49 protein-coding genes and 1 tRNA gene (2 of these 50 cut by a window edge) are annotated in these 57,671 nt (G+C 39.0%); 33 read left to right on the top strand and 17 right to left on the bottom strand.

All coding sequences use genetic code 11. The features are described from left to right. The 4 genes from clpB to ACFSKV_RS12240 all read left to right on the top strand — a co-directional run. On the top strand, nucleotides 1-32 hold the end of the coding sequence (clpB, locus tag ACFSKV_RS12255; RefSeq protein ID WP_380803062.1) for an ATP-dependent chaperone ClpB. Its footprint begins 2,581 nt before the window's first position; only the last 32 of its 2,613 coding nucleotides appear in the window; its start codon lies beyond the left edge, outside the window; the stop codon is at nucleotides 30-32. Between the two features lie 228 nt (nucleotides 33-260). Further along, nucleotides 261-809 (top strand): pyridoxamine 5'-phosphate oxidase family protein, encoded by a 549-nt coding sequence (locus ACFSKV_RS12250; RefSeq protein WP_380803059.1) that lies wholly within the window; start codon nucleotides 261-263, stop codon nucleotides 807-809. A gap of 73 nt (nucleotides 810-882) precedes the next feature. Beyond that, nucleotides 883-1,464 carry a Pycsar system effector family protein gene (locus tag ACFSKV_RS12245; protein WP_380803057.1) on the top strand — a complete coding sequence of 194 codons (582 nt, stop codon included), beginning with the start codon at nucleotides 883-885 and terminating at the stop codon, nucleotides 1,462-1,464. Between the two features lie 147 nt (nucleotides 1,465-1,611). Next, complete coding sequence (locus ACFSKV_RS12240) at nucleotides 1,612-2,409, top strand: P-loop nucleotide/nucleoside kinase family protein (protein ID WP_380803053.1); 798 nt, start codon at nucleotides 1,612-1,614, stop codon at nucleotides 2,407-2,409. Nucleotides 2,410-2,510: 101 nt separating this feature from the next. On the opposite strand, the gene ACFSKV_RS12235 is transcribed toward ACFSKV_RS12240, so the two are convergent. The 5 genes from ACFSKV_RS12235 to ACFSKV_RS12215 all read right to left on the bottom strand — a co-directional run bounded on the left by ACFSKV_RS12235 (nucleotide 2,511) and on the right by ACFSKV_RS12215 (nucleotide 5,283). Next, the gene (locus tag ACFSKV_RS12235; RefSeq protein WP_380803050.1) at nucleotides 2,511-3,512 is read right to left on the bottom strand and encodes an IS110 family RNA-guided transposase; all 1,002 of its coding nucleotides are present in this window, start codon (nucleotides 3,510-3,512) and stop codon (nucleotides 2,511-2,513) included. A 257-nt stretch (nucleotides 3,513-3,769) separates the two neighbouring features. Continuing rightward, the gene (locus ACFSKV_RS12230; RefSeq protein ID WP_380803047.1) at nucleotides 3,770-4,033 is read right to left on the bottom strand and encodes a GIY-YIG nuclease family protein; all 264 of its coding nucleotides are present in this window, start codon (nucleotides 4,031-4,033) and stop codon (nucleotides 3,770-3,772) included. A gap of 41 nt (nucleotides 4,034-4,074) precedes the next feature. Then, a tRNA-Ala gene (locus ACFSKV_RS12225) sits at nucleotides 4,075-4,148 on the bottom strand. 209 nt (nucleotides 4,149-4,357) lie between these two features. After that, nucleotides 4,358-4,978: a recombination mediator RecR gene (gene recR / locus ACFSKV_RS12220; protein ID WP_380803045.1), complete on the bottom strand. Its 621-nt coding sequence runs from the start codon at nucleotides 4,976-4,978 to the stop codon at nucleotides 4,358-4,360. A gap of 11 nt (nucleotides 4,979-4,989) precedes the next feature. Next, a complete protein-coding gene (locus ACFSKV_RS12215; protein ID WP_380803042.1) occupies nucleotides 4,990-5,283 on the bottom strand; it encodes an ATP-dependent Clp protease adaptor ClpS in 294 nt (97 codons plus the stop codon). 54 nt (nucleotides 5,284-5,337) lie between these two features. On the opposite strand from ACFSKV_RS12215, the gene ACFSKV_RS12210 reads away from it, so the two are divergent. Next, the gene (locus tag ACFSKV_RS12210) at nucleotides 5,338-6,780 is read left to right on the top strand and encodes a sodium:solute symporter (protein ID WP_380803039.1); all 1,443 of its coding nucleotides are present in this window, start codon (nucleotides 5,338-5,340) and stop codon (nucleotides 6,778-6,780) included. Here ACFSKV_RS12210 and ACFSKV_RS12205 read toward each other — a convergent pair whose 3' ends face one another. From ACFSKV_RS12205 to ACFSKV_RS12195, 3 genes are all read right to left on the bottom strand, one after another. After that, nucleotides 6,781-7,152 carry a helix-turn-helix domain-containing protein gene (locus ACFSKV_RS12205; RefSeq protein WP_380803036.1) on the bottom strand — a complete coding sequence of 124 codons (372 nt, stop codon included), beginning with the start codon at nucleotides 7,150-7,152 and terminating at the stop codon, nucleotides 6,781-6,783. A 138-nt stretch (nucleotides 7,153-7,290) separates the two neighbouring features. Beyond that, nucleotides 7,291-7,629: an MGMT family protein gene (locus ACFSKV_RS12200; protein WP_380803033.1), complete on the bottom strand. Its 339-nt coding sequence runs from the start codon at nucleotides 7,627-7,629 to the stop codon at nucleotides 7,291-7,293. Then, nucleotides 7,616-8,494 (bottom strand): mechanosensitive ion channel family protein, encoded by an 879-nt coding sequence (locus ACFSKV_RS12195; RefSeq protein ID WP_380803030.1) that lies wholly within the window; start codon nucleotides 8,492-8,494, stop codon nucleotides 7,616-7,618. Before ACFSKV_RS12195 ends, ACFSKV_RS12200 begins: the two co-directional genes overlap by 14 nt. Nucleotides 8,495-8,542: 48 nt before the next feature. Between ACFSKV_RS12195 and ACFSKV_RS12190 the strand changes: the two genes are divergently transcribed. The 6 genes from ACFSKV_RS12190 to thrC all read left to right on the top strand — a co-directional run bounded on the left by ACFSKV_RS12190 (nucleotide 8,543) and on the right by thrC (nucleotide 15,520). Beyond that, nucleotides 8,543-9,220 (top strand): SDR family NAD(P)-dependent oxidoreductase, encoded by a 678-nt coding sequence (locus ACFSKV_RS12190; RefSeq protein WP_380803029.1) that lies wholly within the window; start codon nucleotides 8,543-8,545, stop codon nucleotides 9,218-9,220. Between the two features lie 19 nt (nucleotides 9,221-9,239). Further along, complete coding sequence (locus ACFSKV_RS12185; RefSeq protein ID WP_380803027.1) at nucleotides 9,240-9,926, top strand: head GIN domain-containing protein; 687 nt, start codon at nucleotides 9,240-9,242, stop codon at nucleotides 9,924-9,926. Continuing rightward, on the top strand, nucleotides 9,926-10,378 hold the full coding sequence (locus ACFSKV_RS12180) for a nuclear transport factor 2 family protein (protein WP_380803024.1): 453 nt from the start codon (nucleotides 9,926-9,928) through the stop codon (nucleotides 10,376-10,378). Before ACFSKV_RS12185 ends, ACFSKV_RS12180 begins: the two co-directional genes overlap by 1 nt. A 380-nt stretch (nucleotides 10,379-10,758) precedes the next feature. Continuing rightward, on the top strand, nucleotides 10,759-13,212 hold the full coding sequence (gene thrA, locus ACFSKV_RS12175) for a bifunctional aspartate kinase/homoserine dehydrogenase I (protein ID WP_380803021.1): 2,454 nt from the start codon (nucleotides 10,759-10,761) through the stop codon (nucleotides 13,210-13,212). A 2-nt stretch (nucleotides 13,213-13,214) separates the two neighbouring features. Beyond that, nucleotides 13,215-14,141: a homoserine kinase gene (locus tag ACFSKV_RS12170; RefSeq protein WP_380803018.1), complete on the top strand. Its 927-nt coding sequence runs from the start codon at nucleotides 13,215-13,217 to the stop codon at nucleotides 14,139-14,141. 68 nt (nucleotides 14,142-14,209) lie between these two features. After that, nucleotides 14,210-15,520, top strand: coding sequence for a threonine synthase (gene thrC, locus ACFSKV_RS12165; protein WP_380803016.1), 1,311 nt, complete (start codon nucleotides 14,210-14,212; stop codon nucleotides 15,518-15,520). A 465-nt stretch (nucleotides 15,521-15,985) separates the two neighbouring features. On the opposite strand, the gene ACFSKV_RS12160 is transcribed toward thrC, so the two are convergent. Together ACFSKV_RS12160 and ACFSKV_RS12155 are read right to left on the bottom strand one after the other, a co-directional pair. Beyond that, entirely contained in the window at nucleotides 15,986-17,896 is a 1,911-nt protein-coding gene (locus ACFSKV_RS12160; protein ID WP_380803010.1) for a M56 family metallopeptidase, read from the bottom strand. A gap of 2 nt (nucleotides 17,897-17,898) precedes the next feature. Further along, the gene (locus ACFSKV_RS12155) at nucleotides 17,899-18,270 is read right to left on the bottom strand and encodes a BlaI/MecI/CopY family transcriptional regulator (RefSeq protein ID WP_380803007.1); all 372 of its coding nucleotides are present in this window, start codon (nucleotides 18,268-18,270) and stop codon (nucleotides 17,899-17,901) included. 421 nt (nucleotides 18,271-18,691) lie between these two features. Between ACFSKV_RS12155 and ACFSKV_RS12150 the strand changes: the two genes are divergently transcribed. The 5 genes from ACFSKV_RS12150 to ACFSKV_RS12130 all read left to right on the top strand — a co-directional run bounded on the left by ACFSKV_RS12150 (nucleotide 18,692) and on the right by ACFSKV_RS12130 (nucleotide 24,307). Next, a complete protein-coding gene (locus tag ACFSKV_RS12150; RefSeq protein WP_380803005.1) occupies nucleotides 18,692-19,792 on the top strand; it encodes a DUF4249 domain-containing protein in 1,101 nt (366 codons plus the stop codon). 10 nt (nucleotides 19,793-19,802) lie between these two features. Next, nucleotides 19,803-20,882: a DUF4249 domain-containing protein gene (locus tag ACFSKV_RS12145; RefSeq protein WP_380803002.1), complete on the top strand. Its 1,080-nt coding sequence runs from the start codon at nucleotides 19,803-19,805 to the stop codon at nucleotides 20,880-20,882. A 13-nt stretch (nucleotides 20,883-20,895) separates the two neighbouring features. Beyond that, nucleotides 20,896-22,359, top strand: coding sequence for an IPT/TIG domain-containing protein (locus ACFSKV_RS12140; protein ID WP_380802999.1), 1,464 nt, complete (start codon nucleotides 20,896-20,898; stop codon nucleotides 22,357-22,359). A 169-nt stretch (nucleotides 22,360-22,528) separates the two neighbouring features. Then, the gene (locus tag ACFSKV_RS12135; protein ID WP_380802997.1) at nucleotides 22,529-23,314 is read left to right on the top strand and encodes an NRDE family protein; all 786 of its coding nucleotides are present in this window, start codon (nucleotides 22,529-22,531) and stop codon (nucleotides 23,312-23,314) included. A 15-nt stretch (nucleotides 23,315-23,329) separates the two neighbouring features. Then, entirely contained in the window at nucleotides 23,330-24,307 is a 978-nt protein-coding gene (locus tag ACFSKV_RS12130) for a YpdA family putative bacillithiol disulfide reductase (RefSeq protein ID WP_380802995.1), read from the top strand. Between the two features lie 1,232 nt (nucleotides 24,308-25,539). Here ACFSKV_RS12130 and ACFSKV_RS12125 read toward each other — a convergent pair. The 5 genes from ACFSKV_RS12125 to ACFSKV_RS12105 form a co-directional block, all read right to left on the bottom strand. After that, nucleotides 25,540-27,669, bottom strand: a complete 2,130-nt coding sequence (locus tag ACFSKV_RS12125; RefSeq protein WP_380802993.1) for an outer membrane protein assembly factor BamB family protein — start codon at nucleotides 27,667-27,669, stop codon at nucleotides 25,540-25,542. 116 nt (nucleotides 27,670-27,785) lie between these two features. Further along, nucleotides 27,786-28,466 carry a hypothetical protein gene (locus ACFSKV_RS12120; protein WP_380802990.1) on the bottom strand — a complete coding sequence of 227 codons (681 nt, stop codon included), beginning with the start codon at nucleotides 28,464-28,466 and terminating at the stop codon, nucleotides 27,786-27,788. 81 nt (nucleotides 28,467-28,547) lie between these two features. Further along, on the bottom strand, nucleotides 28,548-29,819 hold the full coding sequence (locus ACFSKV_RS12115; RefSeq protein ID WP_380802988.1) for an APC family permease: 1,272 nt from the start codon (nucleotides 29,817-29,819) through the stop codon (nucleotides 28,548-28,550). Nucleotides 29,820-29,960: 141 nt separating this feature from the next. Beyond that, nucleotides 29,961-31,019 (bottom strand): NAD(P)H-dependent glycerol-3-phosphate dehydrogenase, encoded by a 1,059-nt coding sequence (locus ACFSKV_RS12110; RefSeq protein WP_380802986.1) that lies wholly within the window; start codon nucleotides 31,017-31,019, stop codon nucleotides 29,961-29,963. Then, nucleotides 30,997-32,694, bottom strand: coding sequence for a 1-acyl-sn-glycerol-3-phosphate acyltransferase (locus ACFSKV_RS12105; protein WP_380802984.1), 1,698 nt, complete (start codon nucleotides 32,692-32,694; stop codon nucleotides 30,997-30,999). The genes ACFSKV_RS12110 and ACFSKV_RS12105 overlap by 23 nt, the downstream gene beginning before the upstream one ends. A gap of 178 nt (nucleotides 32,695-32,872) precedes the next feature. Here ACFSKV_RS12105 and ACFSKV_RS12100 point away from each other — a divergent pair, with 178 nt between their 5' ends. Beyond that, a complete protein-coding gene (locus ACFSKV_RS12100; protein WP_380802981.1) occupies nucleotides 32,873-33,847 on the top strand; it encodes a polyprenyl synthetase family protein in 975 nt (324 codons plus the stop codon). Between the two features lie 29 nt (nucleotides 33,848-33,876). On the opposite strand, the gene ACFSKV_RS12095 is transcribed toward ACFSKV_RS12100, so the two are convergent. Further along, on the bottom strand, nucleotides 33,877-35,109 hold the full coding sequence (locus ACFSKV_RS12095; RefSeq protein WP_380802978.1) for a TlpA disulfide reductase family protein: 1,233 nt from the start codon (nucleotides 35,107-35,109) through the stop codon (nucleotides 33,877-33,879). A gap of 452 nt (nucleotides 35,110-35,561) precedes the next feature. Here ACFSKV_RS12095 and mraZ point away from each other — a divergent pair, with 452 nt between their 5' ends. The 13 genes from mraZ to ftsZ all read left to right on the top strand — a co-directional run bounded on the left by mraZ (nucleotide 35,562) and on the right by ftsZ (nucleotide 50,916). Continuing rightward, complete coding sequence (mraZ, locus tag ACFSKV_RS12090) at nucleotides 35,562-36,002, top strand: division/cell wall cluster transcriptional repressor MraZ (protein ID WP_380802975.1); 441 nt, start codon at nucleotides 35,562-35,564, stop codon at nucleotides 36,000-36,002. A 3-nt stretch (nucleotides 36,003-36,005) separates the two neighbouring features. Continuing rightward, the gene (rsmH, locus tag ACFSKV_RS12085; RefSeq protein WP_380802973.1) at nucleotides 36,006-36,911 is read left to right on the top strand and encodes a 16S rRNA (cytosine(1402)-N(4))-methyltransferase RsmH; all 906 of its coding nucleotides are present in this window, start codon (nucleotides 36,006-36,008) and stop codon (nucleotides 36,909-36,911) included. A gap of 2 nt (nucleotides 36,912-36,913) precedes the next feature. Further along, nucleotides 36,914-37,294, top strand: a complete 381-nt coding sequence (locus tag ACFSKV_RS12080; RefSeq protein ID WP_380802971.1) for an FtsL-like putative cell division protein — start codon at nucleotides 36,914-36,916, stop codon at nucleotides 37,292-37,294. Further along, nucleotides 37,291-39,399, top strand: coding sequence for a penicillin-binding protein (locus ACFSKV_RS12075; RefSeq protein ID WP_380802968.1), 2,109 nt, complete (start codon nucleotides 37,291-37,293; stop codon nucleotides 39,397-39,399). Before ACFSKV_RS12080 ends, ACFSKV_RS12075 begins: the two co-directional genes overlap by 4 nt. After that, nucleotides 39,400-40,857, top strand: a complete 1,458-nt coding sequence (locus tag ACFSKV_RS12070; protein ID WP_380802965.1) for a UDP-N-acetylmuramoyl-L-alanyl-D-glutamate--2,6-diaminopimelate ligase — start codon at nucleotides 39,400-39,402, stop codon at nucleotides 40,855-40,857. It abuts the gene before it with no gap. Nucleotides 40,858-40,864: 7 nt separating this feature from the next. Further along, on the top strand, nucleotides 40,865-42,076 hold the full coding sequence (gene mraY, locus ACFSKV_RS12065; protein WP_380802962.1) for a phospho-N-acetylmuramoyl-pentapeptide-transferase: 1,212 nt from the start codon (nucleotides 40,865-40,867) through the stop codon (nucleotides 42,074-42,076). Beyond that, nucleotides 42,076-43,428, top strand: coding sequence for a UDP-N-acetylmuramoyl-L-alanine--D-glutamate ligase (gene murD / locus ACFSKV_RS12060; protein WP_380802959.1), 1,353 nt, complete (start codon nucleotides 42,076-42,078; stop codon nucleotides 43,426-43,428). The genes mraY and murD overlap by 1 nt, the downstream gene beginning before the upstream one ends. Then, entirely contained in the window at nucleotides 43,428-44,597 is a 1,170-nt protein-coding gene (locus tag ACFSKV_RS12055; RefSeq protein WP_380803326.1) for an FtsW/RodA/SpoVE family cell cycle protein, read from the top strand. The genes murD and ACFSKV_RS12055 overlap by 1 nt, the downstream gene beginning before the upstream one ends. 34 nt (nucleotides 44,598-44,631) lie before the next feature. Further along, nucleotides 44,632-45,714 carry an undecaprenyldiphospho-muramoylpentapeptide beta-N-acetylglucosaminyltransferase gene (gene murG / locus ACFSKV_RS12050; protein ID WP_380803324.1) on the top strand — a complete coding sequence of 361 codons (1,083 nt, stop codon included), beginning with the start codon at nucleotides 44,632-44,634 and terminating at the stop codon, nucleotides 45,712-45,714. Next, a complete protein-coding gene (gene murC, locus ACFSKV_RS12045; protein WP_380802957.1) occupies nucleotides 45,711-47,114 on the top strand; it encodes a UDP-N-acetylmuramate--L-alanine ligase in 1,404 nt (467 codons plus the stop codon). The genes murG and murC overlap by 4 nt, the downstream gene beginning before the upstream one ends. Beyond that, the gene (locus tag ACFSKV_RS12040; RefSeq protein ID WP_380802954.1) at nucleotides 47,098-47,853 is read left to right on the top strand and encodes a cell division protein FtsQ/DivIB; all 756 of its coding nucleotides are present in this window, start codon (nucleotides 47,098-47,100) and stop codon (nucleotides 47,851-47,853) included. The genes murC and ACFSKV_RS12040 overlap by 17 nt, the downstream gene beginning before the upstream one ends. 11 nt (nucleotides 47,854-47,864) lie before the next feature. Continuing rightward, nucleotides 47,865-49,181 carry a cell division protein FtsA gene (gene ftsA / locus ACFSKV_RS12035; RefSeq protein WP_380802951.1) on the top strand — a complete coding sequence of 439 codons (1,317 nt, stop codon included), beginning with the start codon at nucleotides 47,865-47,867 and terminating at the stop codon, nucleotides 49,179-49,181. Between the two features lie 103 nt (nucleotides 49,182-49,284). Beyond that, nucleotides 49,285-50,916 (top strand): cell division protein FtsZ, encoded by a 1,632-nt coding sequence (gene ftsZ / locus ACFSKV_RS12030; protein ID WP_380802950.1) that lies wholly within the window; start codon nucleotides 49,285-49,287, stop codon nucleotides 50,914-50,916. A 3-nt stretch (nucleotides 50,917-50,919) separates the two neighbouring features. Here the strand turns inward: ftsZ and ACFSKV_RS12025 are convergent, their stop codons facing one another. Further along, nucleotides 50,920-51,444, bottom strand: a complete 525-nt coding sequence (locus ACFSKV_RS12025; RefSeq protein ID WP_380802948.1) for an NADPH-dependent FMN reductase — start codon at nucleotides 51,442-51,444, stop codon at nucleotides 50,920-50,922. Nucleotides 51,445-51,564: 120 nt separating this feature from the next. Between ACFSKV_RS12025 and ACFSKV_RS12020 the strand changes: the two genes are divergently transcribed. From ACFSKV_RS12020 to cas9, 3 genes are all read left to right on the top strand, one after another. Further along, on the top strand, nucleotides 51,565-52,407 hold the full coding sequence (locus ACFSKV_RS12020) for a purine-nucleoside phosphorylase (protein ID WP_380802945.1): 843 nt from the start codon (nucleotides 51,565-51,567) through the stop codon (nucleotides 52,405-52,407). Nucleotides 52,408-52,556: 149 nt separating this feature from the next. Next, nucleotides 52,557-53,348, top strand: coding sequence for a purine-nucleoside phosphorylase (locus ACFSKV_RS12015; RefSeq protein WP_380802943.1), 792 nt, complete (start codon nucleotides 52,557-52,559; stop codon nucleotides 53,346-53,348). Nucleotides 53,349-53,650: 302 nt separating this feature from the next. Beyond that, nucleotides 53,651-57,671, top strand: the 5' portion of a protein-coding gene (cas9, locus tag ACFSKV_RS12010; protein WP_380802941.1) for a type II CRISPR RNA-guided endonuclease Cas9. It continues 107 nt past the right edge of the window; 4,021 of the gene's 4,128 nt are visible here — the first part of the coding sequence; it begins with the start codon at nucleotides 53,651-53,653; its stop codon lies off the right edge, out of view.

Genomic DNA, 57,671 nt, shown 5'->3' with positions numbered 1-57,671 from the left:
ATTTCAAAAATGTTGACGTAGTGGAGGTTTAATCCAAAAATTAATCTAAGTAAAATAGGCGTTGGTCGAATTGATCAGCGCCATTTTTTTAACACAATTCCCAATTACCCAATGTATTTTTAAGACATTGCTAAATAGCCTATTACTGAAACCAAAAATCCTTGCATTGGTTAATATTGTAAAAAGATTTTGGTTTAGTTTTAGAATAAAGAAAGAACCCCTATTTCCTTACCTCCATGTTGTTTTCAATTAAAAATTCCTTGCCAGAAGTATTCCATAATACTAAAAATGAGCTCGAAAAAGGAGTTTTAGATCCAATTCATCCTTTTAAGTTTTTTACCGTCGGTACTCATTTTGAGAATGAAATTGACCTCCGTTCTGTCGTTTTGAGGAGTTTGGATAAGAATTTAAATTTTTATTTTTTCACCGACTCGAGGTCTGGAAAAGTGTTTCATTTAAGGAAAAATTCAGAAATTTCCCTTCATTTTTACCATGATATTGAAAGAGTACAGGTAAGGGTAAAGGGAGTTGCCGAAATCCACCAACGAGATGATCTGACTACTGAATTTTGGTCTAAAATTCCAGAGGAATCAAAAAAATCCTATAACTCCATTAGTTCTCCTGGAAGTATCATTTCATCCCCTTCTTTGGCGTATGAATGGAGAAAAGAATTGGACGATGCTTATTTTACTGTTATTAAGGTTGAGCCTTTAACAATAGAAGTGTTGCAGCTCAATGGGGTGGAGCATATCAGGGCGTTATTTGTAAAAAATGATAGAGAATGGGAGATGAACTGGTTGGCCCCCTGATTTTTTATTGTCACAAAAGTTTTAATTTCATGAAAAATATTTTTGTAAATTATCCCCAGGAAATATCTAATCTATGGAGGAAGAAATAATAAACAAAAAGGAAAAGTCTGAAAGAGAAAGACAGACCTTTTTCAGAGTCGCCTTTAAAAACAACTGTAATCTACTTCAAATAGCAGATAATAAGGCCAATATGATTATCAGCATCAATGCTTTGGTGATTTCTTCCATCATAGCCATTACGGGCTATGGGACTGTTTCGGATAACCTGGATCTTTATGGGTCAAAAATGATCATCCCGATTATTTTGATTATGGTTTCCTGTTTTACTTCAACAGTATTGGGGGTACAGGCTGCAAAACCCAAGATTATTAGTGATAAAAAGAATGTAGCTCACAACAATAAAGGCAGTCTCTTGTTTTTTGGGGAAAGTTCAAGTTATTCCGTTGAAGGTTACCTGATGGAAATAGATAAAATTCTTCCTTCCAAATCTGAAATCAATAACCACATGGCCATTATCCTCTATTATCAAGGTAAGGTTTTAAAAAACAAGTATAATTTGCTTGGCTATGCGTATAATGTTTTTATGATAGGCTTGGCTATTGGAGTGTTGGCATTTCTGATTTATTTGGGATTTGATTATTTCTGGAGTAGCTAATTCCCCTTTTTGACTTTATTTTTTTTGGCTTATGGCGGATCTTTTTTTATTCTGAGACACTTGGTGTCATTAATTTTCCTTTGTAATTCATTTTGGGTAAATTCATTCTGTAGTAAAAAGGGTTTATTACAGTAAAATTTCAAAGAAATGAATAAAATAATATTCGTTACCGGAGCTCCAGGAACTGGAAAAAGTACCTACATAAAGAAGCGTTTTTCCGATGCTGAAAATTTTTATGTATTTGACATGGCTATGGAAAGCCAAAAGATTTTTGGCAATTACGATGCACTTGAAAACGAAGATATAGTAGAGATTTACAATAATCTTTCCGAAAATGGATTGCTGGCACTACTTGATGGGAAAGATTTAATTGTAGAGTATTGTGCAATTGGTTTTGATGAGGATTTGTTCGGGATTATAAGTCTTGCCCATAATATGGGCATACAAACTGAATTGATTTTTCTTGATGTTGATGCTGAAGTTGCCTGGAAGAGGATTCTGGATTCAGAGAAAGATTATTTTCCTTCCTTAGAATTGAAAGAGCCAACAATTGAGATTCTTCAAAGCATTTTGGAAGACTTTGAATTTAATCAGGATATCGAACAAATCTGTGAATTAGGTTCTGATAACGGAAATATTCAGTTTTTCAAAAGAAAAAATGAGGACGGGGATCTGTACTTTTACCATACTTCTCAAACAGATTTCTTTGATTTTGAACCTGAGTTTGAATTTGAAAAAAAGGACGGGGTAAATTACCTCAAACAGTTCATGAATTTTGAGGATGCTTTCAATCATCTTATGGAGAGCTTTGGAATTTTCAGACTTTATCCTGTACAGGTCAACGAAAAATATAAAAGAGATTTTCAAACTGCTTATCAAAAACAACTTTCATTGAGCAAAAGTATGGAAGTTTTAAATGTAAGTTGGGGAAATTACCTTAACTGAGTGATTTTGTAAGAATAAAGGAAGTAGACAAATTACATAGATAAAATAAAAAAGGCCTGCATAAACTGCAAGCCTTTGTGGAGTCCCGATATTCTTATGGATTAAACAAGGTTCATTATATAGTTTTTTTCATGTCTTCTATTGTCTCGGATTAGAGCAAAAATCCTGTTGATAATTTTTGCTCTTACGGCATTGATTACTGTCATTTTATTTTTCCCTTCTGCTACTTTTCTTTCAAAATAATCTCTGAATTCGCCTTTCATTTTAATCGCTGACAATGCTGCCATATGGAACAGTTTTTTTAAGTCCATATTCGCCCTGTATGAAACTTTGCGCCTTGACCTTTGACTGGTTCCGGATTCAAATGCAAAAGGAGCAACCCCTGCATGACAGGCAAATTTTCTCCCTGATTTGAACTTTGAAAAAGCAGAGGTAGCTATTATGGTCTGGATTGCGACCTGTTCTCCTACACCATCCACGGAGGTAAGGATATCCTTTTGGTTGGTAAGTTTTTCGCTTGACTCCAGCAGTGATTTGATCTGTGAATCTATTTCCTTGATTAATTTTGTCAATGAATCTATTTGCTTTTTTAACCGCTTGCTTCTGGCCTTATAAAGATTATCATCCATAAATCCTTTGAGGTCCTTTACATGCATTTTGTATTTCGCCCTTTCTTTTATAAAAACCTCACGTTCAGAGGATAAGGATTTCACTGATTCCAATATATAATCTTCATCTTTTTGGATATTCGCTTTGTCCTGATGTCTTTTTGCATAATCTGCAATCCGTAAAGCATCGACCTTATCGTTTTTATACCTGGTAACTCCTGACCGTAGCTTGATCTCAGCACCACCTTCCAGCCACAGTGAATAGCCTTTCTCCAGACATACTTTCCTAAGTGGATAGCAATAATGTCCGGTATGTTCTGCACAGATGAGCACATTTTCAAGACTAAGGTTTTTAGAAAGCTTTTCAAAAAACTTCTTAATAGATACAGGTTTGTTCTCTATCTTGAAATTCTCAATTTCAGCATCTTGGGTTACAACAGCAATGTCCAAAGTTAATTTACTGACGTCAATGCCGATTACTATTTCAAAACTCATAATTTTGGGGTTAGAAAGTTGAAGTAAAAAGAACCGTTACCTAATAACCTTAACAGGTTTGTCTGATATCTTATACAGGTCTTGGTTCTTGAAACCTGTCAGTCCCTAATATCGGGTTAGATCTCTTACATCTAAAGCCATCGCTGGGTCGCTGACAGGACTTCAATTTTACATCAAAACTCCAATATTTCCATCTTTCAAACCTAAGGTATCTATCGGGACGAACCGATGACCTTCCCGACGGCTGTCGGGACGCTCTATCCAACTGAGCTTTTTGAGCTGGAAATGATCCATTCGATGTATTTTCTGGACTTTTTTCTTTTGATTTCGGACTCTCTTTTTAGAGCTGCGGTTCGGTCGGGCAGAATTTCCTGATAGAAGATTTCCCAATCAGGAGCTCCTGATTTGGTTGAGGGTGTTGCGCCGTAATTGTGATGTTTAAATCTGGCTTTTGGATCATCTGTGGACCCGATGTAATATTTCTTGGTTTTGGAAGAATAAAGGATATATACGAAGTACATTTATAAAAATAAAAAAGGCTTGCGGTTATCGCAAGCCTTTGTGGAGAATAACGGATTCGAACCGATGACCTCTACACTGCCAGTGTAGCGCTCTAGCCAACTGAGCTAATTCCCCAATGTATCAATTTTTTTAGGTTTCGAACCGATGACCTTCCCGATGTCTGTCGGGACGCTCTATCCAACTGAGCTAATCCCCCATTTTTTATTTCAAGAATTTGAACTGGTAATCTTCTCTTCCTTATTGCCATCCCGATAGCTATCGGGATAATCCCCCTTTGGGTCTGCAAATATAGAAATGGATTTTAATTGGACAAAAGAATTTTCTTAATCCACCGAATAATTTACCCTGGTGAGGATGCTTCTGCCCAAAGTGATCTCATCTGTATATTCCAGTTCCCCTCCAATTGGGATGCCCCTTGCAATGGTACTGACTTTAACACCAAACTCCTTGAGCCTTCTGGTAATAAAAAAGGAAGTGGTATCCCCTTCCATGGTAGCCGGTAGGGCTAAAATAATTTCCGAGACTTTTTCTTCCCCTTCAGAACCGGCAATTCTCGAAATCAAGGCTTCAATTTTAAGATCATCTGGCCCAATTCCCTGAATCGGGGAGATGATACCTCCAAGGACATGGTATAAGCCATTGAATTGTGAGGTATTTTCAATAGCTAGAACATCTGGGATATCTTCTACTACACAGATGATGGTTCTGTCTCTTCTGCCGCTCCTGCAGATACTGCAAGTTTCCGAGTCAGAGACATTGAAACAGGTATGGCAGTATTTAATTTGTTTTCTTAAGGAAAGAATAGCATTGGCTAGGTCTTCAGAAACCGATTCTTTCTGTTTTAGTAAATGAAGCGCAAGCCTTAATGCGGTCTTTTTACCTATACCCGGCAGACGGCTGATTTCAGTGACTGCATCTTCAATTAATTTTGAGGGGAAATTCACACAACCTGAGTTTAAATAATGGCAGCTTGAATGCCAGCATCCAATATGGCCTGGCACATAGGTTTTAGTTTTTCACGGCTTCCTTTTTTTACCGTACACTTTCCTTTGTAGTGAATAATTAAAGCGCACTGCTCAGCCTGTTCTGCTGTATGCTGACATACTTTGATCAATATTTTGATGACATGGTCGAACGTATTGACGTCATCGTTGAAAACCACCAATTCGCATTCTTCAATATCGATCAATTCTTCCAGTAAAACTTCTACCTCCTCCAACATAGGATAGGATTGCGTATGATCTTTCATTTTGCAAATTTAATTAAAATAGACAACTTAGCACTATTGACCTATTTAAACACTATGGATTCAAAGTTAGTTTTAATCGTAATAACTTCATATTTCCTTCTCTTGTTTTTGATATCATGGTTTACTTCCAGAAAGGTAACCGCTGATACATTTTTCACAGGAGATAGGCAGTCTCCATGGTTTTTAGTAGCATTTGGGATGATCGGAGCTTCTCTTTCAGGCGTGACTTTTATTTCAGTGCCTGGAGAAATCGGAAATACCAAATTCCATTATTTCCAAGTAGTACTTGGCTATACTTTGGGCTATTTTACCATAGCCAAAGTCCTTTTACCCCTTTATTATCGATTGAATCTTGTTTCCATTTATACCTATTTGGAAGACAGGTTTGGATTTTGGTCCTATAAAACCGGTGCCTTTTTCTTTATTCTTTCCCGAACATTGGGGTCTTCCATCAGGGTGTTTTTGGTGGCAGGGGTGCTTCAACTTATTCTCTTTGACCAATGGGGCATTCCATTTTGGGTTTCTGTTTTGATCACAGTTTCTTTAATTTGGCTCTATACCCACAGAGGAGGAATTAAGACAGTGGTTTGGACAGATACCCTTCAGACCCTATTCATGCTGCTGGCAGTAGTAATCAGTATTTATCTGATAGGCAAAGACTTAGGAATCCTTAAAATAGGAGAATTTGTCAAAACTATCACTACTGATTCCCGGTTTGAAATTTTCAATTGGGACTGGCAGTCAGGTACCAATTTTTTCAAGCAATTTGCCTCAGGAGCATTCATAACCATCGTGATGACAGGCCTGGACCAGGATATGATGCAAAAAAACCTTACCTGTAAAAATATAGGAGATGCCCAGAAAAATATGTTTTGGTTTACCATCATCCTTGTTTTTGTAAATTTCTTGTTCTTATCCCTAGGTGTGCTTTTGTACATTTATTCCGAAACAAAGGGTATAGCTGTTCCGGTTAGGACTGATGACCTTTACCCAATGTTGGCTACCCAACATTTTTCCGCATTGGTAGGAATTACCTTCGTTTTAGGGATAACAGCAGCAGCCTATTCCAGTGCCGATTCTACCCTTACTGCGCTGACCACTTCATTTTGTATTGATTTCTTAGAGATTGAAAAAAAATATCCTCAGGAAAAACAAGTATCGGTTCGGAAAAAGGTCCACCTTGCTTTTACCTTGGTGATGTTTTTGGTTATTCTCATGTTCCGCTGGATCAATGACCAGAGTGTCATCAATGCAGTTTTTATTATTGCGGGCTACACTTATGGACCTTTATTGGGATTGTATTCTTTTGGTTTGTTTACCAAATGGGAAGTAAAAGATAAATGGGTGCCTTATATCGCCATTGCTGCACCTATTATGGCGTATATAATAAGCCAAAATTCCGAAAGCTGGTTCTGGGGTTACAAGTTTGGGTTTGAAGTTTTGATTCTTAATGGCCTATTGATGTTTCTGGGCCTTGTTCTCTTGAGAAAGAAATGATTATAGTTCCTGTCTTGCAATAAGCTCATTGATTTTCTTTAAACGGAGAATATTATTTTCCAGGCTATTTTGGCTGCCATCAAGGTCTACCAAAACTGAAATCTGACCATTTCCATTTGTTTTTTTTGGAAAATCATGATTTGTATTCACCGATGGAATGACAGAAATTAGTTCTTGGACATCAACCTCATATAGGTCAGCCAATCGGATGGCATCCTCCATTTTGAGATTTGAACGGCCCTGCTCGTACCTGGAATAGGCGGTATAGTCTTTTTTGCCCAAATATTCAGCAATATATTCCTGGGTATAACCTCTTAAAACTCTGTGTTTCCTAAGATTTTCTGCTATCTGGCTTTTCAACGCTGTTTCCATATTCCAACAAAATTTTTTAAACACCCATCAAAAAGCATACACTTTTGTTCAGATTGAGGAAAAAAAATAAAAAAAAATCAAGAATGGTTTTTAATTCGCTGAAATTTAACTGTTTCGACAGCTAATCCGAAAAATAAATCAATCCAATTCAAGCTGGTTAGGGTCCCAGAAATGATTTTCAAAATTAAGTATCTTATCATTTTCTACTATTATTCCTTCCATTTCCAAAAGTTGCTGCATTTGCTCAGGGAATTTAAAATGATGCTTTCCGGTCAATATCCCATTTCTATTGACCACCCTATGGGCTGGAATATCAGCTTGGGTATGGGAAGCATTCATGGCATATCCGACCATTCTGGCTCCGCTTTTTATTCCAAGATAGTTGGCAATGGCTCCATAGGTGGTCACTTGCCCCCATGGAATGGCTTTCACCACTTGATAAACTAAATCGAAATAATTCTCTTTATTTTTTTTCATATAAAATATCTAACAGTATTTCATCAAATTCTTCCCGGATTTCCGGCTCTCTTTCAGGAGATATTCCCACAATAATTTTGAATCCTATTTTCTCCTTGAAAACACCGCTTAACCCGACTATGAATTTAGAAATTTCTTTAGATTCCAGCCTTTTGGCCAATTTGGGTTCTATTTTTTCCCTGATTTCCTTAAGACTCATCTTTGTTTCTATCGGAACTTCAAATAGAAATTCGACATCCTTTCTATCTGTAAACCGGTAATTTATCACGTGGGTACTGAGCATCAGGTTATTCGGAATCATCATGATGAGACCATCATCCCTTTTAAGTACAGTGTTAAGCAGGGTGATATCCCTAATTATTCCCTTTTGGTCATTGATTTTTATGGTATCACCAAGTGAAAATTGGTCAGTGAACATGATGATAAGGCCATTGATAATATTGGTAATGTAATCTTTGGATATGATGGCGATGGCAGCTGCCACAATGGTCAAACTGGTCAGAAATTCTACCGGTTTAATCCCAAAAGCCATTATAAAGGCAGAGATGAATACAATAGAATTTAGTATATTGGAAATCCATGTGATCCCTAGCAGGAAATTGGGATGTATGTTTTCATCGTGTTGTTTTCTGAGGTAAATCCTGGCAGCCACCATTCTTATCAGAGAAATCAGGATATTGGCTCCCAGGAGAAAAAGTAATGCACCAATAATATTGGCCAGACCGGAGTCTTCGGAGAGCCATTCCGTAAATGGTTTTGATAATTTACTCAAATACAGTATTGTCAGATAGATCAATACTTTGATAATAAATATGCGTAATTTCTTGTTTTCAGTAATTTTAAAAACTGACTTTGTCTGTGGCATGGATTAATTCATGAAATATATAATAGCTAAATCTTAACAAATGTACATATGGAAAGGAATATTATTATTACTGGTGCTGCTGGAAATTTGGGAAAAGAAGTAGTAAGCAAGTTCAAAAGGGAGGGATATAAGGTTATTGCAACCATTTTACCTGGATCAGATGAAGAGGTTGAAGAGGCAGATGATGTCTATGAAGTAGATGTGACAGAAGAGAATTCCGTCAGAGATTTTATGACAGAATACCAGTTACAATATGGAGAAGTGGACGCTATCGGACTTTTGGTGGGCGGTTTTGCTATGGGAAAAATAGAAGAAACTAGCATTGGGGATATTGAAAAAATGATAAAGTTAAACTTTTATTCTGCCTTCAATATGGTTAAAAGCTTTCTTCCCATAATGAAAAAAGCAGATTTTGGAAATTTTTTATTTGTTGGCGCCAGACCGGCACTGCAATCAAAGGATGGAATGGGCGTTGTGGCATACGCTTTGAGTAAAAAACTGGTTATAGAGTTGGCGAATTATGTTGCCGAGGAGGCAAAGGGTACCAAAATAAGGGCGCATGTATTTGTTCCCAGTATTATCGATACCCCTCAAAACCGGGGATCCATGCCAGATGCAGATTATTCCAAATGGGTAAGCCCAGCGGAAATTGCAGATGCCATGCATTTTGCAGTGAATAGCCCTGCTTTGAGGAATATGATGTTTAAGCTCTATGGTGGGATTTAGACAACCAAAAATTATTTATATGAATGCCTTAATTAGATTATTCCTGTTTTTGTTTCTGATTTCTACCCTTGAAGTAAATGCCCAGACAAGAACAGAAACCCGGAGGTTGGGATCATTTGATGCGGTAAAAGTTTCCAATTCAATCAAGGCAGAACTGATCCGTGGGAATGAGAATAAAATTGAAATAACCGGATCGGGGATTGAACTTGAAAAGGTGGAAACAGCTGTGGCAGATGGAACCTTGGAGATCAAATTGGCCAGAGGGAATTATAAAAGCCATAACGTGAATGTAGTGGTAACCTATATTGATATTCAAGGGATCGAGGCGACTACCAGTGCTACTGTTATCGCGAAAAATCAAATAGTTGCTGAAGAAGCATATCTCTATGCCACTACCAGTTCCTATCTTGAGGCTGATATAGATGCGATAGTTTTGAATGTCGAGGCTGCTACCAATGCAAAAATTCATGTTTCAGGTAAAGTAAACAGTCTAGGCCTGCGCGCTTTTACAAGCGCTGAAATTGATGGGATGAAGCTGGTGGCCGACAAAGTAGAAGTGCTTGCAAATACAGCCGCAACTCTATATTTTGGGGCTATAGATTCCATTGATGGTTCTGTGGCTACTGCAGCCAAAGTGCTTTACATAGGGAATCCCCGATCAATCAATGTAAAAACCGGAACCGGTGGCAATATTTCTAAAAACTGATGAAAAAAATCCTAGCAATTTCAATCCTGACTATCATGTTCATTAATCCTGGCCATGCGCAGGATTCGAAATTAATTGAAGAAGTTATTTCATCTTTATTTGTGGGGATGAAAACCAAAAACCCGGAACTGGTAAGTCCGGCATTTCATCCTGAGGCAATTATGCATACAGTTGTTTCGGGGGAATCTGGAGGAACTTTAGGGTCAAATTCGGTTCAGGATTTTATCAATAGAATTGCGACAACACCTGAAAATATTGTACTCGATGAAAGGATCTTGGAATACGATATAAAAATTGACGGACAGATGGCTGCTGTTTGGACTCCCTATGAATTTTATGTGAATGATACCCTTAGCCATTGCGGGGTGAATTCCTTCCAAATGATCAAAACTCCAGAGGGTTGGAAAATTACCTATATCATCGATACAAGGAGGAAAGATAAGTGTAAATAATAATCAAAAAAGAAAAGTTAAATTTCGAACCGTCTTTTCTTTTTGAATTAATTAAAAGGCAATTTTTTATTTTTGTTTTAATAAATTCTTGTTTTGATTGCAAAAACAGTAAAAACATTTTTGCTTTTCGGAATTTTGTCCTTAAGATTGTCCTGTAAAGTTTTACATCATGTTTTTCACAGCATCTATATTTGTTTCAAAAAAGTCAAGCACTGGACTTGTGGGTATTTGCTGTAATCATGGTCGTTGCTCTTCCATGTACTTTTTCACCAATACCATTACGGGTTAAACCCGTATTTCTTCAACATATTGCCTCTTTCTTAAGGTCTATTTAGACTTCATCAATAAATTTATATATTCAACACAGCCTTTTACTGATTATGAAAGTTTTAAAATTTGGAGGTTCTTCAGTAGCAAATCCCGAAAATATCCGAAAGGTGTTTGACATCTTAAGGGCCAAAAGTAACCAAGGTGAATTTACGGTAGTTTTTTCAGCATTTGGCGGGGTTACTGAAGTACTTTTGCAAAGTGCCCAAAAGGCAATGTTGGGGGATAAAAGTTATGTAGATCAAATTAAAATCCTGGAAGATAGGCATTTTGATACGGTCAAAAAACTCATTCCAATACAACTTCAATCTGCAGTCCTGACCTTTGTCAAGGTGAGATTTAATGAATTGGAAGATTTATTTCATGGGATATACCTGATTAAGGAATGTTCTCCTAGAACTTTGGATTATGTAGGAAGTTTTGGAGAAAGATTATCTACTTACATTCTTGCTGAGGCATTGAAAGTAGAAGGGTTTCCCGCCATATACCTAGATGCAAGAGAGGTGATCCGTACCAATGCAAGGTTTGGGAATGCCAAGGTGGATTTTTCAATTACCAATGACCTGATTCTCGATTTTTTCCATAATAATCCAGGATTAAAGGTTATCACAGGATTTATAGCTTCTACCGAAAAAGGAGAAACCACCACTCTTGGCAGAAGTGGATCTGATTATACGGCCGCAATATTTGCTTCTGCACTTCAGGCAGAAGACTTGGAGATATGGACAGATGTTTCCGGCGTGATGACAGCAGATCCAAGGTTGGTATATACTGCCTTTACCATTCCTCAATTGACCTATAGTGAGGCGATGGAACTGTCCCACTTTGGAGCAAAAGTGATTTTCCCGGCTACCATGCAGCCGGCCATGAAAAAAGGAATTCCCATTTATATCAAGAATACCTTTGATCCTGAAAATCCAGGTACTTTGATCAATGGAGATGACCCAAGTGGCAAATTGATAAAAGGCATTTCATCTATGTCAGGGATTTCCCTGCTAAATATCGAAGGGGCCGGATTGATTGAAGTGTTGGGTGTCAGCAGAAGGGTTTTTGGAGCTTTGGCCGATTCAGGGGTGAACGTTGTTTTGATTTCCCAAGCATCTTCCGAACACAGCATTTGCCTAGCTATCAGGAGCATTGAAGTTCCAAAGGCCAAAGAAGCAATTGAGAACGAATTTATCTATGAAATCAGAAACGGGGAGATGGACCCTGTTGTAGTGGTGAGCAATATGGCTATAGTCGCAGCCGTTGGGGAGAATATGAAACACAACCCTGGGGCAAGTGGAAGGATGTTCCAAGCTCTGGGCCGGAACAATGTTAACGTTTATGCCATCGCCCAGGGAAGTTCCGAGTTAAATATTTCTGCGGTTGTTTCCCAAGCAGACCTTCAAAAAGCACTGAATGCACTGCATGAGGCATTTTTCCTCTCCGACAATAAAGTACTCCACCTATTTCTGGTGGGAGTTGGTCTGATTGGTAAAGCATTGATCAAGATGATTGCCAACCAAAGGGAAAAACTCCAAAGGGAAAATGACCTGGATATTCAAATTCACGGTATCGCCAATTCTAGGTTCATGGCTTTTCACGAAGATGGTTTTGACCTTAAAAACTGCCCCGCACCAGAAGATGCAAAGGGAGCAAAACCCATGAATCTGGGTAAATTCATCGCCCAGATGGAAGAAATGAATTTTTCGAATTCTGTTTTTGTGGATTGTACAGCAAGTCAGGAAGTTGCTGATGCCTATGAATCCATCATGGAGGCCAAAGTGGCCATAGTTACCCCAAATAAAAAAGCCAATTCAGGTTCTTTGGAAAAGTATAAAGAGTTAAAAAAGCTTGCCTATAGAAGAGGGGTGAAGTTCCTTTATGAAACGAATGTGGCAGCAGGGCTTCCCGTAATCAATACCTTGCAGGATTTAATGTTGAGCGGGGACAAAGTTATCCGCATTGAAGCTGTATTGAGCGGTTCTATGAATTATATTTTCAGTGAGTTTGAAAAAGGAGTTTCCTTCAGTGAGGTAGTAAGGCAGGCCAAAGAAAAAGGATATACTGAACCAGATCCAAGAGATGATTTGAGCGGGATGGATGTAGCTAGAAAAATACTCATCCTAGGAAGGGAAGCCGAGCAGGAACTGCATTTTGAAGACATCAGCATTCAAAGTATGGTGCCTAAGGATTGTGAAAAAACCCAGGATGTGGAGGAGTTTTTCGAAAAACTCAAAGCACATGACGGAGAATTCTCGAGATTATTGGATGATGCAAAAACTAAAGGTGAAAAGTTAAGGTTTATGGCCACCCTTGAAAATGGTAAAGCAAAGGTTGGCTTAAATTCTGTGGACAACAGTCATCCATTTTTTGTGTTGAAAGGAAGTGATAATATGATTCTATTTACCACTGAAAGATACCATGACTTCCCTATGATTATCCGTGGACCTGGAGCAGGTGCAGATGTGACAGCAGCAGGGGTATTTGCAGATGTGATACGTTTAGGTAATTATTCCAGATAACCATGAGAGAAGTTACCGCATTTGCCCCCGCTACTGTAGCTAATGTTTCCTGTGGATTTGATATCCTTGGCTTTGCCATTGACAGTCTGGGTGACAAAGTCAAGGTGAAATTGACAGAGGGTTCTGCATTGAAGGTTGTAGAAATTCAGGGTGATGAGGGTAAACTTCCGTTTGAATCAGAAAAAAACACCTGTTCCGTAGCCATTCAAGCAATGCTTGATCAAATGGATTTACATGTGGGTATGGAAATTTCTTTGTATAAAGGATTGCCTTTAGGTTCAGGTATGGGTTCCTCTGCTGCAAGTGCAGCAGCAGCTTTGGTAGCGGCCAATGAAGTGTTGGGCAAACCCTTTTCAAAAGAGGATTTGGTTCCCTTTGCCATGGAAGCAGAGAGAATTGCCTGTGGGGCTGCCCATGCGGATAATGTGGCACCGTCTATTCTTGGTGGTTTCGTTCTGATCAGAGGTTATGATCCATTGGATGTTATCAAATTACCGGTTCCTGATGGGCTTCACTGCACTTTGTTGCATCCTCATTTGGAGTTGAAGACCTCAGATTCCAGATCTGTATTGAAGCAGCAGATTTCCCTAAAAGATGCTACCATGCAATCCGGGAATATTGCCGGATTGATAGCCGGTTTGTATAAAAGTGACTTTCCTCTTATCGGTCGATCACTGAAAGATGTGATTGCAGAGCCTTCCCGTGCACTTTTAATTCCAGGCTTTTATGAATTGAGGGAAGCCATAAAGAATGTCGGTGCATTGGGTTCTGGTATATCGGGTTCAGGCCCCACAATCTTTATTTTGTCTTCCAATGAATCTATTGCCACAAAGGCTGGAGAGGTCAGCAGAAAGGTGTTTGATGAAATCGGTTTGGGTGTGGATGTGTATGTTTCTAAAGTAAATGTGAAAGGAGCTTTTATTCTATAAAGCTCCAAATTCCAAAAATCCAAAATCCAAGGTTCAATTAGCAATTACAAATTACCAATTAGCAGGGCATGAAATTTTACAGTACAAATAATCCAGGACATAAGGTTTCTTTAAAGGAAGCAGTAATCAAAGGGCTGGCACCTGACCAAGGCCTGTATATGCCTGAATCTATCCCTGTGTTGCCCCGATCTTTTTTTGATAAACTCCCTGAAAAGTCTTTTCAGGAAATCGGCTATGAAGTTATCTCAGCTCTTTTTAAAGCCGATCTTTCACCAAAACAAATAAAGGATTTGGTGGATCATACCCTTGCTTTTGATGCTCCTTTGGTGAAAGTGGAAGCAGGGATATATTGTCTTGAACTCTTTCATGGACCAACTTTGGCTTTTAAGGATTTTGGGGCCAGATTCTGCTCCAAGTTGATGTCTATGTTGATGGAAGGGGAAAAAAGGAAAGTAAGGGTATTGGTAGCCACATCGGGAGATACTGGAAGTGCAGTCGCAAATGGCTTTTATAAAATCCCTGGGGTAGAGGTGATCATTTTATATCCAAAAGGCAAAGTTTCTGAATTACAGGAAAAACAGTTCACAACATTAGGAGAAAATATCCATTGCCTGGAGGTAGAGGGTGTATTTGACGATTGCCAAAAAATGGTGAAGGAAGCTTTTCTGGATAAAGAACTGAACGAGCGCATGATGCTCACTTCCGCCAATTCCATCAATGTTGCGAGATGGATTCCCCAGTCCTTGTACTATTTTTATGCGTATGCCAGATTGCCTGAAAAACATAAGAAATTGGTTGTTTCGGTACCGAGTGGAAATTTCGGTAATTTAGGAGCAGGAATTTTGGCTGAAAGAATGGGACTGCCAATAGATATGTTTATTGCTTCAACCAACCTCAATAAAGTGGTTCCCGAATTTTTGGATGGGGCTCCATTTTCAGCAAAACCTTCAATTCAAACTCTCAGTAACTCTATGGATGTTGGGAATCCGAGTAATTTCTATCGCTTATTGGCCCTTTATAATAATGACGAGAATCTCTTCAAGGAAAAAGTGAAAGGCTATTTCTTTGATGATGAGGAGACCCAACAAGCTATGGCCAAAGTTAAAGCCGAAACAGGTTATATCTTGGATCCTCATGGGGCAGTAGGTTTTCTGGGACTGAAGAAATTTATCAACCAATATCCTGGTGAATACCAAGGGATATTTTTGGAGACAGCCCATCCCGGAAAATTCAAATCGGTGGTGGATGAGGTGCTTGGGATTAATTTGGAATTACCGGATCGGTTGAAAAAGTTTCTGTCTGGCAGCAAAAAAGTGGAAGTTTTGGAGAATGATTTTGACGCTTTCAAAAACTATTTATTTGAATTCAATCACGTTTGACCGATAGTTAAGAAGGCACTGATTGATGATTAGTATCTGTCATCCTGAGATTTTAAAAATTTGACATAAACAGAAAGGATATGACTTCCTACGTCATCTTGAGCCTGAGGTACGAAGGTGAAAGATCCCTTAATCTTCGATGAAAGAGACCCTTCACTACGTTCAGGGTGACGTGGCTCTTGTTTCTGTCAATGGTAATCCGAGGAACAGTCTGTCCCGTAGAAGTACGGAAATGATAGAGGATCTCCAAAATCTCAAGAGATGCTTCAACTTTGTTACCATTGACAGATTACTGGACTCGTCATGCTGAGTGAGGAACGAGCGAAGCATCTCCCTAATTTAGGAGATTCTTCGCCTCCGCAAGCCTGTCTGACGAACAGGCAGGCTCCGGCTCTGAATGACACAGAACTCGAAGTCATCTCCATTATGTTAATTAAAACTTTATTTACTCAGAATTCCCAGGGGCTAATTTTCAATATTCTTGACACTTTCCCGGATATTCTTTTTCAGCTCTTCCAGTTCCTTTTGATGTTCCTTTTGCCATTCCTCCATCTTTTTGTGGAATTCTTTCATTTTTTCCTCATTGGCTTTTTGCCACTCTTCCATTTTTTTCTGAAATTCCTCTATTTGGGGTTGGTTTTCTTTTTCCCAAGCTTTGATTTTGGTCTGATATTCCTCAATCAGGGGTTGATTGGACTTTTCCCATTCCTTCATTTTCATTTGGAATTCCTTCATTTGTGGCTCGAATTTTTTCTTCCATTCTTCCTGATTGACTTTCATTTCCTCCTTCCATTTGGCAAGATTTTCAGCATTTGCTTCTTTCCAAGCAGCCATTTTTTCCTTGAATTCTTGATTGTACTTCTCTCTTTCCTCCTTGGACATGGCAGCAAAGTTCTCATGAATACCTGCAAAGTCTGTTGGACTGAAATTTGGGATATGCATGCCTTTTAGAAGGGTACTGTCCGGAATCATTTTTTGCCATACTTCAGGATCCATTTCCCATTTGGGCATATTATCGAAATTGAAATTAGGCATTGGGATTTCTTTCAAATCCAATTTTGGCATGGCACTGAAATCTCCCCATTCAAAATCCAAATCCTTGAAAAGCATGCCCATTTCTTTTAGGGGCTCCAGTTGTTTTTGGATTTTTTCCCATTCCTCAGGGCTCAAAGGCATTTCCTGAATGGAATCCAAGTAAATGTAAGGACTCTTTTTTGGTGGGATTGTGTCACTTAGACCATTTGGCTTACTAATTTCAAAATCCAGGTCAAGGGTCTTGGTATTGGATTCCGTGGTGAGTTTGTCATTGGAATCTTTTAAGGTTTCATTGTCATAGGCGCCCACCATGAGCGTGGCACCTAAAAGTAATGTAATAATCATAGTTAGGGTAGTTAAAGTAGTTGGTTGAGTTGGGGAGGTTTTCACTCCCATGATTTTTTTAATACGGTCCAGAGTAGGGGTGGTTCTTTTAGCAGCAGCCATAGCCATCTCCGGTACATGATGCTGTGCCTGGTTTAAAACATTAGCGAGTCCATGGGCAAGATCTTTGGCTGAAATGCCTGTTTTTATTACCAATTCATCACAGGCATTCTCTCTCTGTTCTTTGATTTCTTTATTGATCCACCAGAAAATAGGGTGGAAAAAGAATACCACTTCCAGTGATGTCTGGAATAGATTGATCAGATAATCATGCCTTTTGACATGGGCAAGTTCATGGGTGATGATGGCCTCCAATTGAGCAGGACTAAGATGGAGCAATAAGGCACTGGGAACTAGGATTACTGGTTTTAATACCCCGTAAGTCAATGGCATGTCTATATGAATGCTGGAAAGTAGTTTTACCAGACGGGAGATTTTCAATTTTTCCTGTTGCAGCCTTATAAAATCTGACCATTTTGTATTTACTGCTGTGTGCTTTTTATGATGGAGTTGTCTTAGATCTGCCATACCTGACGCCATTCTGACAAAGAACAGCAGAGCACCCACAAACCAAATATTGACCAAAGTAGGGATCCATTTTTCTATTCTTTTTGAAATAATGATCCAATCGGGGGTAGGTTCAATTCCTGCTTTTTTCAGGTTGAGTATCTCCGGATTGGATAAAAGGTAAGTCAATTCTTCTTCCGTTAAGTTTGATCGATAAGTGACTTCTTGGCCATCAAGCTTTAAAATGAAAGTTCCAATAGAAAGTAATGTCACTATCAGAAGCGCTGAAATACTCAATCTATATTTGAAAGCAGCTGATTGGTGATTGAAAGTCCTTAAAGCCAACCAAAGCAATAAGCCGATTCCGGTTATTTGCCAAAGGGCATGGATAATCATCCAGCCTAATGCATATAGATAATGTTCAGGAATGAAGTTTTGAAAAATTTCCATAGTTATTTATTCTCTAATTGATCCAAGTATGCGCGGATTTCATCCAGTTCCTCTTTGGAAGGATTTCCCTGTCCCAAGGCCTGCATCACCAGGTTTTTTGCAGAACCACCAAAGGCAGTGGCCATAAAATTACTTACCAGGTTTTTCTGTGTGTCCTTTTCATCAAATGCCGGATAATAAATATGGGTCCTATTCTGCTCATCTCTTTTTAGCATTCCTTTTGCATGCATGATCTGCATGATTTTCAAAGTTGTGGTGTATCCAGTGTCCTTGGTTTCAGCCAATTTTTCATGGATTTCCCTAACTGTGGCCTTTTTCATAGACCATAATAGGGACAAAATTTCCAGTTCTGATTCGGTGGGTTTAGTTTGCATAAAAGTTAATACGATTACTTTCGTACAAAGTTATACGAATCACTTCGTATTTTCAAAAATATTTACGATTTTTTTCGTAATAAATTTTCTTTATTGGTTTTCTTAGATTCTCATCCCCATTTTTGGACTTTTCGGATTTAGGCAAACATATTTATTGTCCTAAAAAAAAAATGAACCCTTGATTACATCCCGCATTTGGTACAAACAACTACAATTTCATCTAAGGTGGGTTTGATAAGAACTGAAGTAAGGATAATATTCAAAATCAATTCTCACATGTTTGATAGGGATTTTCAAATTATTTCATTCTTTAAAGTTGTTTTTGTGCTTTTTTTATATTTTTTTCAATTTTTCAATTTTTCAATTTTTCAATTTTTCAATTTATTAAATTGATTGGATGTTGAGGTATAGTTTGAAAGACATGAAAAGGATTTTGGGTTTATTGGTTATTTTAATGTCGTCTTGTATAGACGTATTTAATTTTTCTGGCGAACTGGATGAAAGAGTTCTAGTAGTTGAGGGTTTTATTAGCACAAAACCTGGAATTCACCAAATTAGATTGACCAAGACTGATAAGTTTGGCCCAGAGTATATAGGATTAAACCGACCAGAGACACGTGCCAATGTCCTGATAAAAGATGATTTGGGAAGGGTTACTAAATTGGAAGAAGGGAATGACAGAGGTATTTATTCTACTCAAGAGGGTTTTTCAGCCGAAGTGGGTAGGTCGTACAACCTGGAAATAATTTTATTTGATGGAAAAAGATATATTTCCCGGCCTGAAAAAGTTTATCAGGTTCCCGAAATTGATTCTTTAACGTATCATGCTGTAAGAAGAGCTTCCACAGATAGACTCAATGAGGAGTATGGGGTTCAGGTGATGGCGCACTTTCAGGATCCGGAAGAACAATCTAATTATTATTATTGGAAAATGCTGGAATCTACTTTCGCGTTGATTACTGAGCCGCACTTAACAAGAAAGGAAGCTCCGGCATTGATTTTACCTTCAGGAATTGATGATTCAGGAGCATGTTGTAGCCGTTGTTTTCATACGGATATTCCCAAGCCTACCAATATCATTACAACAGATGATGCTGATTTCAATGGAAATTACCAAAGAAGAATGGTTGCCTATATTGAAGATAATGGGCTACGGTTTAAGGAAACTTACAGGCTTGATTTACAGCATCTGTCAGTTTCTCCCGAAACCCATCGGTTTCTAAAATTGGTGGATCAGCAGCTGAGGTTAACAGGAAGTGTTTTTGATCCACCTCCTGCCAATATTAGGGGGAATATGATCAGTTTAAATGATCCGGCAGAAGAGGTATTGGGACAGTTTTTTGTTTCTGATGAAAGAAGGCTAAGGATATATATTCATAAAAGAAATCTGGAATTCTATAAGCTACCTCAGACTATAGTACCCATCAATTGTGTTGCTTTTTTATTTCAATCTCCATTAGTGGGATATCCATCTATACCCCTTCCGGTAGATCCACCTGAAGATTGGGATCCTGAGGGTTAATAATTGGCCAATGAAAAGAAAAAAGAAAATATCTTCATTGCTGTTATTAATAATCTTTGGGTTATTGACAAATTGCATTGATCCATATGCTTTCAAAGCTGCGGAACCTGATGGTATTATCAATATTGAAGGCTTCATTACAACTGTTCCCAAAGCACACCGGGTTAGGGTTTCAAGGGCAGATAAATTCGGACCTGAATTTGTAGGATTAAACAGGGGTGTTGCCTTGGCTAAAGTTCTTATCAAAGATGACTTGGGAAGGGTAGAAATCCTAGAAGAGGAGGGTTCTGGTATTTATCGTACCTCTGTTGATTTCAGAGCGGAAATTGGGAGAACCTACAACCTGGAAGTAGAACTTCGGGAAGGACAACGGTATATATCCTTACCTGAAACGGTGGTGCCGGTTCCTGCCCTTGATTCCGTGACATTTCAGTCTGTTCGTAAACCCAGCCTTGAGCGATTGAATGATGAAATTGGGGTACAGGTTTTGGCTCATTTTCAGGATCCGGGGGATGAGCAGAATTTTTATTTTTGGAATCTTTTGATGTCGGATTTTCAGGTAATCGGGGAACCTGAACTTAATCACAACGGCCCTAATCATCCCACCTGTCCACGTTGTCCCAATCCTTTGGAATGTTGTCGAATATGTTATGGACAGGAAGTTCCTAAGCCTACCCGTGTGATTACTACTGATGATATTGATTTCAATGGAAATTATAAGAGAAGAGAAATTGCCTATATTGAAGATGATGGTTTACGCTTTAAGGGGATATATCGCCTGGATATGCAACATCTTTCCGTTTCCCCTTCAGCTCATCGCTACCTCAAATTGGTCGGTCAGCAATTGAGTGTTTCAGGTACTGTCTTTGATCCTCCACCTGCGAATATCAGAGGAAACTTCCTCAGCTTACAGGATACACAGGAAGAGGTTTTGGGGCATTTTATCGCTGCAGATGAAATACCCATCAGGTTGTATATAGATGGTGAAGATCTGGAGTTTGTTTTAAGGCCCCAGACATTGATACCAACAGACTGTAGGGCTTCCTTTAGGGGAAAAACAACCACTGCACCAATAGATTGGAACCCATAAATAATAGTACAGGATGAAAAAAATCTACCTCCATATCATTCTTGCCCTCAACCTTTTGGTTTTTTCCTGTGAGGAGGAAAGATCTGGAAGTTTCAATATTTTGACTGAAGAAATTGTTAATGTCAGTGGAGAAAGGGTTATCGTGATGGGCAGAATTATTGCCTTTCAAAATATTCCCATGCAGGACCATGGGTTTTATATTTCAAATAATGAAAGTTTCAATCAGCCCATCATTCATTCCATGGGTCAGACAGATAGGCCGGGAAGGTTTGCCGGGGAAATCAGCGGCTTGAATTTGGGAGTGACATATTTTGCGAAAGCATTTGTGGTCAGGGACGGGGAAATTTTGTTTGGAAATACGTTAACCTTTGAGACTTTGGGGGCAGTTTTGGATGATTTTCAGCCAAGGACCCAGTTTCAGGGTGAGATTGTTACCATTACAGGTAGAAATTTTGCAGATGATGTAGAAGTGTTTTTTGGCGATCAAAAAGCTGAAATTGTGCAGTTTGAATTTGGGTTTCGTTTGAGGGTCAGGGTTCCCCCATTTAATAATGAAGTTCAGGTCCCAATAAAGGTTATTACCAGGGGCAGTGAACTTTCCCTGGATTTCCCCTTCAATTATGTAACCGGAAAATATACGCTTTTGGAATCCAATTTAGGTGAATTTAGGTTAGTGGATAATATTTTCTTCCAGCAAGAGGATAGGTTTTTTATAGGGCTAGGAATGAATATCAACAGAACGGAATCCAATTTTTTATGGGAATATATCCCTTCTGAAGGTCTTTGGAAAAAAGAAGCTTTCCCTTTCAGCCCCCATCGCCGTTCGGCTAATTCCCGAACAGGGTTTTTTGGAGGAGGTTTTCAGGATGTCAATCTCTCACCTAAAATCTACAATGATAATTATTGGTATTTTGACGGGAACAATTTTATGGGTATTCCCAGTTCACCTTTTGAGTTTGCCAGTAGTTTTGGATTTATGGCTCAGGGGCAGTTTTATATAGCAGGAGGTACCCTTGGAGTAGGGTCTGTGGTGTACAGGTATAATCCGGAAACCATGCAATGGCAGATTAGACCCAACCTTCCTTTCAATGTGGATACCCGAATGGTCTATTTTGTGCATGATGATAAATTATATTGGATTGATTTGGATAAGGTTCTTAGGGAATATGATCTTTTCACTGCCCAAACCCGCATCATTTCAGAATACCCTTCCCCTTTTATAGATGACTTTTCGGATACAGGAGGTACAAGTATCGTAATAGGTGACAAGGTTTACATTGGTCTGTATAACAATGCCAAGGAATTTTGGGAACTGGATATGAGGGATTTGGTGTGGACCAGGAAGACAATGTTTCCAGGCAATACGCGCGCCACCAATGCCGGCATTTTTCAAAAAGGTGGAAAAATTTATTTTCTCAGAACTCCTGAATTTGAGTCGAATATGCAATTTTGGGAATTTGACCCAGATGGTCTTTGAAGAAAATGAAGAAGGTAAGAAATTTAAAGATGTTGGTTTTTGCAGGTTGATTCTCCTTCTGAATGGAATCGTTATTAATTCTATTATTAGGATAACGCTTTTAAAATATTGCAAACAAGTTCCTTATTTTGATTCCGAATGTATTCGTTCTTTTTCTTAAATTGCACCCATGTGTTTATTAGCTTTCAATTGGAACAATCACCCTGATTATAAATTGATCCTGGTTGCCAACCGGGACGAATTCTTTGAAAGGCCGTCAGAACCTTTGCAGGAATGGCCATCAGGTTTTTATGGGGGAAAGGATTTACGTGCGGGAGGTACCTGGTTGGGCATGCACCCAAGCGGTCGGTTTGCAGCTATTACCAATTTCAGAGATCTCAAATCGAAAAAAGAATTTGCAAAATCAAGGGGGGATTTGGTGAAAAACTATTTGGAAGGAGATATGGATCCTTTAGGTTACCTTCAGGAAATTGAGAAGGAAAAGTTCGAGTATGAAGGTTTTAACCTTTTGGTTGGTAATCAGGAAAGCCTCTATTACCTGTCCAATAAAATAGATGGAATCAAAGAATTGGTAAAAGGTATTTTTGGCCTAAGTAATGCTGTTCTGGAAACCCCATGGCCTAAATTGCTCAAAGCAAAAAACAGCTTAGTCCATTATATAGAAACCGGTATTTTTGAACCTGAAAAGTTGATGCAAGGCCAACATTCCAAGGAAACCGATCCCCAAGAGATTTTACCGGATACCGGGGCCACACCTGAACAGGAAAAGCTGCTTTCTGCACAGTTTATCAATGTTGGAAATTATTATGGAACCGTCAATTCCACGGTTTTATTATGGAAGCACAATGGGGAAGTAGAGATGATGGAAAGGAAGTTTGATCAGGTTGCGCAAACCTTTCAAGACACAAAGTTCAGCTTTAGAATCCATCAATTGGTGGAACAACATGACTTTTAATCCTGTTTTAAAAACATGGGTAATTTGGATGTTTTAGATGTTTTTATAGTAGGTGGAGGTCCCATTGGTCTGGCCTGTGGTATTGAATGCGAAAAAGCAGGCCTCAATTATGTGATCGTGGAAAAGGGTGTTTTGACCAATTCCCTTTTTAACTATCCCCTCAATATGACTTTCTTTTCAACTTCTGAGAAATTGGAAATGGGCGGGATTCCTTTTATGTCCATTGCCCACAAACCTACCCGTACCGAAGCTTTGGAATACTACAGAAGGGTCGCCAAAACCTGGAAGCTGAAGGTCAATTTATATGAAGAGGTGAAATCACTGACCAAAATGGAAGGTATTTTTGAAATAGTTACTTCCAAAAACACCTACCATGCCAAAAATATCATTTTGGCTACTGGATTTTATGATCTGCCTAATCTGATGCATGTTCCAGGGGAAGATTTACCAAAAGTAACCCATTATTATAAAGAGCCATGGCCTTATATCGGGCAAAAAATAATTGTGGTCGGTGGAGGGAATTCTGCAGTAGATGTAGCTTTGGAAACCTGGAGAAAGGGCGCTGAAGTGACTATGGTGTTGAAGGATGATGGGGTGGATCCCAATGTCAAATATTGGGTCAAACCGGATATTGAGAACCGCATTAAAGAAGGAAGCATCAAGGCATTTACTCATTCTATGCTAAAGGAAATCAAAGACAAGGAGGTGGTAATTAGAACACCTGACGGGGAAGTAAGCGTGGAAAATGATTTCGTTTTAGCCATGACAGGCTATGTGCCCAATTTTGCTTTACTTGATCAGCTTGGGGTTGAGCTGAGTCTGGATGATAAAAGGCAGCCTTGCTATGACCAGACCAATCAGGAATCCAATGTACCTGGAGTATATTTGGCAGGTGTAGTCTGTGGAGGTTTGAATACCCGTGAATTTTTTATTGAAAACTCCATCGTACATGCCGAGCAGATTGTTAAGCATATACTTTCAAAACCTCTTTAACAACGGAGATTTTTTCGAACCACAAAAGGAAACAAAGTTTACAAAAGTTTGCCTTTTGTCAGTTTTAAATTTTGAAGATAACGGTTTAAACTCATCCCTTTTGTGATCCTTTTGTCACTTTTGTGGTTCGGAAATTACTGAACCAATATTACACTAGAGATACTTTAAAACTGTTGTTATCGAAGCAATTGACTTTTGAAACTATTTTTTTTTGAAAGGGATGATTTTTTTCGAACCACAAAAGGAAACAAAGTCAACAAAAGTTTGCCTTTTAGCAGGTTTAAATTTTGAAAATGACGGTTTAGACCCCATCCCTTTTGTGTTCCTTTTGTCACTTTTGTGGTTCGGAATTACTGAACCAATATTATACTTCAGAAACTGTCAAAATGTTGTTATCATTGCAATAGTCTGGTGAACCCCAATTTATATGAAGGTTGATGATTTTTTTACGAACCACAAAAGGAAACAAAGTTTACAAAAGTTTGCCTTTTGTCAGGTTCAAATTTTGAAGATAACGGTTTAGACCCCATCCTTTTTTGTGTTCCTTTTGTAACTTTCGTGGTTCGGAAATTACTGAACCAATATTACACTAGAGATACTTTAAAACTGTTGTTATCGAAGCAATTGACTTTTGAAACTAATTTTTTTTGAAAGGGATGATTTTTTTCGAACCACAAAAGGAAACAAAGCCAACAAAAGTTTGCCAATTGTCAGGTTCAAATTTTGAAGATAACCGTTTAGACCCCATCCCTTTTGTGTTCCTTTTGTCACTTTTGTGGTTCGGAATTTACTGAACCGATATTACACTTCAGAAACTGTCAAAGTGTTGTTATCATTGCAATAGTCAGGTGACCCCCAATTTATATGCAGGTTGATGATTTTTTTACGAACCACAAAAGGAAACAAAGTTCACAAAAGATTGCCAATTGTCAGGTTCAAATTTTGAAAATGACCGTTTAGACCCATCCCTTTTGTGTTCCTTTTGTCACTTTTGTGGTTCGGAATTTACTGAACCGATATTACACTTCAGAAACTGTCGAAGTGTTGTTATCATTGCAATAGTCTGGTGAACCCCAATTTATATGCAGGTTGATGATTTTTTTCGAACTACAAAAGGAAACAAAGCCAACAAAAATTTGCCAATTGTCAGGTTCAAATTTTGAAGATAACCGTTTAGACCCCATCCCTTTTGTGTTCCTTTTGTCACTTTTGTGGTTCGGATTACTCTGTGTTTAATCCGGTAAAGCAAAAGCCACATAAGCATCCCCTGATTTGGTTCCTTTTCCCCCACCGCAGGCAATGACTACAAACTGTTTTCCATTTGCTTCATAAACTGCCGGGGTGGCATGGCCCGCCGCAGGTAATTTGGCTTCCCAAATCACCTTTCCTGTATCTTTGTCAAATGCTCTGATTTTTTCATCTTTTGTAGCTGCGATGAAAACCAACCCACCTGCTGTAGTTACCGGGCCACCGTAATTTTCAGTACCTGTAGGTTCGAAACCTTTGGCAGTTAGCTCATCAAATTCTCCCAAAACAGATTGCCATCTGATCTTTCCGGTATTCATATCTATGGCAGTAAGCGTACCCCAAGGAGGCTGTATTCCGGGATAACCATCTTCGGTAAGTAGTCTGGAATAGCCCTGCATATAGAATTGAGGGGTCAACCTTTGGGTACCTCCTTCCATTTCTTTTTTGGCTCCCGGATCTTCTTTTTCTTCCCCGAATAAGTAGGCGATCATGGCTTTTCGTTCATTTTCAGCGATATGAGAGAAAGCAGGCATGGCCCCCTTTCCGTTTTTGATGAGATTGTCCAAGCTCGTTTCATTAAACTTTTTCTCAAGTCCTAGAAGCGTTGGAAATGCAGGTGGATTGCCTTTTCGGTCCATTCCATGACAATTGGCGCAATAGTTGGCATAAACACTTTGTCCCAAACTCAGGGATTTTGGATTGGCCCCCATTTTAATAACCCATGGCATTTCATTGGCATTGACATATGAAGTCTGAGTATATGGATCAAAGGATGAGCCACCCCATTCTGCGCCACCATCCATTCCCGGAAAAAGGACAATTCCATGTTCATGGCTAGGCGGAAGCCACATGTCTCCGTATTTTACATTTTCGAGTTTTGATCGGATATCTGCTTCCCATTCCGGAGTAATTTTTAGAATTTCATTCTCTGTATATACCATCCGCATAAATGGCTCTGGCAATGTGGGGTGGGGTTGGGTAGGCCAACTTTTTTCACCAGGAAGGTTGGATTGGGGTACAGGACGCTCTTCGATAGGCCAAATGGGTTCTCCTGTCACCCTATTGAATACATAAACATACCCTTGTTTGCTTGTCTGTGCTACAGCATCAATCCATTTACCATCTTTTTTTATCCTGATCAGGTTGGGGTTGGCAGGGAAATCCCGGTCCCAAATATCGTGGTGCACTGCCTGGAAATGCCAGATCCTTTCCCCTGTGTTGGCATCCAGTGCAATGAGAGAATTGGCAAAGAGGTTTGCGCCATGTCTGTACCCTCCCCAAAAATCATAGGAGGCAGAACCTGTTGGGACATAAACAATTCCACGTTCCTCATCCAAACTCATACCTGCCCAGTTATTGGCTGCACCTATGTTTTTAATGTGTTCAGCTTCCCAGGTTTCATAACCAAATTCACCTTCATGGGGTATGGTGTGGAAAATCCACTCTCTTTTTCCAGTTTTTACATTATAGGCACGGATATGCCCGGGTACAGCATCCAATCCTTCAGAGAGGCGCATCCCCATGATAATTTTATCCTTATAGATGACCCCAGGGGTATTGCTGACCAACAGGAAATCTTCCACATCTGTATCCAACTCTTTTTTAAGGTCTATCATTCCATTTTCACCGAAGGATTCAATAGGCCTTCCACTAGTTGCATCCAGTGCAATCAAGTAATTGGAAGCACTGAAAAATATGCGTTTGTCTTCTCCCTCTTCCCAATAAGCAAGACCTCTGTTTACTCCTGCCCAGGAATTTTCCCCTCCCAATAATTGAAATGGATTGAACCTCCAAATGGGTTTCCCGGTATGTGCCTGTAAGGCAAAAACATTGATTTGAGGACTTACTCCATAAAAAATCCCGTTCACCATGATAGGTTGAGTCTGTATTTGACTTCTTTCCGTAGCATCGTTGGTATGGAAAGTCCAAGCAACCTCGAGGTTCTTGACATTTTCCTTGTTGATCTGGGCAAGAGATGAATACCTTGCCCCGTCTTTGGTACCTCCATAATGTTCCCATTTGGAGTAGTCAAGGAATTTTGAACCTTCTTCAGGAGAGCAGGAAAATAAAATCAAAATAATGTTAATGAAAGAAATGAGTTGATGGGTTCTCATGGCTGCGAAATCAATTTTTCATTCAAGATAATAAGTATTAGTGAGGTAATTAAATTCAATTTCCAAACTTCCTAAAGGAATTTAACTTAGGCGCAAAGCTTCAAATCCTGTCAATTTTAATCTTCCCAAGCCACTAATTCCCATCTTTTAAACAAAGAAAAATTCAAAGAAATGTAGAAAATATTAGCATCTAAACCCGCATATGGCTGCACAGTACCTCCATTACCATCTGAAGCAGTAAAGCTTTGGTTGAAAAAGGAATTCAGGTAATATTTAGCTTTGATACTTGTGCCTTTAGGCAATGTATAGCCTATGAAGAGGGCATGCTGTAAGGTATTGACCCTATCAGAGAACCAGACATTGAATTTTTCAGTCCTGATTTCATCAACAAATGTCCGCTCTCTATAATTCATAGCAATCTCGAGCTCGTAGCCTGCAAAGAAAAACCTGTCATCCATATGGCCTAGCTTAATGCCAACAGGAATACCCAGATTGTAATTTCTCACCTTTTTTCTGACAGAAGAAGATTCATCAAAAATGAAACCAACGTTGCGAATATTGAGACCTGTAAACCAACCAAAAGACTCGCTTTGGTCAAAGTTGAGGAGTGTCTGTAAGTTTATAACGGGAGAAAACCTTAGTACATTATTGTTGTTTGGAAGGGTTCCTGTGGAGAAAATCCATTCGCCACCTGATGTAAAATAAGGTTTGTCCTCAAATGTTACTGATTTGCTTTGTGCAAAAGTGGAAGAACATACAATAGAGATGATAAAAAGGCTTGTAAGAAGTTTTTTCATGGGACAGTACATTCATTGTTGTAAATCAAAAATAACAACTCTTTAATCAATTCAACTGCAGTCAATATGAATAATTCCTTTTTATTTTGAAATATTTTTGACAATGGAATGAATACCAAAAATGACCAATCCCAATCCGGTCCAAAGTACTGTATCCCATACCTCTTCCATTTTACTTCCTGAAAGCAACCAAATTGTGGCTGCAATACCCCCTATGGCCAAATAATTTCCAAAGGGGACTTTAAAATGATTTCCTTCAGGTTGGGTTTTTCTGAGTTTAATCAAAGCTGCGGAAACCATGCCGTAAAGGATCAATCTGGAAATGACCGAAACAGCCAGAGAACTCATAAATCCCCAAACAATAGCAACAAAAGCTACCAGAGAAGCAAAAAAAGCAATGGAAACAAAAGGTGTGGCAAATCTGGGATGAATTTTTCCAAAAATTTTGGGTAGTTGATCTTCAAGGCTTAGGGCAAAAGAAAGCCTGGACCCGCTTAATATCTGAACATTTAAAGTACCCATGATTGAAATGACTGCTCCAACGGTGATGAACATACCGCCATACCAACCCATAAAACCTGTAGCTGCATCAGCAAGGGGTTTATCAGAGGTGGCCAAACTTGGAAGGGTTCCAATGGAAACTATTTGGATCATGATATAAAACCCCGCTATGATAGCCGCTGCTGTGATCAGGCCAAAGGGTAGATTTTTTTTCGGGTTTACGATTTCTCCGCTGTTGACCAATCCGGCTTCGAATCCCCCAAAAGCAAAAATCAGCAAAAGGGTTGAGGCTGAAAAATCTGTCCAAGTTGGAATGGGACCAGGTTCTACCAAATCGAAATCTATGAAAAAAAGCCCTACTACAATAAAAACTGCCAAAGGGAAAAGCTTGGCTACAGTTAGAATATTGCTGATTCGGGCGGTATTTTTAACTCCAATCCAATTGATGAAAGTGATCAATGCAGTAATCAATAGGATTATTCCAATCCTTACTTCCGGCTGGTTGAATGTCTCTGAAAAGAAAGAGAGATAAAGCACCATGAGGTTGATCAAGGTGGCATAGCTGAAAAGACGGGTCAGCATGAGCAACCATCCAATAACAAAAGCGGGAACAGATCCAAAAGCTTTCAATACATAAAGGTAAGGCCCGCCAGTTTGCTCAAATCTTGAACTTACTTCCGCAAAAACCAGAATCAGCACCATCATGACCAGAGCACAGACCAGAAAGGAAAATATTGAATAAACGCCTGAAAGGGCAAAAACCTTTGCAGGAAGTGCAAAGATTCCAGCGCCGATGACTGAGTTTATAATTAAAAAGACCAGATCCCATTTCTGGATGCCACGTTTGAGCATAGATGAATTATTCAGGATTTATGCAAGGAATAATTGCTCAAGATATCCAAACAATTCAAATTCCAAAGGGTAATTTATGCCAACTGTAAAATTTTGGCTTTTTATAAACTAGTTGATTGTCCTGTTGTCACTTTGTATCAATTATAAAAAGTCCACATCGACACTGAAAGGATATTTCATCAAGTACTGTAATGCCTCTTCGATTTTGAGATCCTCAAACAATACCTTAAATAAATTTTCTGTAATTGGAGCCCTCATCCCGCTGCCTTCAACAAAGGATTTGATCAATCTAACTGTATTGATGCCTTCTGCAACCTCTTCCATACTTTCCAGGATTTCCGGTAATTTTTCCCCTTTAGCCAACCTATACCCCACTGTGTAGTTTCTGGATAGGGTAGAATTACAGGTGGTTACCAAGTCTCCTATTCCCGCTAACCCAATAAATGACTTAACGCTACCACCCATGGCATTGCCTAAATAGACCAGTTCTACCATCCCTCTTGAGACTAATAATCCTTTCGCATTTTCTCCTAACCCCAAACCTGCTAATGCTCCTGCAGCTATGGCAATAATGTTTTTCAACACCCCACTGAGTTCTACCCCTACAATATCAGAATTGCCGTATACCTGGAATTTATCGTTTCTAAGTAATCGTTGTCCTTCTAAAATGACTTCATTGTATTTGCTGGCAACTACTGTGGCAGCCGGTTGACCAAGATATAATTCCCTTGCTAAATTCGGCCCGGCCAGACATCCAACCCGGATCGCGACAGTCTCTTTAAGGATAACCTCACTCATGGTAAGGATATGTTCTCTGCTGATTTTTTTCATATCGGAAAGGCTTTTCCCTTCCGGTAGGTTCAGGCAAAGACCTTTGGTGCCATGGATAACCAGATGATAGGGGTATAAATAGGGAGAAAATGTCCGGATTACTTCTTGAAATGCACTGGAAGGTATCATAAAAAAAATTGTGTCACAGGAACTGCAAAGCATTTCAGGATCCTGTGTCCCGACAATATTTTCATGTACAGGAAGTCCATCCACTTGGTGATGATTGTTGATTTCATCTACCATTTCAGAACGTCTTGCAAAAGCGATAACTTTGCTTTTTTCAGCTAAAATATTGGCAATGGCAGTACCGAAACTCCCCATTCCGACTACCCCAACTGACTTTTCTTTAGAAGAGTTTTTCGAGGTCATATCCGTCTAATCTATTGTGGTAGTAATATAATAAGGTCAGATCCTGGGTTTCTATATTCCCATTTCTGTTTTTTATCAAAGGACGTTTGGCATGGTACATACCGACATTTTCCAAACCATGATTGATGATGGCATCTATATCCTGTTTTAGGTGAGGTGCTATCTGAACCCTACCCAACTCCTCCAGTTCAAAAATTTTATTCAACACCATCTGACAAGCCTCCCTGAATTCAACATATACCAGGAAAATATCTTCTTCCGGTAAACGGAGAAGGCTATATAAATCCAGTTTTTTATTTTCCTGTTTGATCATCTGGAAAGCGGTAAAAGCTACCAAATGGGAACTGAATACCCTGTTATTTATATGGAATTCCTCAACAATCCTCTTTCCTAGGTGATAAGTATATTCTTCCTCCCTTTGTCCATCTACGGTGACCTGTCCATTGGAAATAAAATAATCCCTGGTGTCAATTTTCCTACCATGTCGATCAAAGCTATTACCAGAATTGTCTACATAATTGCCCAAAACATCCATCGCTTTCCCTATAGACACTGAAATGTCTGAACCCTTGGTAAAGAATTTAATTAAGAATTTGAAAATCTTATAAGATGTGGAAAATTCATCCCTCTCTTTGTAATACCTCTCTTGTCCGGTTATTGAAAGATGTTCCTGTATCAAACTGGGAGCTTCCAATACAAAGTGGTAATTAATCGTTACGGGAACAATAAAAACTTTTCCATTAACATCTTTAATACCTTTTTGATAGTTTGCTCTTTGGGCTTCTACTGCTGTACTCAATAGTCCTAGTTTTAGTTTTTTCTCGATCATACCACTTCTGGAGCGCGTTCCTCCAGGAAAAAACAGACTGTGGACACCGAATTGTATCGCTTCTGATGAATAAGTTTTCAGTGTTTCTAAATAAGGCAGGTTTTTCTTCCTCCGATCTACCTTATAGGCACCAAGGGCATTCATGAAATAGGCAAAGATCCCTATATTGAACAAGTTTAGGCCTGCACCATAAATAAATGGAGGAAGTCCCAAGACCGAAATAATCCATCCGATCAGGATACTGTCTAAATTGGAGAAATGGGTGGGAACCATCACAATGGTGCCCTTTGAGGCTAATTCACGGATCTGGTCTGTTTCTCCAACAATCTGGATTTTGTCCTGCAGGGTGTATTGATTGCTAAAAATAGATTTGATTCCTTTTACCCTTGCTGCGTTCAAAAGTCTTGCAAAACCAAAAGTGACAATTCTTCTAGTTACCTTATAATGGGTATGGACAAAGTTACTGGCGATTTCTTCTGCATATCTTCTGGTGATATCGTCCAATATTTCGAGGTATTTCTTCTTTTTTTGGGTTTTGGTTAGGGAATTGTCTGTACTGGTCTGTACCAGGGTGGACCTGACCTTTCTCCAGAAATCTTTTTCATCATCAGGGTCTACTGCCCATGGATTCTGTTTAATTCTTAATTTTTCCCTGTATAGGGTTGTTTCCAACTCTTCTTTCAACAAATCAAGATTGTTTCCTGTGATTTCTAGGATAGATTTCTTGCTGTTTTCAGCAACGGTTTTTACAAATTCTTTCCTGTTCTTACTCAGTTTTACCACAGGCCATTCATCCTTTTGTGGGAGAATGGGTTCATAATTGTGTTTGATATATCCTTCAGCCAAGTGAGTTCAGTTATGGGTTGCAACAAAGATAATAAAAATCAGGATGGAGCTTTATTATTTCAAATTAATACAAAAATCAAAAACGTTTCGGATGGTTTGGGAGTTTGAATAGGTAATATTTGATAGATAGGTTTTGTCCAAGTGTGAATCCATTGTATTATTGTATCCGAATAGTTTTATGAAGGCTGACCTCAAACAAATACAAGATCCCATTGCTTTGGAAATGGAGGAATTTGAAAAGAAATTCCGGGACTTTATGAAAAGTAAGGTCAAGCTTCTCGATCATATTACAAACTATATTGTTCGTCGAAAAGGGAAGCAAATGCGTCCCATGTTCGTCTTTCTTACAGCAGGGGTTAGCGGGGGCATTACAGAAGCTTCCTATAGAGGGGCTGCTCTGATTGAATTGCTTCATACGGCTACTTTGGTCCATGACGATGTAGTTGATGATGCCAATTACCGAAGGGGTTTTTTTTCAGTCAATGCCTTATGGAAAAATAAAATTGCAGTCTTGGTCGGAGATTATCTCTTGTCCAGAGGACTTTTGTTGAGTGTGGACAATGGTGATTTTGATCTTTTAAAGATTGTTTCCAATGCTGTAAGGGAAATGTCAGAAGGCGAACTTTTACAAATTGCAAAAGCAAGAAAACTTGATATTACAGAAGAGGTTTACTATACCATTATCCGTCAAAAAACAGCCAGTCTAATTGCTTCCTGTTGTGCAGTCGGAGCGGCAACCTCAGGGGCAGGGCCTGAGTTGATCGAGAAAATGAGGGATTTTGGGGAAAAGGTAGGAATGGCCTTTCAGATCAAAGATGACCTTTTTGATTATGGGGAAGATGAAATTGGAAAGCCCTTGGGGATAGACATCAAAGAGAAAAAAATGACCCTCCCTTTGATTTATGCCCTAAATAATGCATCCTGGTTGGATAAAAGGAAAATTATCTATCTAATCCGTAATAAGAATGAGGACAAAAAAGCGGTAAATGAAGTAATTTCTTTTGTCAAACAATCCGGAGGATTAGGTTATGCCACAAAGGTGATGAATCAGTACCTGGAAGAGGCTTTGGATCTACTTCAGCAATTCCCTGAATCTGAATACAAAGATTCCCTGGAAGGTTTGGTCAGGTATACCATTGAAAGGAAAAAATAAGAAAGTAAGGGATTTTTATTCCCCCTAACTTATTCCTCCAAAAGTCGGTTTACCAAATTTTCATGCTCTTCTACCCATCTTTCATAATAAGCACCTGTACCGGGTCCAGAAAATCCGGTATGAATATTTTTGACCTTTCCATCCCTGCCGATATAAATGAGTGTAGGGAAAGCTATCACTTGATTTAAAGCTGGTAAGGCTTCTGATGCTTTTTCTTTATTGCTTTCACCTGCCACTAGAAAGATATATTCCGCATTCATTCTTTCCTTGGTTTTCCTTACCCTAGCACTTGCATAGTCGAAGTCCGCTTTATATTCAAATGCCAGTGCAATGATTTCAATTTCCCGGTTTTTATTCTTTCGGTACCATTCTGCCAGGTATTTGGTTTCATCCATACAGTTGGGACACCAGGTCCCAAATAATTGGACCAATACTACTTTGTCCTTAAATTTTTCATCCTCTAAAGAAACCATATTTTTGTTCAAGTCGGGAAATGAAAAACTTAGTCTTTCATAGCCATCTTTTAGGTAATTCAAAGAATTGGCATCTGGAAGTTCAAATGCTTCATCCCTGACTGCAAAAAAAGACTCTCTATATTTTGGGCCACTTCTAAATGTTCCATGTATAGAACCATCAGGCAAATTTTTACCCGAAAAAAAATAAACATGGCTTCCATCAAAAGCGCTTAAATAAAAGGTGTCTCCGTCTACATTACCCTCCAGATAGCGGTAATCCCCTAAACTGGTTAGAAAAGTTCCTGTTATATGGTCTCCTTCTTGTTTGAATATCCCTATGGCATCATATTTCTCCCCATTAGATTTTTCAAATTCGGTTTTCCACTTACCCGAAAAATCCGCAATCGGACTGGTAGAAGTAGAAAAGCGGTCTTTTAAACCTTTGGTAGCCGTAAAAGGAATACGGTATCCTTCAAGGTGATTTTTGATGAAGTATCCTTTTAAGCTTCCATCTTTTTGCACTGCAGCTTTGATATCCGAATCAAAAATCCCCATATGGATAATTAAGGAATCCCCGAATTGATCCACTTCATCATAAGAGAGCACCTCATCCGCATTGTAAATTTCAGATCCCCATTTTTCCCCATTTTTTTTCAATCCAAAACTAAAAGGCACGATCCCTGGCTCAATGTTCAATTCTGCATGCCAATCTCCCTCTAGCAGAATTTCATTTTTTTTGTCGTTGCAGGAAATAAAAATGAAAAAACAAAGAATTGGTATGAGTAAAGGCCCTTTTTTCTGTTTCATAAACATGTTGAATACTGGTCAATTTTAATTTTCCTATAAATATTATAGGGTAAATTAAATTATTTAGTAAATAGTTCATCAGCGGTTGGAATTCAGTTTAAAAATTACTTTCGAGAGAGATTTTTAAAGTTTAAATGAATTCGTTAAAAAATTATGGGATTTTCTCCCACTTTGCTCCATCCCATGAAAAATTTATCAATTATGTTTTCGAAATATTGAGATTTTATTTGCGTTTATTCTTTTTTGGCCAAATTTGGCTGATTTTTTTAGTAAAAATTGTCCCACAACCTATTGACCATCAAGTAAAAAAATCTTGAAATTTTTGAAAAAATATTGTGATAATTCAAACTTTTAGATAGTTTTAGGAAAAAGTGGAGAAAAGTGGGAAAAAGTGGTGGATTGTGTTATTCCTTTTCTTACTTTTGTAATTATTACAAACTCAAGATAAGCCCATGGGTATGTTCAACAGTCGGTATGAATGTAAAGTCGATGCCAAAGGACGTCTGGCATTGCCTGCCAAGATTAAGGCGGCAATACCAGAGTCCAATGGTAACGAGCTCATTCTCCGTCAGGGAGACGATGGCTGTCTTGCTTTGTACACCCAGGTTGAGTTTAAGAAACTTTTACACCAGATCAGTTCACTTTCAGATCGTGATCCGGTACAAAGGCTTATCAAAAGAAGCTTTTTTGAAAGTATGACCGAGGTGGAACTCGACAATGCAGGACGTTTTTTGATTCCCAAGACTTTTATGACATGGGCAGGAATAGACAAAGATGCAGTGCTGATCGGTGTAGGTGGATTTGTAGAGATATGGAGTCCTGAAAAATACCAACAAAATATTGTGGCTGACCAGGCAGAACTGTCCAAGTTGATGGATAAATACCTTTCCTAAACGATGACAGGTCATAATTACCATATTCCAGTGATGCTTGAGCAATGCATTGAGGGTCTGGATATTGATCCAAATGGAGTGTATGTCGACCTGACTTTTGGTGGAGGTGGACATTCAAAAGAAATCCTAAAGCATCTTGACAAGGGTCATTTGTATGGTTTTGACCAAGATGCGGACGCTGAAGCAAATGTGCCTGATGATCAGAGATTTACCTTCATTCAGGCCAATTTCAGGGATTTCAAGAAATACCTCAGGTTGTATGGGGTTTCAAAAGTTGATGGAATATTAGCTGATTTAGGGATTTCTTCCCACCAAATAGATGAACCCACAAGGGGTTTTTCAACAAGATTTGAAGGTGAGCTCGATATGCGAATGAGTGCTGCCATGAGCATATCGGCAAAAGATGTCCTCAATTCCTATGAGGAAGGTCAACTTCATAAGATTTTCGGAATCTACGGTGAAATCAAAAATGCTAGAACCTTGGCTCAGGCAATTGTTGCACAAAGGGCTTTAAGTCCATTCACTACAACTGAAAGTTTCAAGTCCATACTGCAACGTTTCGCGCCAAGGGGTAAAGAGTACAAATACTTTGCACAGGTATTTCAGGCATTAAGGATTGAAGTGAATGACGAAATGGGTGCACTTGAGGAAATGTTGCTGCAGACCCTTGAAGTGCTGAAACCGGGAGGAAAGTTGGTCGTGATGAGTTACCATTCCTTGGAAGACAGATTGGTGAAAAATTTCATCAATAAAGGCAAATTTCAAGGAGAGGTAGATAAAGATTTCTTCGGAAACCTGATCAGGCCTTTGGAGCCGGTTACCAGAAAAGCCATCGTGGCAAGTCCTGAAGAAATTCAGAAAAACAGCAGGGCTAGAAGTGCAAAGTTGAGAATTGCAAAAAAAATATAAAGATGCGCCAAAACACATTTAAGAAGAAGATCAAAAAGCAAACTTCTCAAAAAGGGCAAGGCAAGAACATCTTTACCCTGATTGAGGAAAAGTTGAACGTAAGCGGATTTTTGGGAGAAGGTATACCGGTCAAATTTGTACCTCCTTTTCTTTATGTAGCATTATTAGCTCTTATTTATATATGGAGTAATCATAGGGCGGAGAATCTGATCAGGAAGATTGAAATCATGCAAAGGGAAGTGGAAGATCTTAGGGCAGATGTGACTACCCTGGAAGCCGAATATATGTTGAGCAGTAAACAGTCCGAAGTGGCTAGAAAAATTGCTCCTTTAGGTATAGTTGAACTGAGTGAACCACCGATAAAAATAAAAGCAAGTAAGTGAATATCAAACGTTCCATAGTGCTTAGGGTAAGGGTAGCTTTTATTATAGTTGCCCTATTTGCCGTGGCAATCTTGTATAAGGTTGTCCATTTGCAGTTTGTGGAAGGTGAAAAATGGGCTGCAAAGTCTGAATCCATCAACTTTCAGTTCAGGCAGGTGAATGCGACCAGAGGAAATATTTATGCCGCTGATGGAAGCTTGTTGGCTACAAGTTTGCCTTTTTACAGAGTAGTTTTAGATCCATTGATTGCTAAGGATGAAGTTTTCCGTTCGGGGATAGATTCCCTCTCTTTCTTTTTGTCATCCTATTATAAAGACAGATCAGCAGACTCCTACAAGAGAATGATTGCTGATGCCAGGACATCCGGTAAAAGGTATCTCATACTCAACCGAAAGCAGATAGGCTATCAGGATATGCAGAAAATGTCTACCTGGCCTATTTTCCGGAATGGTAGAATGGGAGGAGGGGTGATCTTTGAGAAAGTGGAAAAGCGTTACCAGCCATTCAATAAACTTGCCGGAAGAACGGTAGGCTTTATCAATGAGGATAACTATGGAGTAGGTATAGAATACAGTTTCAATGAATATCTGGAAGGGAAAAACGGTAAGGCCTTATTCCAAAGGATTGCCGGTGGTTCCTGGAAGCCTGTATTTGATGCTGCTGATGTAAAGCCGGATGATGGTTTTGATATCCTGACCACCCTCGATGTAAACATTCAGGATGTAGCAGAATCAGCCTTATTAAGGCAATTGATGAATAAAGATGCTGAATTTGGTTCTGTGATTGTCATGGAAGTAGCCACAGGTCATATTAAGGCTATAGCCAATCTTCAGAAAAACAAAAGCGGAATTGGCTATGGGGAAAATTACAATTTTGCAATTGGTGACCAGGGCCTGACAGAGCCAGGTTCAACCTTTAAACTTTTGAGCATGATGGCTTTATTGGAGGAAGGGAAAGTGGGCCTAAATGATATGGTAGAGACCGGTGATGGTACTTACCGATTTTATGACCGTATCATGAGGGATGTGAAGCAAGGGGGATATGGTAAAATCACAGTAAAAGAAGCATTTGAAAAATCATCCAATGTGGCCATATCCAAATTGGTTGAGCAGCATTTTGGCCATTCACCATCAGTTTTTGTAAGCTATGTTGAAAAAGCGGGATTGGACAAAACCATTGGTTTTCAATTGAAAGGAGAGGGAGCCCCTTATTTTAAAAAGCCGGGGGATAAATACTGGTATGGAACAACCCTTCCTTGGATGTCCATAGGCTATGAATCCAAATTGACCCCTTTACATACTTTGACTTTTTATAATGCCATTGCCAACAATGGTAAAATGGTCAAGCCCATGATTGTCCAAGCAATTGCCAAAGGCAACCAAATTGAAAAGAAATACCAGACTGAAGTGCTAAAAAGTAGAATTGCTTCAGAGAAGACTATCAAGCTTTTGCAGGAACTCCTTGAAGGGGTGGTCAAAAATGGAACTGCAAAAAATGTCTACAACGAAGAATATAGAATTGCCGGAAAAACAGGTACTGCTCAAAAGTTAATTGACGGGAGGTATACGCAAAAGTATTATACCTCCTTTGCAGGTTATTTCCCTGCGGACAATCCAAAATACAGTGCCATAGTGGTCATTGACAGCCCTAAGGGTTTTGCCGCCTATGGAGGTGATGTATCTGCACCTGTTTTCAAAGAAATTGCAGATAAGATTTATTCCCAGGACTTAAAGCTGAACAGCAAATTCCCGATAGGCACCTATATGGCCCAGGCAGGAAATGATTTTCCTTATATACAGGCAGGAAAAGTAGATGAACTGCAGATGCTCTGTAACAAATTCGGCATTTCAAACCATTACAATGGACAGGGAGAGAACTGGGTAAAGTCTGTACCCCAAATGAAATCCATCACCTGGAAAACTACACCTGTGGAGTCTCCAACTGTCCCGGATGTAAGTGGGCTTCCATTAAGGGATGCGCTTTATGTTCTTGAAAATAAAGGGCTTAGGGTAGTATATCAGGGAAAAGGTAGGGTAAAGAACCAATCCATCAGTCCGGGTTCTCCTGTTCAACAGAATAATGTTATTAGTTTGATATTGGGATAAATGAAGGCATTAAAAGACATATTGTATAAAGTTTCTTTAACCTCCACCATAGGCAATATGGAAGTTGGGGTCAAAGAGATTGTCTTTGACAGTCGCCTAGTGGTGGAGGGTTCAGTATTTGTAGCTGTAAAAGGAACCCAAGTCGATGGGCATCAATTTATCCAAATGGCCCTTGAAAAAGGAGCCAGGTCGGTGGTCTGTGAAATCCTTCCCGTGGCGCTTAAAGAGGGGGTTACCTATGTTCAGGTAATTGATTCCTCCAAGGCACTGGGAATTATGGCTGCCAATTATTTCGAAAATCCATCTGAAAAGATCAAGTTGGTGGCGGTTACTGGTACCAATGGAAAGACCAGTACCGTCACACTTTTGTATCAGTTGTTCAGAGAAATGGGATATAATGTTGGAATGCTTTCCACTGTGGAAAACAGGATCAACGACAATATTATTCCCTCTACCCATACCACCCCAGATCCTATTGCCATTCAGTCTTTGATTAGAAAAATGGTAGATAATGGTTGTACCCATTGTTTTATGGAAGCCTCTTCCCATGCCATTGTCCAAGAGAGAATGGCTGGTTTAGTTTTATCAGGAGCGGTATTTACTAATATATCCCATGACCACCTGGATTATCATGGAACTTTTGATGAATACATCAAGGCTAAGAAAAAGCTGTTCGATGAATTGCCAAAAGATTCTTTTGCCTTGGTGAATGCAGATGACAAGAGGGGGATGGTCATGCTTCAAAACTGTAAAGGGGCCCATCAGACTTTCGGTCTCAAATATCCAGCGGATTTTAAAGCCAAAGTGTTATCCAACACCATTGATGGTCTGGAGCTGGATATCAACAACAAACAAATATGGTTCCGGATGATTGGGGAATTCAATGCCTACAACCTGTTGGCAGTTTTTGGGGTAGCGGTGCTATTGGGGGAAGACGAAGATGAAGTTTTGAGACAATTGTCCAAAATAAAGGGGGCTCAAGGGAGATTTGATAAGATTACCATACAAGGGGTCACTGCCATCGTGGATTATGCTCATACACCTGATGCATTGGAAAATGTATTAAAAACCATCCAAGGAGTCAGGTCCGGAGGTGAAAAAATCATAACGGTAGTAGGATGTGGGGGTAACAGGGACAGGACAAAAAGACCTGTGATGGCCAAAATTGCTACCCAACTTAGTGACAAGGTGATTTTGACCTCAGACAATCCTAGAGATGAAGATCCTATGGCAATCTTAAAAGAAATGGAAGCAGGTGTAAATCCAGTGGATTTCAAGAAAACATTGGTAATTGAAGATAGGAGAGAAGCCATCAAAACAGCTGGTGTGTTGGCGACTAAAGGGGACATAATCCTGATTGCAGGAAAAGGTCATGAGACTTACCAGGAAATCAAAGGTGTGAAGTACCCCTTTGACGACAGGGAAGTTGTAAAAGAAATGCTCAAGATGATGAATTAAAATAGATATGTTATACCCGATTTTTGATTATTTGGACAGTGTATTGGACATTCCGGGAACCGGGGTTTTCCGCTATATCTCCTTCAGGGCAGGTATGGCAGCACTATTGTCATTAATCATCACCATAACATTCGGTAGGAATATCATCAACTGGATCCGGGCCAAACAGATCGGGGAACCTGTGCGGGATTTGGGTTTGGCCGGTCAGTCTGAGAAAAAAGGAACTCCAACTATGGGAGGCCTGATGATCATAGCCGGTATAGTTATCCCAACTTTGCTTTTTGCCAATGTCAATAATATCTATATCATTCTTTTGTTAATCACTACTTTATGGTTGGGAGGTATCGGATTTATTGATGATTATATCAAGGTATTCAGGAAGAATAAAGAAGGTTTGGCCGGAAGGTTTAAAATTGTGGGTCAAATTACCATCGGAATCATTGTTGGTGCAACTCTTTATTTTCATGAAGATGTCGTGGTACGTCAGTTTACAAATCCGGTTTCGATTGAAGAGGGTGTAGTAGAAACTCCGGCATTTAAGGATGTGAAAGTGGCCAAAACCACCATACCTTTCATGAAAAACAATGAACTGAATTATGAAAATTTCCTGGGTTTCTTAGGGGAGAACATGACCCCGATCCTTTATATTTTATTGGTGATTTTTATTATCACTGCCGTATCCAATGGGGCAAACATCACTGATGGCATAGATGGGCTGGCCGCAGGAACATCTGCCATTATTGGCCTGACCATAGCCATATTCGCTTACATATCCGGTAATGCGATCTTCTCGCAATACCTCAACGTCTTTTTCATTCCGGGCTCCGCAGAGCTTGTGATTTTTTGCTCTGCTTTTATTGGTGCTTGTGTGGGATTTCTTTGGTACAATGCTTTCCCTGCCCAGGTTTTTATGGGTGATACAGGCAGCTTAATGTTGGGAGGGGTGATAGCTGTTTTGTCTTTGGCTTTGCGGAAAGAATTGCTCATCCCTGTGCTGTGTGGAATTTTCCTTGTTGAAAATCTTTCTGTAATCATGCAGGTGAGTTATTTCAAATATACACGAAAAAAATATGGTGAAGGAAAGAGGATATTCCTGATGTCCCCTTTGCACCACCATTATCAAAAGAAAAATATTCATGAAGCTAAGATCGTGACTCGCTTTTGGATTGTAGGCATCCTCTTGGCCATCATCACCTTGGCAACTTTGAAATTAAGGTAATGGAGAAAAAGATAGCCATACTTGGAGCAGGAGAAAGTGGAGTAGGGGCAGCCTTACTGGCCAAACAGAAGGGCTATGCGGTATGGGTATCCGATAAGGGGAATATTGATACTCAAAGGAAAGAAATACTGAACCGTGAAATGATACCATTTGAAGAAGGGATGCATTCGGAAATAGAAATTCTCTCCTGCAGTGAGATCATTAAAAGTCCAGGAATTTCCGATAAAGCCCCAATTGTCAAAGCAGCAAGGGAAAGAAATATTCCGGTTATTGATGAATTGGAGTTTGCATATCGGTTTTCAAAAGGAAAAGTTATTGCGATTACAGGAACCAATGGCAAAACTACAACTACCCTGTTAACCTATCATTTACTGAAGAAAGGAGGAGTGGATGTTGGACTTGGGGGCAATGTAGGACAAAGTTGGGCAGGTCAGTTAGTCCAAAAAGACCATGAATGGTGGGTTTTGGAGACCAGTAGTTTTCAGATTGACGGATTCAGAGAAATGAAGCCGGCAATTGGAATCCTGACCAATATTACCCCTGACCATTTGGACCGTTATGATTATGCCATGGAAAAATATGTTGCCTCCAAAATTTCCCTTTTCCGGAATATGGATGAAAGTGGTGCTGCAATTTATTTTCTGGATGACCAATACATACCCGATGGGCTTAAAAAGGTCACCTTGAAGGCGAAAACTTTTCCGGTTTCCATTCAAACCCAAATCCAACCAGGGGGATATTTTGATGGAAATTCAATTCATCTGAGTATGCCAGGTAAAAAAATAAAAATTAATAAAGAGGATATTGTCCTGAAAGGAACGCATAATATGCTAAACACGATGTGTGCGACCTTGGCAGCCAGTATAGCCGGTGTACCTGAAGAAAGTATCCGGCAATCTCTGAAGGATTTTGAAAATGCGGCGCATAGAATGGAGCCAGTTGCTGTGATCAATGGGGTAAGTTTCATCAATGACAGTAAGGGGACTAATGTAGATGCTACCTTTTATGCTCTTTCAAGTTATGAGAATCCTGTCATTTGGATTGCAGGAGGGGTGGATAAGGGCAATGATTATTCAGTGCTTTACCCAGAAATAAAGGGCAAAGTAAAAATGTTGATCTGTTTGGGAGTGGATAACCAAAAACTGAAAAGTGCTTTTGAAGGCAGGATAGCAGAAATCAAAGAAACCCAGAATGTGGAAGAAGCAGTCAAATGGGGTCTGGAATATGGTAAAGAAGGGGATGTGGTATTGCTTTCACCGGCATGTGCCAGCTTTGATCTTTTCAAAAATTATGAAGATAGGGGTGAACAATATAAATCAGCGGTAAACAGGTTGAAATTATTATCAGCATGATGACATCATTCAAACAATGGATAGACAGAAACCTTAAGGGTGATCCCATGATCTGGGGGATTGTGATTTTATTGGCTGTGATCAGTATTCTGGTAGTTTATTCTGCGACCGGTTCCCTGGCGTATAAAAAAACAGGTGGCAATACTGAGAAATACCTTCTAGACCACTCAATGATGGTATTCATGGGACTGATTGTAATGTGGGTTGCACATAAAATACCGTATAAGTATTATGGATTGATAGGGAAATTCTTATTGGTTATTTCTGTTCCTTTATTGTTGTTTACCTATGCGTTTGGATCCACTGTGAATGATGCCAATAGGTGGTTGAGTATCCCAGGTATCAACAAGGCATTCCAGCCTTCCGATATAGCCAAATTGGCTTTGATTGCTACTCTGGCAAGTTTACTTGCCAAGAGGCAAAAAAATATTGCAGATTTCAAGAAATCCTTCTTGCCAATGATCATAGTGATTGGAGTGATCACCATGTTGATTGGTTTTGCCAATATGTCCACAGCATTATTGCTCTTTTCAACCTGTCTTTTGCTGATGTTTATCGGTAGGGTTCCGGCAAAATACATCATGATGGTCATATTGATTGGAGGAGTATTTCTTACTGCCTCCGTTTTCCTTGGTCAGCGTGGAGGAACATTCTTTTCAAGGATAGAAAAATTCACAACCAAAGGAGAATTGCCTTTCCAGGCTGAACAATCCTTTATAGCCATTTCAACCGGAGGTATTACTGGCAAAGGTCCAGGAAAATCCGAACAAAGAAATACCTTGCCACATCCCTACTCAGATTTCATTTATGCCATTATTATAGAGGAGTATGGCCTGATCGGAGGGGCTACAGTCCTCTTCCTGTATCTGGCATTATTGTACCGTGGGATGAGGATTGTGGCTTCCTCTACCAAACCATTTGGAGGATTATTGTCTGCCGGGCTCAGTTTTGCCCTGGTATTACAAGCCATGGTCAACATGGCAGTTGCGGTTGGTTTGGGCCCAATTACCGGCTTACCTCTTCCATTGCTCAGTATGGGAGGTACCTCATTGATTTTCACAGGATTTTCCGTTGGAATTATTTTGAGTGTCAGCAGGGGAGATCATGCGGATTCTCTGGAAAGTACTGGGGATGAAAATAAATTCAGAAAAGCATTTCAGACTGCCTGATATTTTGAAAAAGGAGAAAGAAACATATAGAATCATGATCAGTGGAGGTGGTACTGGAGGCCATATCTACCCGGCTATTGCAATAGCAAAAGCTTGGAAGGAGAAGCATCCCCAATCCGAGATTCTATTTGTGGGGGCAGAAGGTAAAATGGAAATGCAAAAAGTACCTGAGGCAGGTTTTAAAATTGAGGGATTGCCTGTTGCCGGACTTCAAAGGAGCCTGAGTCTGGCTAACCTCAGTTTTCCCTTCAAGCTTCTAAAAAGCTTAAAAATTTCCAAAAAACTGTTACAGGACTTTGTCCCTAGTGCAGTTGTTGGAGTAGGTGGATATGCCAGTGGCCCACTTTTATTTGCGGCCCAAAGAAAAGGTATACCTACTCTTATCCAGGAACAGAACTCCTATGCGGGTTTGACCAATAAATTACTGGCCAAAAGGGCCAAAAAAATATGTGTGGCATTTCCGGATATGGAAAGGTTTTTCCCTAAGGACAGGATCCTGTATACTGGCAACCCGGTAAGAAAAGATATACTTCAGTTGGAAGGAAAAAAAGAAAAGGCAATGGCACATTTTGGACTCAACCCAGACAGGAAGGTGATTTTGGTTTTGGGAGGAAGTTTAGGGGCCAGAACCATCAACCAAGCTGTCCTGACTGATATGAAGGCCATTGAAGACAGCGGATATCAAATGCTTTGGCAGAGCGGCAAGTTCTATTTTAAGGAGATGTCCGAAAAAGTGAACCTATCCGGGCTAAAGCATATCCATGTGATGGAGTTTATCAAAGAAATGGATTTGGCTTATGCTGCAGCAGATTTGGTAGTGTCAAGGGCTGGAGCATTATCCGTTTCTGAACTGAGTTTGGTAGGGAAACCGGTAATTTTTATTCCTTCCCCAAATGTGGCAGAGGACCATCAGACAAAAAATGCCATGGCCTATGTGTCGGAAAATGCAGCCCTCCTTTTAAAAGATGTGGAAGCTGTTGGAAAATTAAAAGAGGTAACCGATGGGTTGTTTGCAGATGAGAATAAAGCCAGGAAACTGGGTGAAAATATAAAAAAAATGGCCAAGCCTGATGCGGCCATTGAAATCGTTGAAGCATTGGAAAGTATCATTGAATGAATCTAAGAAAGCTACATAACGTCCATTTCCTTGGTATAGGGGGTATAGGCATGAGTGCTTTGGCCAGGTGGTTTAACCATATTGGAATCAAAGTTTCAGGATATGACCGTACGCCTTCGCCTTTGACTTCTGAACTGGAGAAGGAAGGGATGACCATTTCTTATGTAGATAATCTGGAAAGCATTCCAAATGAAGTAATTGCGGACAAAAGCAATTCATTGATCATTTGGACTCCTGCCATGCCCAAAGATTCCATACAATTGAATTACTTCAGGGATCATGGCTTTCAATTGGAAAAAAGGGCGGCTGTCCTAGGGATGATCACTTCCAATATGCCAACTATTGCCGTGGCAGGAACGCATGGAAAGACCACTACTTCTTCCATGATTGCACATCTGTTGAAATCAGGAGGTAAAAACATCGCAGCATTTCTCGGAGGGCTTACACAGAATTACCAAAGTAACCTGATTCTACATGATGAGGGAGAAAAAGAAGCCACGGTGGTGGTTGAGGCGGATGAATTTGACCGATCATTTTTACATCTCCACCCCAATGTCGCAGTGGTGACCAGTGCAGATCCCGATCATTTGGATATCTATGGTGATGATGCACATATGCTGGAAGGCTTCAGGCAATTTGTAGGTCTGATCGGTGAAGGAGGAAAACTATTTGTTCAGTATAAGGCCTTTGATAAAATGGGACTTTCTACGAAAAAAGAAGTCAGCATTAGAAGATATGGAATAGATGGTGGAGAAATCCAAGCTAAAAATATCCAAGCTCAGCCTGCAGCATTCCGGTTTGATTATCAAAGTGATACCCATGTTATCAAAGGCTTGGAATTGCGGATGCCGGGATACCATAATGTTGAAAATGCCCTTCCGGCTATTTCCATAGGCTTGGATTTTGGATTGAGTGAAGAAGATATCAGAAAGGGTTTATTGACTTACAAAGGGGTAAAAAGAAGATTTGAAATTTGGGTTCAGGAGGATGACAGGGTATTTATTGATGACTATGCACATCATCCTGAAGAAATAAGGGCATTCTTAAGTTCCGTTCGGGCTATGTATCCTCACAGGAAATTGACAGCGATATTCCAGCCTCACCTGTACACCAGAACACGGGATTTTGCCAAAGGCTTCTCAGAAAGCTTATCAATTGCTGATGAAGTAGTGTTGCTGGATATCTATCCGGCAAGGGAACTCCCCATTGAGGGTGTGACGGCTTCCATGTTGTTGGAAGATATAACTGCGCCAAAAAAATCACTTCAGAGTAAGGAAGGGCTTGTGGATTACCTGAAATCCGCAAAAACGGATGTTCTGACTACAATTGGAGCAGGGGACATAGACAGATTGGTATTACCTATTGCAAACTGGATGAGAGAATATGAAAATCAGGTTTAAAAAAGGCTTTCTGTTCACCATCCTGATCATTGTCCTGGTGGTATTTATCGGTTTTATTGAGAAGAAAAGCGCGGAAAGGAAATTCAATGGGGTTGAAGTTTACGTGAAGGCTGTAAGTGACGTGTATTTCGTGGACGAAAAAGAAATCCTGGGCACACTTCAAACAGAATTCCCTTTGCTCAAACAGGGCTTATCGCTTTCGGAAATTAATTTGAACCGCATTGAAAAGAAGGTGGAATCACATCCTTTTGTTAAAAATGCTGAAGTATATGGTGACCAAAAAGGCAATGTCCGTGTGGAAATTGAGCAGCATGTGCCAATTGCAAGAATAACCCGTCCAAGGGCAGCAGATGGGTATATTTCATCTGAAGGTTTGATTTTACCTACCTCCAATAAATATACTTCAAGGGTATTGATTCTTTATGGGGGTTATGCTGAGGCTTTGTTGGAAACCAAAGATTTGAATAAATCCAATCCCAAGTTGCTGGAATTGATCCGCCATATCCAGGAAGATCCATTTTGGAAAGCTCAGATTACAGAATTGGAAATAGGAAGAAAGAATGACATTAAAATGCATCAACAGGTAGGAAAGCAGGTGATTGAATTTGGTGATGCCTCTGAGATTGAAGAAAAATTTAAAAAGATAAACCTGTTCTATGATGAAATCCTTCCTTCCAAAGGTTGGAATACCTACAGCAGGATAAATGTAAAATATAAAGGCCAGATTGTTTGTGAATAATTGATAATACTATGGAAAACGACAAATTTATTGTAGGACTGGACATTGGGACCACCAAAATCTGTGCGGTTGTTGGCCGCAAAAACGAGTTCGGGAAATTGGAAGTCTTGGGTATGGGGAAAGCCGTTTCAGATGGGGTGATCCGTGGTATTGTGACCAATATTGACAAGACTGTAAATGCCATCCAAAAGGCGGTGAATGATGCCTCTGATATGGCAGAGGTGGATATTGCCAATGTCATCGTCGGCATTGCTGGTCAGCATATACGTAGTACAGTCCATCATGGTGCCATTATCAGAAATCCAAACCAGGATGAAATTACAATAGAGGATGTCAGAAGATTGGCCAATGATATGGAAAATATCGTTGTACCTCCTGGCAATACCATCATCCATGTGATGCCGCAGGATTATACCGTTGATTATGAAGACGGTATCAAAGATCCGGTAGGTATGTCAGGATCAAAACTTGAAGCGGATTTCCATATCATTACAGCTCAGACCACAGCAATAAATAACATCAACAGATGCGTCAAAAGAGCGGATCTGGTTTCCAAGGATTTGATATTAGAACCCTTGGCCAGTTCTTTATCTGTTCTGAGTGAAGAAGACAAAGAAGCAGGTGTTTGCTTGGTGGATATCGGTGGCGGAACCACAGACATTGCCATTTTCTATGACAACATTATCAGGCATACAGCTGTCATTCCATTGGGAGGAAATATCATCACCACAGATATCAAAGAGGGTTGTATGGTATTGCACAATCAGGCTGAATTGCTCAAAACTAAATTTGGAAGAGCCATTGCCGAAGAAACCAATCCAAATGAGATTGTCTCCATACCTGGCCTGAGAAACAGACCGCCCAAAGAAATTTCAATAAAAAATCTGGCAGCAATCATTCAGGCAAGAATGGAAGAAATCATTGAACATGTTCAGAATGAACTGGTGGCCAGTGGACATTATAAAAAACTTGCTGGAGGTATTGTTCTTACGGGAGGTGGTTCATTATTGTCGGGAGTTGCCCAATTGTTTGAATACATGACGGGCTTGGATACAAGGATCGGTTATCCCAATGAGCATCTGGGTAAATGCAAAGTAGATGAAATCAAAAGTCCAATGTATGCGACATCTGTTGGTTTGGTTCTCGCTGGATTCAAATCATTCGATGAAAGAGAGGAAAACTATAAAAAGCGATATGAAAATATCGTGAATCACAGAAGTGATTTAAGGGCCTCCAAGACTGAGTTTGGAGCCAATATAATCTCAAAAATAGGAATGAGATTAAAAGATATCATCACCAATGATATCAATGATGATAGTAATTACTAGGGCTTATCATTCAGGGGAGGTGTCTGGCGGTGCCTTACATTTCCCCTTCTTTGCCCTATTCACATATAAATTTTCACCAAATAAATTTTAAATGTCAGATAACATGAAAGATTACAGATTTGATCTTCCAAAAAACCAAAAATCCATCATTAAGGTAATTGGAGTTGGAGGAGGTGGTTCCAATGCGGTCAACCACATGTACAATCAAGGAATTAAAGATGTGGAGTTTGTGGTTGTCAACACAGATGCACAGGCTTTGAAAAGTAGTCCTGTACCTTTGAGGTTACAGCTGGGTGCCAACCTGACTGAAGGACTGGGAGCAGGAGCCAATCCTGAAAAAGGAAAGAATGCAGCCCTTGAAAGCAAGGAAGATATTAGGGAGTTACTTTCCGATAAAACTAAAATGGTTTTTATCACTGCTGGTATGGGTGGAGGTACCGGAACCGGTGCGGCACCAGTCATTGCCAAAATTGCAAAGGATATGGATATCCTAACAGTGGGAATAGTTACCGCTCCCTTTGTTTTTGAGGGCAGGAAGAAAATGTTGGCAGCACAGCAGGGTATAGAAGAATTGAGGGTCAATTGTGATACAGTGTTGGTTATTTTGAATGACAAGCTGAGAGAAATTTATGGTAACTTGGCTATACGTTCTGCTTTTGCCAAAGCGGATAATGTGCTGACCACTGCTGCAAAGTCAATCGCTGAAATCATTACCGTCCATCAAGATGTCAATGTGGATTTTGAGGACGTCAAAACTGTCATGAAGGACGCTGGTGCGGCAGTGATGGGATCTGCAACTGAAGAGGGAGAAGGCCGGGCTATCAGAGCAGCTGAAAAAGCTATTGCCTCACCATTATTGAATAATGTGGACATCAAAGGCGCCCAGAAAATATTGCTATCTATTATGTCCGGTGAAGAAGATGAGTTGTCCATGGACGAATTGAGCGAAATCACTGAATATATCCAGGAAAGAGCTGGTGATGATGCAGAGGTGATTTTCGGTCAGGGTATAGACTCCGAACTGGATAAAGGAATTAGAGTCACTGTCATTGCCACTGGCTTTGCTATGGATAAACTACAGGGGACAAACCATACTCCTGTAAAAAAGTCTGAGCCTGTGGTTGAAAAAGAAGAATCTGATTCCATAAAAAAAGTGATTGACCTGGAGTCCGGAAAGACCTCTAAGGTAGATGAAGATGCCATTTCAGAAGCAGGACAAACTTTTACTTTTACTTTCCAAAAACCTGTTTTTACTCCTGCAAATGATAACAAGATTGTTTTTGGGGAAGCACCTGAGGAAGTAAAATCCAAAGAAGATGATTTTGAAGAGGCCGAATCTGAACATTCAGAGTTTGAGTTTGTACCTGTCAAACCTGAAACTATGAGAGTGGTCCATGAACTTCCGGTTGAGAAAGACGAACAACCTGTACTTCCAAAAGCGGAAGAAAGGAAAGAAGATGCCGGGTCGGCCCATAGCAACGATTATTACGAGCAACTAAGACAAAAGGCTATTTCGAAAGCGTATGAACGTTTTGAAAGACTTAAAAACCTGAAGTCTTATAACCAAAATCCAGAAGAATATAAGGAGAAATTGGAAACTCCGGCTTACATCAGAAAGCAGGTTAAATTATCTGAAGTGCAGCACAGTTCAGAGAGAAGCATCTCCAGGTTTAACCTGACAGATGAAAATGAGTTTTTGAAAAACAATAGGTTTTTACATGATAATGTTGATTAACTCCTAAAAGTTAATCAACATTTCCGCCTGGGTATGGAGCAAGTCCATGTACAGCCTGTTGGTGAGCAGGTTATCTGACATATTTTCCTCAATCTTAGCTAATTTAGGTTTGAGGGCCAGTACATGCATCCCCAGATAGTGGAAGATGTCGGTGAGGTGGCTCAATGCGATGCCACCCCCGCCTATTCCAGATGAAATCCCTACCAATGCGCATTTTTTATTTCTAAAAGAATTGGGATAAGTCATACCATCAATAAATGCTTTTAGGACTCCGGGAAATGAGCCATTATATTCCGGGACGATAAATACAAATTTATTTCCCTCTCGAACCTTTTTATGAAATTCATTGTACTCCGGGTTCTTACCGTTTTTATCATAAAGTGCCGAGAATACGAAATCATGGGGAAGGTCTTCTAATTTTAAAATTTCAGATGGTGATCCCAATTGTTGTAATATGTCTTGGTAAAGTTCTGCAAGGGTATTGGAAATGGAATTTTTTCGGTTGGTACCGACTATTATCTTGATCATTGTTGGCGGCTTCTTCTTTTATGCAATCTATTACAAAGGAAAAAGTCAATAAGTTTCCATTTTGTTTAAAATTTATGTGGTAAAACCCTAAATGATTACCTTAGGACAAATTTTAGTTTTATGAGAGAGGAAGCCAATATTTCTTACGAAGACAAAATAGATTATGCTTTTGAATATATTCATCAACTTTATGACCAACCACTTCAGTTCGGTATCATCCTAGGTACTGGCCTGGGCCAATTGATCAATAACATTGAAATCAAACTTGAAATTCCTTATGAGGAAATTCCTTTTTTTCCAATTTCAACCGTGGAAAGCCATAAAGGAAAATTGATCGTAGGCCAACTTTCAGGAAAATCCGTGGTGGCTATGCAGGGCAGGTTTCATTATTATGAGGGATACTCCATGAAAGAAGTGACATTTCCTGTCAGGGTGATGAAGAAGCTTGGTATCCAATACCTTTTTGTATCCAATGCAGCTGGGGGATTAAATCCTGAATACGAAATCGGGGATCTGATGATTATCAATGATCATATTGATTTATTCCCTGAAAATCCTTTGCGGGGAAAGAACCTCAACCAATATGGGGTAAGGTTTCCTGATATGTCCGAACCATATGACCTCTCCTTGGTTGAAAAAGGTCTACAAATTGCAAAAGATAATAAACTTAAAATCCACCAGGGAGTATATGCAGCAGTACAAGGACCCAACTTAGAGACCAAAGCAGAATACAAATACCTGAGAACCATTGGAGGCGATGCCATTGGGATGAGTACCATACCGGAAGTAATCGTGGCGCGGCATATGGAAGTGCCGGTTTTTGCCATTTCAGCCATAACAGATCTTTGTTACCCTGGGAAAATTAAAAAAGTTAAGTTAGAGGAAGTATTGGCCGGGGCTGCAAAAGCGGAGCCAGGAATGAGTTTGATTATCAGGGAATTGGTGAGGGAAATTAACAATTAAAAATTACCAATTACCAATTACCAATTACCAATTACCAAATACCAATTATTCAAACCTGTCTGATGTTCAGGTGGGTTCCAAACTGCAAGCTTTAAAATTCAAAAGCCAAGTTTGAAAGTTTAATGTCGAAGAATTAATTAGGATAGATCGTGCAGGAAACGGTTGATTTTATAAGTGAATTCCTTCCGGAAATACCGGGAGTGGCAATTATTTTGGGTTCTGGTTTGGGTGGACTTGTCAATGAATTGGAGGGACAGGTAAGCATTCCCTATGAAAAGATTCCCCAATTTCCGGTTTCAACCGTGGAAGGACATAGTGGACAGTTGATTTTTGGTTACTTGAACAAACTGCCAGTCTTAGCAATGAGCGGAAGGTTTCATTATTATGAAGGTTATTCTCTCAATGAAGTAGTTTTTCCTGTTCGGGTGATGAAATTGTTGGGAATTGAAAGACTTATTGTTACCAATGCTGCCGGAGGACTGAATCCCGAATTTGAGGCCGGGGATTTGATGCTAATTGAAGATATCATCAGCCTAATGCCTGATAATCCTTTAAGGGGAAAAAATGAGGATAATCTAGGGCCGAGATTTCCTGATATGAGCGAGCCTTTTGATTTGGGTTGGACCGAAAAGGCTAAAAACATTGCAAAGGATATGAATATTGATTTGAGGACTGGAGTATATGTAGGCCTTCAGGGACCAAAACTGGAAACCAAAGCCGAAATACGGTATCTCAGGATCATTGGAGGGGATGCCGTTGGGATGAGTACCGTATCTGAGATCATTGCCGCCCACCATATGGGTATGAAAGTGATCGCTTTTTCAGTCATCACCAATGAAAGTATTCCAAAAGTGAAAAAGGAATTTACCCATCAAGAAGTAGTAGAAGTGGCCAACAGGGCAGGAGAGAAACTGGTGAGATTGGTGAAGGGGATCGTTTGAATAGACAATTTTAAAACCTGTAATAGAGGAAAAATTTAGCATTTTTTGGTTTAAGTACAATTTTTTCAGACAAAATCTGTCCAAAATTCAAAAATACCCTGTACAGGGTATTTTTTTATTAATTAGTTAGGGGTATTTTGAAAATCGAAGCTTTAAAAAAAGACGATAATAAAAATCGGGTTAATGATTTCAACAACTTAAAAAAAAATAATAGCCCTACAGAAGTATGCAGGGCTGAGAAATCTTCGGCTTATAGCCTTGTTGTGAATTGTCTTTCATTTCAAATGTAAAAATAAAAAATAATGGAACAAATTTTTGGGATTGATTTAGGAACAAATTCTATTGGAGCAACACTTAGAGAAGGAAAGCAATTTCCTTGGTTTGGGGTTTATACTTTTAAAAAAGGTATTGGTGAGGGGAAAGCAGGAGAATATTCATTTGCAGCTGAAAGAACCTCCAATAGATCATCAAGAAGATTATATAATGCACGGAGGTATCGAATTTGGGCTACTCTTGAAAGTTTGATTAATAATGGTTATTGCCCACTGAATATTGAAAAACTTGATAAATGGAGAAAATATTCTAAAAGTGAGGGTAGGAAATTTCCTGTCGAAGATGATGCCTTTCAAAAATGGTTAAAATTGGATTTCGATCAAGATGGGAAACCGGATTATTCAAGCCCATATCAGTTAAGGAGAGAGTTAGTAAATTCTATCCAAGATTTATCTATTGAAATAAATAGGTATAAGATTGGTAGAGCACTTTTTCATATTGCTCAAAGACGAGGTTTCAAAAGTAGTCGAAAGAATGGTTCTAATGATAAAGTAGCTGTTTACAAAGGAAGTTCAGAAACTGGTACTATTGGTAGAAATGAATATGAGCAGCTTTTGGAAGATCATAAAACATTAGGAGGGGCATTTGCTTTTTTAGAAGATGAAGGAGTAAGAATTAGAAATCGATATACCCTTAGATCTGATTACGAGAAAGAAGTTGATGTTATTTTTCATGTTCAGAATCTGGAAGATTTACAATTTAAAGAAGATTTAAAAAAAGCAATATTCTTTCAGAGACCTTTAAGATCTCAAAAGGGTTTGGTTGGTAAATGTACTTTAGAGCCTCAAAAGCCAAGATGTCCAATAAGTCACCCATTGTTTGAGGAATTCAGAGCATGGAGTTTTTTGAATAATATAAAGTATTTTGATCCAGAAACTGGAAAGTCGGAACCTTTACCTTTGAATCTTAAAGAAGAGTTATACAAAGAGAAATTTTTCTTAAAAGGTAAAAATGATTTTAAGTTTCTTCAAATTAATAAACATCTTCAAAAAATCACTAATAAGAAATTAAAGCTGAATTTTAAGGATGATACAACCGTTCCTGCTTGTCCTGTTTCAGCTCGACTTAAATCTTTGTTCGGAGAGGATTGGAAAGATTTCCAACATACTAAGTCGATTTTTAAATATGGTAAATGGAAAGAAGTTTCTTATTCAATTAATGATATTTGGCACATTCTATTTTCGTTTGAAGATGAGGAAATTTTAGAAGATTTTTTTAAAGAGAATTTTGATTTCAATGAAGGTCAATTAAAGGAATTGAACTCCTTGTGGAACTCTTTACCTGTTGGGTATGCTTCCTTAAGCCTTAAAGCGATAAATAGTATTTTGCCTTTTTTAAGGGAAGGATTGATTTATACAGAGGCTGTTTTGCTTGCAAAAGTTCCAGAGGTTATTGGAATGGGTAAATTCAAAGAAAACGAGGATTTTATTAAAAAAAGAATTGCTGATTCAATTGAAGAAAATAGGAGACAAAAAAAGGTGATTTCAATTGTTAATAAATTAATTTCAGACTACCACTTATCTGATTATAAGCAAGGTTATAGAAATCCTAAATATGTCCTTGATCAAGATGATTTTAATGATGTTCATAAATCAATTTTGGCGCACTTTGGTGAAGAATCTTGGAATAAAGAGTCTGAAAAAGAGTATTACATAAATAACATAAAAGCTTTATATCAAGAGTTTTTTAAATCACAGGATAGAAAGCATTTTTCTAGTCCGCATTTACTTGACTACATAAAAGAAATTCTAAAGGATGAATTTCATATTGATCCTAAAGAACTAAAAAAGCTTTATCATCCATCTCAGGTAGATATTTACACACCAGCAAAAAGAGCTGATGATGGAAACTTATACCTTCCTAGTCCAAAAACTGGATCATTCAAAAATCCAATGGCATATAAAACGCTATTTGAATTGAGGAAAGTAATAAACCATCTAATTAAAGACGGCAAAATTAATGAAGATACTAGGATAGTGGTTGAAGTGTCACGTGACTTAAATGATGCTAACAAAAGATGGGCAATAGAAACCTATCAAAGAAATAGGGAGAATGAAAATAGAGAAATTGCATTTGCGATTTCTCAATTAATTAAAGATCCAGACTTTAGGGGTAATGCAGACCCAGATAATCAAACAGATAGAGAGAAACTAAGGCTTTGGACAGAACAAAGTCCAGACCCTAATGAGTTTTGGAAAGAAATTCTTGCTACCAAAGATGATGTGAAAAAATTTAGACTTTGGAAAGAACAAGGCTGTAAATGTATGTATACAGGAGAATTGATCCCTCTAACAAAATTATTTGATAAAAATATTATTCACTTCGAACATACAATTCCTCGGAGTAAATCATTTGATAATTCTCTCGCAAATTTAACAGTATGTTACTCCAAGTATAATACGGATGTAAAAAAGAATAAATTACCAGTTGAACTTCCAAATTATGATAAAGATACCTCTGAGGGTAAAGCAATAAAACCGCAATTAATTGATTGGGAGAAAAGAGTGGATTCTTTATATAAACAAATTGAAGTAGCGAAATCAAAGTCAAGAGGAGCAATAGATAAGACGTCAAAAGATGATGCTATTCGGAGAAAGCACATGCTTCAAATGGAATTGGATTATTGGAAAAATAAACTTGATAGATTCACAAGAAAAGATGTGCCAAGTGGTTTTAAAAATAGCCAATTAATAGATAGCCAATTAATTGCTAAATATGCCTTTCATTATTTGAAAACAGTATTTAATAGGGTTGATGTTCAAAAAGGAACCGTAACCTCTTTATTTAGAAAGATTTATGGTGTTCAACCAAAAGAAGAAGTAAAGGATAGAGGTAAGCATTATCATCATGCAATTGATGCTGCCGTATTGACTTTGATACCCAAAGCGGCTGAAAGAGAAGCGATTCTAAAAAAATACTTTTTGGATATTGAAAACAACCTGTTTAAAGATTATCCAATTACTCCGTTTGAGGGGTTTGGTCATCACATGTTAGATGGCATAAAAGAAAAAATTCTTATTAATAATATTCCTAACAAAGATCAAGCATTTTCCCCTGGTAAAAAATTAGTCAGGAAAAGAGGTAGAATTGTATGGTTAAGGGATAAAAATGGAAATTTGATTCATGATGAAAAAGGGGAAAAAGTCCCAAAAGTAGCAACGGGTGATTCTGTTAGAGGACAACTTCATTTGGATACTTTTTATGGAAAAATCAAAGCTGTTCAAAGAAATGAAAACGGTTCACCTCAAAGAGATATTGATGGGAAATTCCTATACAATCAAGTTAATGGTAAGGATGAAATGTGGGTAGTTGGAAGAAAGCCAATAACTGATTTAAAAATAGATAAAGATGTTATAGTTGACCCATATTTAAAAATGCACATTAAAAATCAAATTGATGCTGGCATCTCACTTTCAGAGTTGAGAGATTTTAATGGTAAAATTATTAGAAGAATTAGAGTAAGGGTCAAAGCAGGTAGGGGATTTCTTGATGCGGATAATGTAACAGAGCTAAAGGAGCAGACCTATAAGTCTAAATATGATTACAAGAACACCTATTACACCAATTCCGGCGATAATTATGCTTTTGGGTATTATAAAGGAACCCACCATAGAAAGATAGTACCAATCAATCTTTTTGAAGCATCTAAAGTTGGAAAGTTAAATGATAGTTACAAACTTGAAGATCTTTTTGAAAAAAGAATAAAGATTGGTTCAGGAAAAAATCAAGAAGAGGTTGATTTATATCATGTATTCCAAGTGGGGCAAAAAGTTTTGATCTTTTATTCAGAAATAAAAGAACTAGTAGGATTAGAAAATAATGAGTTATCTCATCGGCTTTATTTTGTTAAAAAGCTGGCGGATGCAAATCAAAGTAAAATTCAGTTCCAACATCACTTGGAGGGTAGAGATGATCAAAAGCTTTCTATTGACTTTCCTAAAGATGTTTTTGGCACAAAGGGTAAAGATGGTTTTTCTTCTTTTATTCCTG

This window comes from Shivajiella indica, from assembly GCF_042683085.1.
GTDB lineage: Bacteria > Bacteroidota > Bacteroidia > Cytophagales > Cyclobacteriaceae > Shivajiella > Shivajiella indica.
Note: the sequence above shows the minus strand (reverse complement) of the source record. Positions and strands in the feature narration are given on the sequence as shown.

Coding starts and splice junctions, on each gene's coding strand:
- ACFSKV_RS12150 (WP_380803005.1), top strand. CDS start 18,692: ATGAAAAGGATTTTGGGTTTATTGGTTATTTTAATGTCGTCTTGTATA.
- ACFSKV_RS12125 (WP_380802993.1), bottom strand. CDS start 27,669: ATGAGAACCCATCAACTCATTTCTTTCATTAACATTATTTTGATTTTA.
- ACFSKV_RS12205 (WP_380803036.1), bottom strand. CDS start 7,152: ATGGAAACAGCGTTGAAAAGCCAGATAGCAGAAAATCTTAGGAAACAC.
- ACFSKV_RS12155 (WP_380803007.1), bottom strand. CDS start 18,270: ATGCAAACTAAACCCACCGAATCAGAACTGGAAATTTTGTCCCTATTA.
- murC (WP_380802957.1), top strand. CDS start 45,711: ATGAATCTAAGAAAGCTACATAACGTCCATTTCCTTGGTATAGGGGGT.
- ftsA (WP_380802951.1), top strand. CDS start 47,865: ATGGAAAACGACAAATTTATTGTAGGACTGGACATTGGGACCACCAAA.
- ACFSKV_RS12070 (WP_380802965.1), top strand. CDS start 39,400: ATGAAGGCATTAAAAGACATATTGTATAAAGTTTCTTTAACCTCCACC.
- ACFSKV_RS12210 (WP_380803039.1), top strand. CDS start 5,338: ATGGATTCAAAGTTAGTTTTAATCGTAATAACTTCATATTTCCTTCTC.
- ACFSKV_RS12115 (WP_380802988.1), bottom strand. CDS start 29,819: ATGCTCAAACGTGGCATCCAGAAATGGGATCTGGTCTTTTTAATTATA.
- ACFSKV_RS12185 (WP_380803027.1), top strand. CDS start 9,240: ATGAATGCCTTAATTAGATTATTCCTGTTTTTGTTTCTGATTTCTACC.
- murG (WP_380803324.1), top strand. CDS start 44,632: ATGATCAGTGGAGGTGGTACTGGAGGCCATATCTACCCGGCTATTGCA.
- rsmH (WP_380802973.1), top strand. CDS start 36,006: ATGACAGGTCATAATTACCATATTCCAGTGATGCTTGAGCAATGCATT.
- ACFSKV_RS12020 (WP_380802945.1), top strand. CDS start 51,565: ATGAGAGAGGAAGCCAATATTTCTTACGAAGACAAAATAGATTATGCT.
- mraY (WP_380802962.1), top strand. CDS start 40,865: ATGTTATACCCGATTTTTGATTATTTGGACAGTGTATTGGACATTCCG.
- ACFSKV_RS12025 (WP_380802948.1), bottom strand. CDS start 51,444: ATGATCAAGATAATAGTCGGTACCAACCGAAAAAATTCCATTTCCAAT.
- ACFSKV_RS12230 (WP_380803047.1), bottom strand. CDS start 4,033: ATGTACTTCGTATATATCCTTTATTCTTCCAAAACCAAGAAATATTAC.
- mraZ (WP_380802975.1), top strand. CDS start 35,562: ATGGGTATGTTCAACAGTCGGTATGAATGTAAAGTCGATGCCAAAGGA.
- thrA (WP_380803021.1), top strand. CDS start 10,759: ATGAAAGTTTTAAAATTTGGAGGTTCTTCAGTAGCAAATCCCGAAAAT.
- ACFSKV_RS12120 (WP_380802990.1), bottom strand. CDS start 28,466: ATGAAAAAACTTCTTACAAGCCTTTTTATCATCTCTATTGTATGTTCT.
- ACFSKV_RS12140 (WP_380802999.1), top strand. CDS start 20,896: ATGAAAAAAATCTACCTCCATATCATTCTTGCCCTCAACCTTTTGGTT.
- ACFSKV_RS12240 (WP_380803053.1), top strand. CDS start 1,612: ATGAATAAAATAATATTCGTTACCGGAGCTCCAGGAACTGGAAAAAGT.
- ACFSKV_RS12040 (WP_380802954.1), top strand. CDS start 47,098: ATGAAAATCAGGTTTAAAAAAGGCTTTCTGTTCACCATCCTGATCATT.
- ACFSKV_RS12180 (WP_380803024.1), top strand. CDS start 9,926: ATGAAAAAAATCCTAGCAATTTCAATCCTGACTATCATGTTCATTAAT.
- ACFSKV_RS12100 (WP_380802981.1), top strand. CDS start 32,873: ATGAAGGCTGACCTCAAACAAATACAAGATCCCATTGCTTTGGAAATG.
- ACFSKV_RS12245 (WP_380803057.1), top strand. CDS start 883: ATGGAGGAAGAAATAATAAACAAAAAGGAAAAGTCTGAAAGAGAAAGA.
- ACFSKV_RS12130 (WP_380802995.1), top strand. CDS start 23,330: ATGGGTAATTTGGATGTTTTAGATGTTTTTATAGTAGGTGGAGGTCCC.
- ACFSKV_RS12195 (WP_380803030.1), bottom strand. CDS start 8,494: ATGCCACAGACAAAGTCAGTTTTTAAAATTACTGAAAACAAGAAATTA.
- ACFSKV_RS12170 (WP_380803018.1), top strand. CDS start 13,215: ATGAGAGAAGTTACCGCATTTGCCCCCGCTACTGTAGCTAATGTTTCC.
- thrC (WP_380803016.1), top strand. CDS start 14,210: ATGAAATTTTACAGTACAAATAATCCAGGACATAAGGTTTCTTTAAAG.
- ACFSKV_RS12215 (WP_380803042.1), bottom strand. CDS start 5,283: ATGAAAGATCATACGCAATCCTATCCTATGTTGGAGGAGGTAGAAGTT.
- ACFSKV_RS12080 (WP_380802971.1), top strand. CDS start 36,914: ATGCGCCAAAACACATTTAAGAAGAAGATCAAAAAGCAAACTTCTCAA.
- ACFSKV_RS12135 (WP_380802997.1), top strand. CDS start 22,529: ATGTGTTTATTAGCTTTCAATTGGAACAATCACCCTGATTATAAATTG.
- ACFSKV_RS12145 (WP_380803002.1), top strand. CDS start 19,803: ATGAAAAGAAAAAAGAAAATATCTTCATTGCTGTTATTAATAATCTTT.
- ftsZ (WP_380802950.1), top strand. CDS start 49,285: ATGAAAGATTACAGATTTGATCTTCCAAAAAACCAAAAATCCATCATT.
- murD (WP_380802959.1), top strand. CDS start 42,076: ATGGAGAAAAAGATAGCCATACTTGGAGCAGGAGAAAGTGGAGTAGGG.
- ACFSKV_RS12095 (WP_380802978.1), bottom strand. CDS start 35,109: ATGAAACAGAAAAAAGGGCCTTTACTCATACCAATTCTTTGTTTTTTC.
- ACFSKV_RS12110 (WP_380802986.1), bottom strand. CDS start 31,019: ATGACCTCGAAAAACTCTTCTAAAGAAAAGTCAGTTGGGGTAGTCGGA.
- ACFSKV_RS12190 (WP_380803029.1), top strand. CDS start 8,543: ATGGAAAGGAATATTATTATTACTGGTGCTGCTGGAAATTTGGGAAAA.
- ACFSKV_RS12055 (WP_380803326.1), top strand. CDS start 43,428: ATGACATCATTCAAACAATGGATAGACAGAAACCTTAAGGGTGATCCC.
- ACFSKV_RS12235 (WP_380803050.1), bottom strand. CDS start 3,512: ATGAGTTTTGAAATAGTAATCGGCATTGACGTCAGTAAATTAACTTTG.
- ACFSKV_RS12160 (WP_380803010.1), bottom strand. CDS start 17,896: ATGGAAATTTTTCAAAACTTCATTCCTGAACATTATCTATATGCATTA.
- ACFSKV_RS12200 (WP_380803033.1), bottom strand. CDS start 7,629: ATGAAAAAAAATAAAGAGAATTATTTCGATTTAGTTTATCAAGTGGTG.